General features: G+C 67.3%; 52 protein-coding genes, 1 tRNA gene and 1 pseudogene (2 of these 54 only partly in view). 31 read left to right on the top strand and 23 right to left on the bottom strand.

Annotated elements, in window-relative coordinates:
• From mftR to ACFQDH_RS00760, 5 genes are all read left to right on the top strand, one after another.
• Window positions 1-572, top strand: partial view of a mycofactocin system transcriptional regulator gene (gene mftR, locus ACFQDH_RS00780; RefSeq protein ID WP_382397550.1) — the 3' portion only. Its footprint begins 22 nt before the window's first position; the window shows 572 of its 594 coding nt (coding positions 23-594); the start codon falls outside the window, past its left edge; it ends in the stop codon at window positions 570-572.
• A gap of 98 nt (window positions 573-670) precedes the next feature.
• The gene (acs, locus tag ACFQDH_RS00775) at window positions 671-2,626 is read left to right on the top strand and encodes an acetate--CoA ligase (protein WP_382397548.1); all 1,956 of its coding nucleotides are present in this window, start codon (window positions 671-673) and stop codon (window positions 2,624-2,626) included.
• 4 nt (window positions 2,627-2,630) lie between these two features.
• Entirely contained in the window at window positions 2,631-3,890 is a 1,260-nt protein-coding gene (locus ACFQDH_RS00770) for a sigma-54-dependent transcriptional regulator family protein (protein ID WP_382397546.1), read from the top strand.
• 94 nt (window positions 3,891-3,984) lie between these two features.
• A complete protein-coding gene (gene adh, locus ACFQDH_RS00765) occupies window positions 3,985-5,508 on the top strand; it encodes an aldehyde dehydrogenase (RefSeq protein ID WP_382397544.1) in 1,524 nt (507 codons plus the stop codon).
• A 76-nt stretch (window positions 5,509-5,584) separates the two neighbouring features.
• On the top strand, window positions 5,585-5,899 hold the full coding sequence (locus ACFQDH_RS00760) for a DUF779 domain-containing protein (protein ID WP_382404780.1): 315 nt from the start codon (window positions 5,585-5,587) through the stop codon (window positions 5,897-5,899).
• Window positions 5,900-5,925: 26 nt separating this feature from the next.
• Here the strand turns inward: ACFQDH_RS00760 and ACFQDH_RS00755 are convergent, their stop codons facing one another.
• A complete protein-coding gene (locus ACFQDH_RS00755; RefSeq protein ID WP_382404937.1) occupies window positions 5,926-6,393 on the bottom strand; it encodes a hypothetical protein in 468 nt (155 codons plus the stop codon).
• On the opposite strand from ACFQDH_RS00755, the pseudogene ACFQDH_RS00750 reads away from it, so the two are divergent.
• Window positions 6,308-7,050 (top strand): annotated as a pseudogene (locus ACFQDH_RS00750) (YbaK/EbsC family protein). The gene ACFQDH_RS00755 and the pseudogene ACFQDH_RS00750 sit on opposite strands and share 86 nt — an antisense overlap.
• Here ACFQDH_RS00750 and ACFQDH_RS00745 read toward each other — a convergent pair.
• A complete protein-coding gene (locus tag ACFQDH_RS00745; RefSeq protein WP_382397542.1) occupies window positions 7,047-7,541 on the bottom strand; it encodes a DUF2505 domain-containing protein in 495 nt (164 codons plus the stop codon). The pseudogene ACFQDH_RS00750 and the gene ACFQDH_RS00745 sit on opposite strands and share 4 nt — an antisense overlap.
• 46 nt (window positions 7,542-7,587) lie before the next feature.
• Window positions 7,588-8,508 carry a siderophore-interacting protein gene (locus tag ACFQDH_RS00740; RefSeq protein ID WP_382397540.1) on the bottom strand — a complete coding sequence of 307 codons (921 nt, stop codon included), beginning with the start codon at window positions 8,506-8,508 and terminating at the stop codon, window positions 7,588-7,590.
• A gap of 192 nt (window positions 8,509-8,700) precedes the next feature.
• Between ACFQDH_RS00740 and ACFQDH_RS00735 the strand changes: the two genes are divergently transcribed.
• A complete protein-coding gene (locus tag ACFQDH_RS00735; protein WP_382397538.1) occupies window positions 8,701-9,330 on the top strand; it encodes a DUF2461 domain-containing protein in 630 nt (209 codons plus the stop codon).
• A gap of 6 nt (window positions 9,331-9,336) precedes the next feature.
• On the opposite strand, the gene ACFQDH_RS00730 is transcribed toward ACFQDH_RS00735, so the two are convergent.
• Window positions 9,337-10,638, bottom strand: coding sequence for an AI-2E family transporter (locus tag ACFQDH_RS00730; RefSeq protein ID WP_382397536.1), 1,302 nt, complete (start codon window positions 10,636-10,638; stop codon window positions 9,337-9,339).
• A gap of 162 nt (window positions 10,639-10,800) precedes the next feature.
• On the opposite strand from ACFQDH_RS00730, the gene ACFQDH_RS00725 reads away from it, so the two are divergent.
• Window positions 10,801-14,688, top strand: coding sequence for an AAA domain-containing protein (locus ACFQDH_RS00725; RefSeq protein ID WP_382397535.1), 3,888 nt, complete (start codon window positions 10,801-10,803; stop codon window positions 14,686-14,688).
• Window positions 14,681-14,944 carry a hypothetical protein gene (locus tag ACFQDH_RS00720; protein WP_382397534.1) on the top strand — a complete coding sequence of 88 codons (264 nt, stop codon included), beginning with the start codon at window positions 14,681-14,683 and terminating at the stop codon, window positions 14,942-14,944. The genes ACFQDH_RS00725 and ACFQDH_RS00720 overlap by 8 nt, the downstream gene beginning before the upstream one ends.
• A 75-nt stretch (window positions 14,945-15,019) precedes the next feature.
• Here the strand turns inward: ACFQDH_RS00720 and ACFQDH_RS00715 are convergent, their stop codons facing one another.
• From ACFQDH_RS00715 to ACFQDH_RS00690, 6 genes are all read right to left on the bottom strand, one after another.
• Window positions 15,020-15,382, bottom strand: a complete 363-nt coding sequence (locus ACFQDH_RS00715) for an MscL family protein (RefSeq protein ID WP_382397533.1) — start codon at window positions 15,380-15,382, stop codon at window positions 15,020-15,022.
• 133 nt (window positions 15,383-15,515) lie between these two features.
• Window positions 15,516-16,196, bottom strand: coding sequence for an SAF domain-containing protein (locus ACFQDH_RS00710; RefSeq protein WP_382397532.1), 681 nt, complete (start codon window positions 16,194-16,196; stop codon window positions 15,516-15,518).
• Complete coding sequence (locus ACFQDH_RS00705; RefSeq protein ID WP_382397531.1) at window positions 16,196-17,044, bottom strand: S-methyl-5'-thioadenosine phosphorylase; 849 nt, start codon at window positions 17,042-17,044, stop codon at window positions 16,196-16,198. The genes ACFQDH_RS00710 and ACFQDH_RS00705 overlap by 1 nt, the downstream gene beginning before the upstream one ends.
• Before the next feature lie 249 nt (window positions 17,045-17,293).
• A complete protein-coding gene (locus ACFQDH_RS00700) occupies window positions 17,294-17,647 on the bottom strand; it encodes an FmdB family zinc ribbon protein (protein WP_382397530.1) in 354 nt (117 codons plus the stop codon).
• Between the two features lie 14 nt (window positions 17,648-17,661).
• Window positions 17,662-19,197, bottom strand: coding sequence for a potassium/proton antiporter (locus ACFQDH_RS00695; protein ID WP_382397528.1), 1,536 nt, complete (start codon window positions 19,195-19,197; stop codon window positions 17,662-17,664).
• A 77-nt stretch (window positions 19,198-19,274) separates the two neighbouring features.
• Window positions 19,275-19,844: a 5-formyltetrahydrofolate cyclo-ligase gene (locus ACFQDH_RS00690; protein WP_382397526.1), complete on the bottom strand. Its 570-nt coding sequence runs from the start codon at window positions 19,842-19,844 to the stop codon at window positions 19,275-19,277.
• 61 nt (window positions 19,845-19,905) lie between these two features.
• Between ACFQDH_RS00690 and galU the strand changes: the two genes are divergently transcribed.
• The 7 genes from galU to ACFQDH_RS00655 all read left to right on the top strand — a co-directional run bounded on the left by galU (window position 19,906) and on the right by ACFQDH_RS00655 (window position 25,071).
• Window positions 19,906-20,877 (top strand): UTP--glucose-1-phosphate uridylyltransferase GalU, encoded by a 972-nt coding sequence (galU, locus tag ACFQDH_RS00685; protein WP_382397524.1) that lies wholly within the window; start codon window positions 19,906-19,908, stop codon window positions 20,875-20,877.
• 27 nt (window positions 20,878-20,904) lie between these two features.
• Entirely contained in the window at window positions 20,905-22,119 is a 1,215-nt protein-coding gene (locus ACFQDH_RS00680) for a molybdopterin molybdotransferase MoeA (protein WP_382397522.1), read from the top strand.
• Window positions 22,119-22,601, top strand: a complete 483-nt coding sequence (gene moaC / locus ACFQDH_RS00675; RefSeq protein ID WP_382397520.1) for a cyclic pyranopterin monophosphate synthase MoaC — start codon at window positions 22,119-22,121, stop codon at window positions 22,599-22,601. The genes ACFQDH_RS00680 and moaC overlap by 1 nt, the downstream gene beginning before the upstream one ends.
• Entirely contained in the window at window positions 22,598-23,068 is a 471-nt protein-coding gene (locus ACFQDH_RS00670; protein ID WP_382397518.1) for a MogA/MoaB family molybdenum cofactor biosynthesis protein, read from the top strand. Before moaC ends, ACFQDH_RS00670 begins: the two co-directional genes overlap by 4 nt.
• Window positions 23,052-23,696: a GNAT family N-acetyltransferase gene (locus ACFQDH_RS00665; protein ID WP_382397516.1), complete on the top strand. Its 645-nt coding sequence runs from the start codon at window positions 23,052-23,054 to the stop codon at window positions 23,694-23,696. The genes ACFQDH_RS00670 and ACFQDH_RS00665 overlap by 17 nt, the downstream gene beginning before the upstream one ends.
• Before the next feature lie 146 nt (window positions 23,697-23,842).
• Window positions 23,843-24,904 carry a hypothetical protein gene (locus ACFQDH_RS00660; RefSeq protein WP_382397514.1) on the top strand — a complete coding sequence of 354 codons (1,062 nt, stop codon included), beginning with the start codon at window positions 23,843-23,845 and terminating at the stop codon, window positions 24,902-24,904.
• A 91-nt stretch (window positions 24,905-24,995) separates the two neighbouring features.
• Window positions 24,996-25,071: transfer RNA gene (locus tag ACFQDH_RS00655), tRNA-Ala, on the top strand.
• Between the two features lie 199 nt (window positions 25,072-25,270).
• On the opposite strand, the gene ACFQDH_RS00650 is transcribed toward ACFQDH_RS00655, so the two are convergent.
• The gene (locus ACFQDH_RS00650; RefSeq protein WP_382397512.1) at window positions 25,271-25,759 is read right to left on the bottom strand and encodes a MarR family winged helix-turn-helix transcriptional regulator; all 489 of its coding nucleotides are present in this window, start codon (window positions 25,757-25,759) and stop codon (window positions 25,271-25,273) included.
• A gap of 88 nt (window positions 25,760-25,847) precedes the next feature.
• Between ACFQDH_RS00650 and ACFQDH_RS00645 the strand changes: the two genes are divergently transcribed.
• Window positions 25,848-27,314: an MFS transporter gene (locus tag ACFQDH_RS00645; RefSeq protein ID WP_382397510.1), complete on the top strand. Its 1,467-nt coding sequence runs from the start codon at window positions 25,848-25,850 to the stop codon at window positions 27,312-27,314.
• On the opposite strand, the gene ACFQDH_RS00640 is transcribed toward ACFQDH_RS00645, so the two are convergent.
• From ACFQDH_RS00640 to ACFQDH_RS00625, 4 genes are all read right to left on the bottom strand, one after another.
• Window positions 27,298-28,659 (bottom strand): MFS transporter, encoded by a 1,362-nt coding sequence (locus tag ACFQDH_RS00640; protein WP_382397508.1) that lies wholly within the window; start codon window positions 28,657-28,659, stop codon window positions 27,298-27,300. The two genes, ACFQDH_RS00645 and ACFQDH_RS00640, sit on opposite strands and share 17 nt — an antisense overlap.
• 53 nt (window positions 28,660-28,712) lie before the next feature.
• A complete protein-coding gene (locus ACFQDH_RS00635; RefSeq protein ID WP_382397506.1) occupies window positions 28,713-28,970 on the bottom strand; it encodes a hypothetical protein in 258 nt (85 codons plus the stop codon).
• 269 nt (window positions 28,971-29,239) lie between these two features.
• The gene (locus tag ACFQDH_RS00630; protein ID WP_382397504.1) at window positions 29,240-29,794 is read right to left on the bottom strand and encodes a TetR/AcrR family transcriptional regulator; all 555 of its coding nucleotides are present in this window, start codon (window positions 29,792-29,794) and stop codon (window positions 29,240-29,242) included.
• A gap of 3 nt (window positions 29,795-29,797) precedes the next feature.
• On the bottom strand, window positions 29,798-30,217 hold the full coding sequence (locus ACFQDH_RS00625) for an SRPBCC family protein (protein WP_382397502.1): 420 nt from the start codon (window positions 30,215-30,217) through the stop codon (window positions 29,798-29,800).
• Between the two features lie 50 nt (window positions 30,218-30,267).
• On the opposite strand from ACFQDH_RS00625, the gene ACFQDH_RS00620 reads away from it, so the two are divergent.
• On the top strand, window positions 30,268-31,230 hold the full coding sequence (locus ACFQDH_RS00620) for a proline iminopeptidase-family hydrolase (RefSeq protein ID WP_382397500.1): 963 nt from the start codon (window positions 30,268-30,270) through the stop codon (window positions 31,228-31,230).
• Window positions 31,231-31,286: 56 nt separating this feature from the next.
• On the opposite strand, the gene ACFQDH_RS00615 is transcribed toward ACFQDH_RS00620, so the two are convergent.
• The gene (locus ACFQDH_RS00615; RefSeq protein ID WP_382397498.1) at window positions 31,287-32,450 is read right to left on the bottom strand and encodes an alkaline phosphatase family protein; all 1,164 of its coding nucleotides are present in this window, start codon (window positions 32,448-32,450) and stop codon (window positions 31,287-31,289) included.
• Window positions 32,451-32,635: 185 nt separating this feature from the next.
• On the opposite strand from ACFQDH_RS00615, the gene ACFQDH_RS00610 reads away from it, so the two are divergent.
• The 4 genes from ACFQDH_RS00610 (at window position 32,636) to ACFQDH_RS00595 (ending at window position 37,344) form a co-directional block, all read left to right on the top strand.
• Entirely contained in the window at window positions 32,636-33,484 is an 849-nt protein-coding gene (locus ACFQDH_RS00610) for a helix-turn-helix domain-containing protein (protein ID WP_382397496.1), read from the top strand.
• The gene (locus tag ACFQDH_RS00605; RefSeq protein ID WP_382397494.1) at window positions 33,481-34,464 is read left to right on the top strand and encodes an ABC transporter ATP-binding protein; all 984 of its coding nucleotides are present in this window, start codon (window positions 33,481-33,483) and stop codon (window positions 34,462-34,464) included. Before ACFQDH_RS00610 ends, ACFQDH_RS00605 begins: the two co-directional genes overlap by 4 nt.
• Window positions 34,461-36,053, top strand: coding sequence for a hypothetical protein (locus ACFQDH_RS00600; RefSeq protein WP_382397492.1), 1,593 nt, complete (start codon window positions 34,461-34,463; stop codon window positions 36,051-36,053). The genes ACFQDH_RS00605 and ACFQDH_RS00600 overlap by 4 nt, the downstream gene beginning before the upstream one ends.
• Window positions 36,054-37,161: 1,108 nt before the next feature.
• Window positions 37,162-37,344 (top strand): hypothetical protein, encoded by a 183-nt coding sequence (locus ACFQDH_RS00595; protein WP_382397490.1) that lies wholly within the window; start codon window positions 37,162-37,164, stop codon window positions 37,342-37,344.
• A 293-nt stretch (window positions 37,345-37,637) separates the two neighbouring features.
• Here the strand turns inward: ACFQDH_RS00595 and ACFQDH_RS00590 are convergent, their stop codons facing one another.
• The 4 genes from ACFQDH_RS00590 to ACFQDH_RS00575 form a co-directional block, all read right to left on the bottom strand.
• Window positions 37,638-38,870 (bottom strand): S53 family peptidase, encoded by a 1,233-nt coding sequence (locus ACFQDH_RS00590; RefSeq protein ID WP_382397488.1) that lies wholly within the window; start codon window positions 38,868-38,870, stop codon window positions 37,638-37,640.
• Between the two features lie 186 nt (window positions 38,871-39,056).
• On the bottom strand, window positions 39,057-40,625 hold the full coding sequence (locus ACFQDH_RS00585) for an IlvD/Edd family dehydratase (protein ID WP_382404779.1): 1,569 nt from the start codon (window positions 40,623-40,625) through the stop codon (window positions 39,057-39,059).
• A gap of 260 nt (window positions 40,626-40,885) precedes the next feature.
• Window positions 40,886-41,251: a DUF488 domain-containing protein gene (locus ACFQDH_RS00580; protein ID WP_382397486.1), complete on the bottom strand. Its 366-nt coding sequence runs from the start codon at window positions 41,249-41,251 to the stop codon at window positions 40,886-40,888.
• Window positions 41,252-41,320: 69 nt separating this feature from the next.
• Window positions 41,321-43,039, bottom strand: coding sequence for a M4 family metallopeptidase (locus ACFQDH_RS00575; protein ID WP_382397484.1), 1,719 nt, complete (start codon window positions 43,037-43,039; stop codon window positions 41,321-41,323).
• Window positions 43,040-43,351: 312 nt separating this feature from the next.
• Here ACFQDH_RS00575 and ACFQDH_RS00570 point away from each other — a divergent pair, with 312 nt between their 5' ends.
• Window positions 43,352-43,834 carry a PH domain-containing protein gene (locus ACFQDH_RS00570; RefSeq protein ID WP_382397482.1) on the top strand — a complete coding sequence of 161 codons (483 nt, stop codon included), beginning with the start codon at window positions 43,352-43,354 and terminating at the stop codon, window positions 43,832-43,834.
• Complete coding sequence (locus ACFQDH_RS00565; protein ID WP_382397480.1) at window positions 43,831-45,462, top strand: PH domain-containing protein; 1,632 nt, start codon at window positions 43,831-43,833, stop codon at window positions 45,460-45,462. Before ACFQDH_RS00570 ends, ACFQDH_RS00565 begins: the two co-directional genes overlap by 4 nt.
• Here ACFQDH_RS00565 and ACFQDH_RS00560 read toward each other — a convergent pair.
• Window positions 45,459-47,123, bottom strand: a complete 1,665-nt coding sequence (locus tag ACFQDH_RS00560) for a dolichyl-phosphate-mannose--protein mannosyltransferase (RefSeq protein WP_382397478.1) — start codon at window positions 47,121-47,123, stop codon at window positions 45,459-45,461. The two genes, ACFQDH_RS00565 and ACFQDH_RS00560, sit on opposite strands and share 4 nt — an antisense overlap.
• 163 nt (window positions 47,124-47,286) lie before the next feature.
• Between ACFQDH_RS00560 and rsmI the strand changes: the two genes are divergently transcribed.
• Together rsmI and ACFQDH_RS00550 are read left to right on the top strand one after the other, a co-directional pair.
• Window positions 47,287-48,117, top strand: a complete 831-nt coding sequence (gene rsmI / locus ACFQDH_RS00555) for a 16S rRNA (cytidine(1402)-2'-O)-methyltransferase (RefSeq protein WP_382397476.1) — start codon at window positions 47,287-47,289, stop codon at window positions 48,115-48,117.
• Window positions 48,092-49,561 (top strand): DUF2079 domain-containing protein, encoded by a 1,470-nt coding sequence (locus ACFQDH_RS00550; RefSeq protein WP_382397474.1) that lies wholly within the window; start codon window positions 48,092-48,094, stop codon window positions 49,559-49,561. The genes rsmI and ACFQDH_RS00550 overlap by 26 nt, the downstream gene beginning before the upstream one ends.
• Window positions 49,562-49,565: 4 nt before the next feature.
• On the opposite strand, the gene ACFQDH_RS00545 is transcribed toward ACFQDH_RS00550, so the two are convergent.
• Window positions 49,566-49,931 (bottom strand): hypothetical protein, encoded by a 366-nt coding sequence (locus tag ACFQDH_RS00545; protein ID WP_382397472.1) that lies wholly within the window; start codon window positions 49,929-49,931, stop codon window positions 49,566-49,568.
• Complete coding sequence (locus ACFQDH_RS00540; RefSeq protein WP_382397470.1) at window positions 49,912-50,511, bottom strand: DUF4126 domain-containing protein; 600 nt, start codon at window positions 50,509-50,511, stop codon at window positions 49,912-49,914. The genes ACFQDH_RS00545 and ACFQDH_RS00540 overlap by 20 nt, the downstream gene beginning before the upstream one ends.
• A gap of 122 nt (window positions 50,512-50,633) precedes the next feature.
• On the opposite strand from ACFQDH_RS00540, the gene metG reads away from it, so the two are divergent.
• From metG to ACFQDH_RS00515, 5 genes are all read left to right on the top strand, one after another.
• Complete coding sequence (metG, locus tag ACFQDH_RS00535; RefSeq protein WP_382397468.1) at window positions 50,634-52,415, top strand: methionine--tRNA ligase; 1,782 nt, start codon at window positions 50,634-50,636, stop codon at window positions 52,413-52,415.
• Window positions 52,416-52,560: 145 nt separating this feature from the next.
• Window positions 52,561-53,424: a TatD family hydrolase gene (locus ACFQDH_RS00530; protein ID WP_382397466.1), complete on the top strand. Its 864-nt coding sequence runs from the start codon at window positions 52,561-52,563 to the stop codon at window positions 53,422-53,424.
• A 275-nt stretch (window positions 53,425-53,699) separates the two neighbouring features.
• Entirely contained in the window at window positions 53,700-54,479 is a 780-nt protein-coding gene (locus ACFQDH_RS00525; protein ID WP_382397464.1) for a resuscitation-promoting factor, read from the top strand.
• Window positions 54,480-54,660: 181 nt separating this feature from the next.
• Window positions 54,661-55,962 carry an MFS transporter gene (locus ACFQDH_RS00520; RefSeq protein WP_382397462.1) on the top strand — a complete coding sequence of 434 codons (1,302 nt, stop codon included), beginning with the start codon at window positions 54,661-54,663 and terminating at the stop codon, window positions 55,960-55,962.
• Window positions 55,959-56,581, top strand: partial view of a nitrate reductase subunit alpha gene (locus ACFQDH_RS00515; RefSeq protein WP_382397460.1) — the 5' portion only. The gene runs 3,058 nt beyond the window's last position; only the first 623 of its 3,681 coding nucleotides appear in the window; it begins with the start codon at window positions 55,959-55,961; its stop codon lies off the right edge, out of view. The genes ACFQDH_RS00520 and ACFQDH_RS00515 overlap by 4 nt, the downstream gene beginning before the upstream one ends.

The following is a 56,581-nucleotide window of genomic DNA, read 5'->3' as shown; positions in this document are numbered from 1 at the left end:
CTGGAGTCGGGCGACCCGTCGTGACGTCGCACGCCGAGATCGAGCGGGTCGCCTTCCGCCTCTTCGCCGAAAAGGGTTTCGTCGGAACGACTTTGGAGGACATTGCGCAGGCCGCCGGCATCGGTCGACGGACGCTGCTGCGCTACTACCGATCGAAGAACGACATCCCCTGGGGACAGTTCGACGACACGCTCGACGAGTTCCGCAACACGCTGCGCACGTTCGACGACCGCCCGCTGCACGAGGCGGTCCACCTCGCCGTCATCGAGTTCAACCGATTCCCGGCCGAGGCGATGGCCGAGCACCGCGTCCGGATGCGGCTCATCCTGACGACGCCGGAGCTGCAGGCGCACTCGGTGCTGCGGTACGCCGATTGGCGGCACGTCATCGCCGAATATGTCGCGGAGAGAACGGGTTCCGACCCATCCGCACTGCTGCCGCAGACGGCCAGCCAGGTGGCACTTTCGCTCTCGATGGCTGGGTATGGCGAATGGCTCTCGAACGACGACACGGACCTCTCGACCGTGCTCGAGCAGGCACTGCGGACTCTGCACGGCTACCTGGGGGTCTGACTCTCGAGTCAGGCCCCGCCGAAGGTCGCAACGTTGTCGCAACGTAGGGCCATCTACCGTGTGTGCCGCATCACATCGACCCACCCTGGAGAAGCTCAATGGCGCAGACCACGTTGTCCAACTTGCTGCACGAAACTCGGCGATTCGATCCGCCGGCCGACCTGGCCGCCGCGGCCAACCTCAAGGCCGATGCGTATGCCGCGGCTGACGCCGACCGGTTGGGCTTCTGGGCGAAGCAGGCAGAGCGGATCACCTGGGAAACGCCGTTCACCGACGTGCTGGACTGGTCCAACCCGCCGTTCGCCAAGTGGTACGTCGGCGGCAAGCTGAACGCGGCATACAACTGTCTCGACCGGCACGTCGAGGCCGGCAACGGCGACCGGGTCGCCTACTACTTCGAGGGTGAGCCCGGCGACACTCGCACGATCACGTATTCGCAGTTGAAGGACGAGGTCTGCCAGGCCGCGAACGCGCTGATCGAGCTCGGCGTAAAAACCGGTGACCGCATCGCGATCTACCTGCCGATGATCCCCGAGACGGTCGTGGCGATGCTCGCCTGCGCGCGTCTCGGCGCGCCGCACACGGTCGTCTTCGGCGGGTTCTCCGCGTCGGCGCTGCGCGACCGGATCACCGACTGCCAGGCGGAGATCGTCATCACTGCAGATGGTGGCAACCGCAAGGGCAAGCCCTCGGCGCTGAAGCCGGCGGTCGACGAGGCGGTCAAGGAATGCCCCGACGTCCGAAACGTGTTGGTGATCAAGCGAACCGGCCAGGACGTCGACTGGACCGACGGCCGCGACCTGTGGTGGGACGACGTCGTCGGCAAGCAGTCGACCGAGCACACGGCGGAGGCGTTCGACGCGGAGCACCCGCTCTACGTGATGTACACCTCGGGCACGACCGGTAAGCCGAAGGGCATCCTGCACACCACCGGCGGTTACCTGGTCGGCACGTCATACACCCACTGGTCGGTCTTCGACATCAAGCCGGAGACCGACGTCTACTGGACCGCGGCCGACATCGGTTGGGTGACCGGACACTCCTACATCGTCTACGGGCCGCTCGCCAACGGCACGACGTCGATCATGTACGAAGGCACGCCGGACACCCCGCACCCGGGCCGTTGGTGGGAGATCGTCGAGAAGTACAAGGCGACGATCCTCTACTGCGCCCCGACGGCGATCCGCACCTTCATGAAGGTCGGTGCCGAGATTCCGGCGAAGAGTGACCTGACATCGCTGCGGCTGATCGGATCGGTCGGCGAGCCGATCAACCCGGAGGCGTACGTCTGGTACCGCGACACGATCGGCGGCGGCAAGACCCCGGTGGTCGACACCTGGTGGCAGACGGAGACCGGGATGATCATGATCAGCCCGCTTCCCGGCGTGACCAGTGGTAAGCCCGGCTCGGCGATGAACGCGCTACCTGGGGTGGTCGCCGATGTCGTCGATGATGCGGGGGAGTCGGTCCCCGACGGCTCTGGTGGCTACCTCGTGCTGAAGGAGCCATGGCCGGCGATGCTGCGGACCATCTGGGGTGATGACGAGCGCTATGTCGACACCTACTGGTCCCGTTTCAAGGGCGTCTACTTCGCCGGTGACGGCGCCAAGAAGGATGAGGACGGTGACCTCTGGGTGCTCGGCCGCGTCGACGACGTCATGAACGTCTCCGGTCACCGCCTCTCGACGACCGAGATCGAGTCCGCGCTGGTCTCACATCCGAAGGTTGCCGAGGCCGCCGTCGTCGGTGCTTCTGACGTGACGACCGGGCAGGCAGTGGTGGCGTTCGTCATCCTGCGTACGAGCGCCGACGGTGGCGGCGGCGATGTCGTGGACGAACTGCGCAAGCACGTCTCGGCGCGGATCGGTGCCATCGCCCGGCCGCGCAGCATCCTGGTCGTGTCCGAGCTGCCCAAGACGCGTTCAGGCAAGATCATGCGGCGACTGCTGCGCGACGTCGCCGAAGACCGTGAGGTCGGTGACGTCTCGACCCTTGCCGACGACTCGGTGATGGGTGCGATCACTGAGGGAATGCAGCCTGCCCGGCTACCGTAGGGCGATGGGGCTTTCGCGATCTCGCTCACCGCAGGACGACCGACGTGGTGCGGAGCGGGCGCGCGAGGCCTTTCTGGAGCAGCGCACCGCCGAACGGGTCCGGCCCGAGGTCTACCAGTCCTGGCTGCGGTCCCTCTCAGACGGGCTCGACCCCGAGGCGGAGTTACGGCAGGAGCCACTGGCCGATGACGCCCTTCGGGCCCTGCGGGAGCAACATCCGCTCGCCGCGTCGATGCCGCTGATCCGTTCGCTGCTCACGCAGAGCGCCGCCGAGGCAGGGCTGCTGGTCGCGGTCAGCGATGCTGCCGGGCGGCTGCTGTGGGTCGAAGGTGACAGCGCGTTGCGCCGCCGTGCCGAAGGCATGCTCTTCCTCCCCGGAGCGGACTGGACCGAGCAGGCGGTCGGCACGAATGCGCCGGGCACCGCACTCGCGGTCGATCGTGCGGTCCGTATCCACCGTGCCGAGCATCTCGCACGTCAGGTCACGCCGTGGAGTTGTTCGGCGGCACCGATCCACGACCCGGACACCGGCGCGATGCTCGGCGCGCTCGATCTCACCGGTGCCGACGACGCGTCGACGCCACAGAGTTTCGCTCTCGTCGGCGCCACCGTCGCCGCGGTCGAAGCGCAGCTGCGCATCGCCCGTCTCACCTCAGGTATGGCGCGTCACGACCCCGCGGGCGTCGCCGCGGGACACCGGCTGACGGTGCTGGGCGGTGGCGGTGCCACGCTGTCCAGTGGGGACAGCGTCCGCAAGTTCGGGCTGCGCCACAGCGAACTGCTCCTGCTGCTGTCCGAGTCAGCGGACGGTATGACGGCCGACCAGCTTGCGGTCGCTCTCAGCGACGAGGACCGGCCGTCGGTGACGTTGCGGGCCGAGATCTCCCGGTTGCGCGCGCTGTTGCCTTCGCGGCTGCTGTTGTCGCGGCCCTATCGGTTCGCGGGCGACGTTCGCAGCGACATCGCGGTCGTTCGCGACCATCTGGACCGCGGACGGGTGGGTCGGGCCGTCGGCGCCTACACCGGCCCGGTGCTGCCCGATTCGGAAGCGCCGGCCGTCATACAGATCCGAGAGCAGCTGCACGCGCGGATGCGCAATTCGATTCTGAAGCATGGCGATTCAGACCTTTTGCTGCGGTTCGCCGACACGACGTTCGGGCGTGACGACCTGCAGCTCTGGGAGGCTGCTGAAGCGTTGATGGGCCCACGCTCCCCGCGCAGCGACACCGTCGCCGCGCGTGTCAACCGGTTGCGCGGGTCCTGAGCTGCGCGCAACGTTCGTGCAACGTTGCGAAACGTAATCTGCGTCACATGCCGGGCGACGATGCTCGGAAAGGAATCCCAGGAGGACACGCAGAATGACGATTTACGCGCGGCCGGGCGACGAAGGCAGCCTCGCCTCCTACAAGTCCCGCTACGACAACTTCATCGGCGGCGAATGGGTGCCGCCCGTGACCGGCAAGTACTTCGAGAACGTATCGCCGGTGAACGGCAAGGTTTTCACCGAGGTCGCCCGGTCGACCGCGGCCGACATCGACAAGGCGCTTGATGCCGCTTGGGCGGCCGCGCCGGCTTGGGGCAAGACCTCGGTCACCGAACGGTCCAACATCCTGTTGCGGATCGCCGACCGCATCGAGCAGAACCTCGAGATGCTGGCGGTCGGAGAGACGTGGGACAACGGCAAGCCGGTCCGCGAGACGCTTGCCGCTGATCTGCCCCTCGCAGTGGACCACTTCCGCTACTTCGCCGGCGCTATCCGGGCGCAGGAGGGTCACCTCAGCCAGATCGACGACGACACCGTCGCCTATCACTTCCACGAGCCGCTGGGCGTCGTGGGTCAGATCATCCCGTGGAACTTCCCGCTGTTGATGGCGACCTGGAAGCTGGCGCCCGCACTGGCCGCCGGTAACTGCGTCGTGCTCAAGCCCGCGGAGCAGACGCCGGCATCGATCCTGCTTCTCATGGAGCTGATCGGCGATCTGCTGCCGCCGGGAGTCCTTAACGTTGTCAACGGTTTCGGCGACGAGGCGGGCAAGCCGCTCGCGTCCTCGAACCGGATCCGCAAGATCGCCTTCACCGGGGAGACCACGACCGGCCGGCTGATCATGCAGTACGCCAGCGAGAACCTCATTCCGGTCACTCTCGAGCTCGGCGGCAAGAGCCCGAACGTCTTCTTCGACGATGTGGCCGCCAAGGACGACGCGTTCTACGACAAGGCACTCGAGGGCTTCGCGATGTTCGCGCTCAACCAGGGCGAAGTCTGCACCTGTCCCAGCCGTGCACTGATCCAGAAGCCGATCTTCGACTCGTTCCTGGCCGCCGGCACCGAGCGGGTGAAGGCGATCAAGCAGGGAAACCCACTGGACACCGAGACCATGATCGGCGCCCAAGCGAGCAACGACCAGCTCGAGAAGATCCTGTCCTATATCGACATCGGCACCAAGGAGGGTGCGCGCGTCATCACCGGTGGCGAGCGGGTCGACCTCGGCGGCGACCTGTCCGGCGGATACTACGTGGCACCAACCATTTTCGCCGGCAACAACAAGATGCGGATCTTCCAGGAGGAGATCTTCGGGCCCGTCCTGTCGGTGACCGAGTTCGACGGATTCGACGACGCGATCAACATCGCCAACGACACTCTCTACGGGCTCGGAGCCGGCGTCTGGTCGCGCGACACCAACACGGCATACCGCGCGGGTCGGGAGATCCAGGCCGGTCGAGTGTGGACGAACACCTACCACCAGTACCCCGCACACGCTGCGTTCGGAGGCTACAAGTCGTCCGGCATCGGTCGCGAGAACCACGCCATGATGCTCGACCACTACCAGCAGACCAAGAACCTGCTGGTCTCGTATGCCGAAGGCAAGCAGGGCTTCTTCTAAAAATGACTGAGCAGAGGAATGCCCCCGGCGCCGAGGAGGTCGCCGGGGTGTGGCCGTCACCGACGAGGCGGCACAGATGCTGCGCCGCCTCGTCGATGACCACGGGAAGCTGATGTTCCACCAGTCCGGAGGCTGCTGCGACGGGTCGTCGCCGATGTGTTACCCGGACGGCGAATACCGACTGGGACAGCGCGACGTGCACCTCGGGGACCTACCGATCGGCGAAGGCTACGACCCCGTGCCGGTCTACATCTCCGGCGAGCAATACGCCGTATGGCGGCATACCGAGCTCACCATCGATCTGGTGCCGGGGCGTGGGGCCGGCTTCTCACTCGAGGGGCCGACCGGTTACCGCTTCCTCACCCGATCCGACGTGTGCCGGCAGCCGTGACTGGTCCGTGCCGGTGACCTGAGCGGCTACGGTACGTGCGGTGTCAATCGGAACGCACGCGCACCGGCCTTCCACGCGGCTTCCAGATCCGCCGGGTCCGGCGTGCCCTGCTTGTCGATGCCGACCTTGTTGAAGTTCGCGAACGCCTTGTTGTCGCGACACATGGCGCCATACGCCTCGATGACGCCGTCGTGGTCGGTGTATGCGACGACGGCGGCCTGCTGGGGTTTGCCCATCAGCACGATGTCGATGGTGTCGCCGGTGCTCAAGTTGCGCCCCCAGGCGAATGGCGTGCCGACCAGGAGGTCGGCCCCCTGTCGCGTGTAGGCGACGGGCAACTCGAAATGCTTCCCGGAGCGTCGACCGACGATCTCCAGCAGGACCAGCCGCTGACCGGGGAGTTTGCTGATGATCGGCACGCGGAGAAGTGTGCGCATCACGCGGTTGACCGCACCCTGGAAGCGCAGTTTCTGCGCACGGGGTTGCTGGGACATCGGAACCTCCCTGTCGGGCTGGGCCGGCTGGTTGCCGGACGCGAACCTGCCCGATCAAATGAAACTAGTTCGTTTCATTTATACGCCGTCGGGACGCCGTTGGACAGGCCTGGACGGGATCGATCGAGGGTTCGGCATACGCTGGACAGGCGAATCACGTTCCCCGGAAAGGAAACCCGTGTCCGCTCAGCCTTCTGCACGCACTGCCGCCATCGCACGCGCGCTCGCCGAAGCCGGGTGCAACGGCGAGGTCCGGGTGTTGCCCGAGTCCAGTCACACCGCCGCGCAAGCGGCCGCGGCACTGGGCTGTGAGCCCGGCGCGATCGCGAGCAGCCTGGTATTCCTGGCCGGCGACGAGCCGTTGTTGGTCATGACCAGTGGCGCCCACCGCGTCGACACCGAGCTGCTGTCCCACGAACTCGGTATGCCGGTCGAGATGGCCCGCGCCAAGTTCGTCAAGGAAGTCACCGGGCAGCCGATCGGGGAGTGTCACCGATCGGTCACCCGGCACCGTTGCGCACGATCATCGACCAGACCCTGCAGGCGTATGACGAACTCTGGGCGGCCGCGGGCAGCCCCGACAGCGTCTTCCCGATCAGTTTCGACGACCTCGTGCGCATCACGGACGGCACACCGATGCGGGTCGCGGAGGACTAGTTCGCGTCGGCGTGCCGCTTGCCCACCCGCTCCTCGGCGCCGATGGCCTTGATGATCTCCGGGGCCGACATCTTCTCGATCTTGCCGCCGACGATCGGGATCTTGGCCTTCAGGTCCGCGGTGACGTCGACCTTCGTCCCATCGCCATCGGGGGACAACGAAGCGGTGCCCTTCATGCTGATCGGCTGGCCTTTGAACGCGATGTCCAGGGTGCCTTCGCGGCTGCCGTCGGCCTGGCGCTCGCCCCAGGTGATCACTTGGGTGACGTCCACCTTGTCGCCGACGATCTTCTTGACCAGGTCGGGCACGTCGCCGGACGGCATGATCCGTTGAACGGTGACCGTGTGCCCGGCGCTCTTCTCCGCGACCTCGCTGTGGTAGCTCAGGGCACCGGCTTCCACGCAGATCTCGTCCTGGTAGGCAGGGTCGATCGAGTTCGCGTAGACCTCATCGGGGGTCGAGTTCAGGGTCCACTGCTGAGAGATCTTCATGCGCCGAACTTACTGGCTGGTAACCGGTTTGTGAACCGCGTCACGTTCACGAACCGGCGACGCCGTCGCGCCAATAGCCCATGAAACAGACGGCGCCGCGCGGAACGTCGAAGTCGTTGACCAGCAGCCTGCGCAGGTCGCGGACCCGGCTCGACTCGCCGGCGATCCAGGCGGACAGCGCCGGTGTGTCGCTCATGGTCGCCTTCGGGTCGGTCACCTCCCAGTAGGCCTCTACCGCGCCGTCGTCGATCACCGTCGTTCGCGCGTCGTCGGTGGCGAGCGGGCCGTATGACGTCAGCCAGTCGCGCACCGCGGCGACCTGGTCGTCGCCGCGGTCGGTCACGCACCACACGATGTCGACCCCGGCCGGCGCTTCGATGCCACGAGCATCCTCCGCGTGCGGCACGTCGATGCAGATCAGCCCCTCGGCGTCGGCGGGTAGCCGTGTCGCGATGCCGTTGATCGCCGGCAGTGCGCTCAGGTCGCCGACGACGAGTTGCGTTGCTGCCCCTGCGTATTCGCGGCGGAACTCCAGGCCGCCGGCGTCACCGTCAAAGTCGGCGTTCGGTCCGAAGACGATGACTTCGTCGCCGGGTGCGGCTTCGATCGCGAAGCGCGACCCGGGTCCCGTCACGCCGTGGTCCACGAAGTCGACGTCGATCTCCTCGGCACCGGGGCGAACGGCGACGACGGTGTAAGTGCGGATGAAGGCGCGGTCCTCGAGGGGTTGGTCGCGCCATACCGACCACCAGTCCGGGCCGGTCGGGAATTCGCGGAGGGGGAGTCCGCCCGGCTTGGGAACCACCAGTTTGATGCGCTGGTCGTAGCCGCGGTCCGCGAACCCGGCGAACGACGGGTCGGTGAAAGTCAGTCGGACCAGACTCGGCGAGCGGCGCTCGCGGCGGGTCAGGCGGGCCGGGAACATCCGGTAGGGCGACACCTCGACGGCCACGCTCACGGTCGTCATCCTCTCGTTCGGCGGCTTGGTAAGCCTAACCTAATTTAGGACTCGGGGCCTCGATACACCTCCCCCGCTCCGGCACCCCACGAAGTTTCTCCCCCGCTGCGCTCCTCCGAATACTTCGCGGGGACCCCGCCCGCTCCTCCGGCACTCGGCCACCTTTGCCGAGAGTCGGCACGGCCCTCCTAGGATCGGGGCGTGGCATTCACCGGCATCCCCGAGGCGGCATTCGACTTCTACGACGATCTCGAGGCCGACAACTCCAAGACCTTCTGGAACGCACACAAGCAGGCGTATGACGAGTCGGTCCGTGCGCCGATGGCGGCGATCGCGAGGGAGCTCGAGGACGACTTCGGTCCCGCGAAACTCTTCCGGCCCAACCGGGACCTGCGCTTCTCGGCGGACAAGTCGCCATACAAAACGCATCAGGGGCTGTTCATCACGGCCGGAACCGCGACCGGCTGGTATTTGGAGGTTTCGGCCGCAGGTGTGCGTGCGGCGGCCGGTTGCTATCACGCGGACGCGGCGGCATTGAAACTGATCAGGTCCGGCATCGACTCTCCTGCGGGTGCCGAACTGCAGCGACTGATCGACGACCTCGTCAACCGCGGCTGGGAGCTGGGTGGCGACGAGCTGAAGACCGTGCCGCGTGGTTACGCCAAAGACCACCCGCGCATCGACCTGCTGCGCAAGCGGTCGCTGGTGGTCTCGCAGGACTACCAGTTCGCGGCGTTCGTGCGGACTTCGCAACTGCTGGACCGGGTGCGGTCCGACTGGGAGTCGGCACGCCCGCTGGTGGATTGGATCACCGGGCGCCTGCCGAACTGACCGACGTCAGTCCTTGTGGTGCAACCGGGCCAGCACGTGGCCGTGGCGTTCGCCGGCCTCCGCGGCATACTCACCCTCGGCCGTGACGGAGGTCAGATCGCCTGCTCGGGCGTCACCGGTGCGCAGGTCGATCTGCTCCGACAGATATCGCCACAGGACGGCGACCGACGCAGCCACCGGTACGGCGAAGAACGCACCCGGTATGCCGAACTCGTTGCCGCCGAAGGCGACGGACAACAGCACGATCGCCGGATGCAGCGACATCGAACGGCTCTGCAGCAGCGGTTGCAGCACATGCCCTTCGATCTGCTGTACAGCGATGATGATGAGCAGCACGATGACGGCCTTGCTGACACCGCCCGCGACGAGCGCCACGAGCACGGCGACGGTTCCGGCGGCGAAGGCGCCGATGATCGGGATGAAGCCGCCGAAGAAGGTCAGCACCACCAACGGCACTGCCAGGGGAATCTGCAGCACGACCAGCCCAATGCCGATGCAGAACGAGTCGACGGCGCTGACGATCGCCTGGGTACGGATGAATCCGGACAGGGTGTTCCAGACCCGGGTCAGTGCCTCGGTCAGGTGCGCGCCCGCGCCACGGCCGACCGACACTCGCACCCACGGTAGGAAACGCGGCCCGTCCTTGAGGAAGAAGAAGGTGAGGATCAGCGCGACCACGCCGTCGATCAACACCTGGCCGGCCAGCGTGATGCCGCTCAGGACCTGGGTGGCGATCTGGTCCCCGCTGGACTTCAGCCGGTCGGTGATGCTCGTCGTCGCCTGGTCGATCTGAGCGGGCTGGATGTGCAGCGGCCCGTTCTGCAACTGGTCCCGCAGCTGGTTGACGCCGGCCACCGACTGATTGACCAGATCGCCCCACTGCGAGGTGACGGTGGGCGCCGCCGCGGTGATGATGCCGCCGACCACAACGGCGGCCAGTAGCAGACCGCCGAGGGCAGCCAGGGCGGGCGGCACCTTGTGCGCGCGCATCCACCGCACGGGCGGCCACAGCACGGTGGTCACCAGCAATGCGATCGCGACCGGTAGCAGGACCGACCAGAACATGCCGAGGACCTTCAGCACCAGCCACGTGGCCGCGACGACGATGATGAACCGCAGCGACCAGCTTGCCGTCCACTTCAGCGCGTGGCTGATCACGCCGGCCCGGTCGATGCCGGTGTTCGGGTTCTGATCCACCGCGCGCTCGGCGGTCAGCGGTGATGGTGCGTCGGACTCGAGGTGGGCATCCGACGACTCCTCTTGTCTGTCGACGGCCGGAATCGGGTTGCTGGGTCGGCGCTTGCTCATAGTGGCAGTCCTCCCAGGTTTGATTTCCGCGTGCTCGATCGCCGAGTCGCCGTGCCGCGGGTAACGGTATTGCACCACCACCCGGTACGCGGGGAGCCGCGCGATGGCGGTGTCCGGGCGTGCCTGGCGGGTTGCTGCCCGCGTGCCGGTTAGCCTGGCGCAGTGAGTTCGCCCACCCCGCAAGACGATTCGACCAACCCGTGGTTGGCGACCGGCCGTGATGCCCTGGTGCGTGACGCCGTCGGGGAGTGGCAGCGGCACCTGGTCGACCTCGGCGGGCGCAACACGCTCCTGTGGTTTCGGGACCTGCCCAGCGGAACACTCGACCTGACCCGTGCCCACCCGGCCGGTATGGCGCAACTCTTCTCGGCCGGCTCGGCCCCGCTGGAGCTGCTGCTGCGCGAACCCGCAGCACTGGCCGAGGGCGACCGCCGCGCACGCATCATCCGCTCACGAACCCAGGCGCTCGCGCAGGAACGCGGCATCTCTTCGTGCTACCTCGCGATCGGTATGGCGACCTGGGACCACCCCGGTGCCCCGCGCAGTCCCGCTGCACCGGTGCTGTTGCGTCGGCTCGACATCGCCGGCACGCCCAAGGACCCGCAGTCCCTGACGTTGCGGCTGCACCCGCAGATCGAGTTCAACTCGGTGCTGGCCAAGTACGTCGAGGTGGCACACGGGATCGAACTCGACACGGCGGCGATCGACGACTACCTGCGCGATGACGCGCGCGTCGACCCCGGCGCCGTGCTGACCCGCATCCAGCAGGCCTGCGCCGACGTGCCCGGTTTCGAGGTCGCCCGCCGGTATGTCGTGGGAACCTTCAGCTACACCAAGCTGCCGATGGTCCGCGATCTCGGCGATCAGCTCGAGACGCTCTCCTCGCACCCCGTGATCGCAGCGCTCGCCGGCGATGCCGACGCGCGCGAGGACGTCAGTGCCGAGGCACCGGCAGTCATCGATCGGGACCCGGCGAGCGAGCACCTGGTCCTCGACGCCGACGCGTCCCAGCAGGATGTCGTCGAGGCGGCCCGGGCCGGCGCGCACCTGGTCGTGGAAGGTCCGCCCGGGACCGGCAAGAGCCAGACAATCGCCAACCTCATCGCCGCGATCGCGGCCGACGGCCGGCGCGTGCTCTTCGTGGCCGAGAAACGCGCGGCGATCGACGCGGTCGTCAAACGGCTGGACCGCGTCGGGCTGCGGGACATGGTTCTCGACATACACGACCGGCAGGGCGGCGGTCGCGAGCTCACCGCGCAGTTGGTTGCCAAGATGGACCAGATCGTCGGGTCCGACCTGGAGCCACGCACGACCCGTCCCGACCTGACGACACTGCGCGACGATCTCGCGGCGCATCGACTGGCGATGCACGAGCCACGCAAGCCTTGGGGCGTGACAGTCGACGAGGCGCAGGACCGGGTCGCCGCTTTTGATGCGATGAGGCCGGCCCCGCGCTCCCACGCCGGCATCGACCCGGCCGATCTGGATGCCATCCCGGCCGGCCGCCGTGACGAGTTGCGCGACGAACTGGTCCGGGTGGCCGAGCTCGGCGCCTGGCGCACGAACGACGAGCCGGACCCCTGGTATGGCGCCCGAGTGGTGGGCGTGCAACAGGCCGGCCGCACCCAGGAACTGGTCGAGCGGCTGTCCGGCGGTGGCCTACAGGAGCACCGCGACATGCTAGCTGAGCTGGGCGAGAAGGTCGGCCTTCCCGTCGCGGGCACGATGCTCGGTTCGGAGCAGCAGCTCGACCTGATGAGCGACGTGCATGGCACCCTGGAGTCATTCCGGCCCGAGGTCTTCTCCGCGCCGCTGGACCAGCTGGTCCACGCGACCGGCTCGGGGGACTATCGCAAGGCGAACCCCGCCGATCTCGGCGTGCTCGACCGGCGCCGGTTGCGCAAGCAGGCCAGGACCTTGCTGCGGCCCGGCCAGCCTCCGGCCGACCTGCACGGAGTCATGGTGCTGGCCTCGGGCCAGCGGGACCGGTGGCGGGCGCTCGCGGGCAAGGGTTCGCTCCCCTCGGCGCCGGTCGACGTCGCGAAGTTCGTCACCGCACACGAGCGGTTGCGCGAGGACCTGGAGTGGCTGGCGAAGCGACTGGAGGGCACCCGCGAGGGCAACGAACTGCTCGAGGTCGACTACGACGCGCTGCAGGACCGCCTCGACCGGCTGGCTGCCGCCAAGGATCGGCTCGCCCTCGTGCCGTCGGTCATCGGTCCGTTGGACCAGCTGCGGGCCAACGGGCTCGGTGACCTGATCGATGACCTGGCTGCACGCAAGGTGCCGCCGTCACGGGTTGGGGCCGAGTTCGAATTCGTTTGGTGGCGAGCGGTTCTCGGCCGTATCTCGGATCTCGACCCGGCATACGGGACGGCCGACGGTGTTGCGCTGCGCGAGCGTGTCTCGGCATACGCCGCGGCCGATGCGGAGCATGTGCGCTCCGGTGCGGTCGCTGTCCGGGGTGCGTGGGCCGACCAGGTGCGCCGGACGATGCGCGACCTGCCCGAGCAGGAGACGCTGCTGCGCGAGCAGGCACGGGTCGATCGTCCGCTGGCATTGCGTGAGCTGCTGCCCCAAGCGCCGGAGCTGCTGACCGCGATCGCGCCCTGCTGGGTGATGAGTCCTCTGCTGGTGGCCTCGATGCTGCCGCCCGGCGTGTGGTTCGACGTGGTGGTCTTCGACGAGGCATCCCAGATCCCGCCCGCCGAAGCGATCTCGGCCATCTCCCGTGGTGGGCAGGTCGTCGTGTCCGGCGACCGGCGGCAGTTGCCGCCGACGAGCTTCTTCCGTGGTGTCGACGAGTCCGACGAGGACCCCACCCCGGTGGCGGCAGAGTCGATCCTCGACGCGCTGACGCCACTGCTGCCGCACCGCGAACTCACCTGGCACTACCGGGCATTGGATGAGCGGCTGATCGCTTTCGCCAACGCCCAGCTGTATGGCGGCAGGCTCATCACCTTCCCCGGCGTCGGCGACGACACGGTGGTCCGGCTCGACGTGGTGACCGGACAGCCGTCGTCCGGTGACGCGACCAGCGCCGAGGTCGAGCGGGTGGTGCGGGTCGTGCTCGACCAGGCTCGGCAACGTCCCCACGAATCCGTCGGCGTGATCACACTCGGCCAGCGGCACGCCGACCGCGTCGAGGCCGCGTTGCGGGACGCGATCGCCGGAGACACCGACCTGGCCTGGCTGTTGGACGAGTCGGTGCCCGAAGCGTTCTTCGTCAAGAATCTCGAGCGGGTGCAGGGCGATGAGCGCGATGCGATCGTGCTCTCCGTCGGCCACGGCCGCACCTCGGACGGCAGCGCGCCGCACCGCTTCGGGCCGATCAGCGCCGAGGGTGGCGAACGCCGGCTCAACGTCGCGATCACCCGGGCACGTCGCCGGATGGTGATGGTGTCGTCGTTCTCCGGCGACGAGTTGCACCCCGGCCGGCTGCGGTCGCGCGGCGGTCTGTTGCTGCGTGACTTCCTGCTGTATGCCGGGTCCGGTGGCGCTGCCCGCCGCGTGCGTTCCGACACCGAGGAGTCGGGCGCCATACAAGAACCAGCGCCGTCGGCCGGAGTGGTGCGTGGTCCGGACGGCCGCCGCCGCCGCGCGGCATCCTCCGGCAGTGTGCTGGACCGGCCGATGCTGCCGCTGACCCCGGAGGTCGAGATCCCTGTGTTGGTGCGCGATCTCGCGCGCCGGCTGCGCGCCGAGGGCCTGGTCGTGCACCCCGGTTGGGGCACCTCGCGGCACCGACTCGACCTGGCTGTCGAGGATCCGCGCCGGCCCGGTTCGTTGCTGGTCGCGATCGACACCGACGGTGCGGTCTACGGCTCGATCGTCTCCACCCGCGACCGCGAGCGGCTGCGCCCCGAGCAGTTGCGCCGGCTCGGCTGGAGTTACGAACGGGTCTGGACCCGTGACCTCTTCCGCGACCCGGCACGCGAGGTCGCCCGATTGGTCGAGGCCGTGTATGCCGCATCGGCGGCCGCGAGGAACGATGCTCGGATGGAGACCGCGCACGATCGAGCCCAGAACCCGTGGCTGGCCGATGACTGACGAGCAGGATCAAAACGAGCCGCGCAAGCGCAAGCACCGGCGGGCCAGCCGTCCGGCGACCGGCGGCGATCCGTCGGCGGGCATCCCGGCGCGCGCCGGCCGTGATGACACCGATGCCGGCTGGGCTCCGGATGCTCCGGATGCACCCGATGTCTCGGAAAGCGACGCGAAGCCACCGGCCAAACGGAGCGCCCGCCGCGTGGAGAGCGCGCAGGACCGCTGGTGGCGTGAGCAGCGGCCGCCGCACTGGGAGTGATCGGCCGGAGACATGCGGAAGGAGCGGGACCGTCGTCGGTCCCGCCCCTTCCGGCGTGTCAGCGCAGGGGCGTGATCAGGAGCGGCCCTGACCCTGGCGCAGCTCGTTGAGGATCTCGGTCAGCACGTCGACCTCGGTCGCCTCTGCTGCCTCCTCCTTCATGTAACGCTCGTGGAATGCCTCGTAGGGCTTGACGACGCCGAAGTAGACAACGGCGGCGAGGATGATGAAGGCGAGGAGCGCGGTGATGAACAGTCCGACGTGGACGCCGCCCGGCTTGTAGCTGCTGAAGTCTGCCGAGCCACCGACCTTGCCGATCAGGTCCATGACGACCGTTGTGAACGCGGTGACGACGGTAGCGAAAGCCGTGCCGATGATGAAGGCGACAGCAATCTGGACCAGATTGCCTTGCATGAGGAACTTCTTGAAACCTGCCATGAAAATCTGTCCTTGAACTCGAGCTGAGTGGATCGGGTCGTCGGCACTGTATCGGAGATTTTCAGCCCTGGGGAACGCGAAACACCGGTCACTTAGGTCACAGTTGTGCTAGGAGAAGGTCGACCGGCTTCGCTCAGGCGCCCGCTCGCAACGCCAGCTGTATGCCGCCGCCCAGCCCTCCCGAACGTGCGGCGCTCGCGGATCCGACCGCGGCGGCCTGGGTCGTGGTGACGGCCACCAGCACCGACGCGGCATCGGTGGAGGACAGCGTCGGGTGATCCTCGGCCTCCCGCAAGGAACCGTCGGGCACGGACACGACGGTGACGGCTGCTGCCACCGTCCGGGCCTTCCCGGTGTCGATCAGGTCGACCCGGTCGCCCGGCTGCAGCACTCGGACCAGGACGCGGTCGCTGCTGCTGACACCGATGACCACGCGACCCTTCGGTAGCGACGGCCAGGACCGGGCGGCGCGCACCCGCGCGGACGTGACCGGCTCACCCGCGCGGATCGGTGAAGTGAGCACCTTCCCGGAGGCGGCGGCCGAGCTCAACAGTCCGGGCACCCGGTCGGCTGCCGACCAGCGGACCTGCTGCACGTCGGAAGGACCTAGCCGCTGCCCCGCAATGAGGTCGTGCGCCGCAACGGTGACCGCGTAGCTCGGCGGATCGGCGGGTCGGACCGCGCCGACCACGGCCAGGACTGCGCAGCCAGCCAGCAGGCCGGCGAGCACTCGACGGCCCCGCGATCGGCGCCACCGTGCTTCGCGGCTGGGGCCTTGCCAGGTGGTGGGCAGCAACCGCTGTGGACCTTTCATCACGGCAAGGTGATGGGCAGGTCCATGCCGTCCAGCACGCGCCGGCACGGGCAGGTCGCCGTGTCGTCCGGCTCAGGGGCCGGAAGTCGCGAAATCGTCTCGCGCAGTGCGACTTTCAGGTGCTCGATGTTGTCGGCGAAGACCCGCATGACCTCTTCGTGGGTCACCGACTCGCCGCCTTCGACGCCCGCGTCGTTGTCGGTGATCAAGCACGCGGTGCCGAAACACATGGCCAGCTCGCGGGCGATGGACGCCTCCGGCATCCCTGTCATGCCGACGACCGACCAGCCGGCCGCCTGGTGCCATTGTGATTCGGCGCGCGAGGAGAAGCGCGGGCCGCCGATCACGACCAGGGTGCCCCCGTCGACGGTCCGCTCGAAGTGACTGCTCGTCGACTCCAAAAGTGCCGAACGCAGCTGCGGACAGTAGGGATCGGCAAAGGACACGTGCACGACCGGACCGACCTGGTCGTAGACCGTGCCGGCGCGACCGGTCGTGCGATCGACGACCTGATCGGGCACCAGCAGGGTGCCCGGCGTGTGCTCGGCGCGTAGGGAGCCGACGGCGCACGGCGCGATGACCTGCCGCACGCCGACCGACCGAAGTGCCCAGAGGTTGGCGCGGTAGTTGACCAGATGCGGCGGGAAGCGGTGGCCCTGGCCGTGGCGGGCGAGGAACGCCACCCGGCGCCCGTCGACGTCACCGATGACGAGGTCGTCGCTGGGCGCACCGAACGGTGTGTCGACGTGAATTCGCTCGGGGGAGTCGAAGAAGGAGTAGAAGCCGGAGCCGCCGATGACGCCGATGTCCGCGCGCGGACCGTCATACGGATGGTCGTCTGAAGTCATGCTGCGAGGTTAGTCAGCAGCAGTGACTGTGGTGCGAGCCGCTCCGCGACCGGTGGACGACCGAGCCGTCCGCACCGGGATGTGGACGAACTGAGTTCAGTGATCTCTACGCGACGTCGACCTCGGGAAAAACTCGGGGTCGCCGCGAAGTATCGGGGGCTGCGGGCCCCGACGAAGTATCGGAGGAGCGCAGCGGGGGAGAACTTCGTTGGGTGCAGGGGAGCGGAGGAGAACTTCGTGGGGTGACTTCTACGCAGCGGATCCGTCGGACGCCGACTTCGCGGGCGCGCCGGCGGTGCTGCTGGTCGAACTCGAGGAGTCGCTCGACTTCGTGGTCGTCGAGGTGTCCTTCGTGGTCGAGGACTCCTTGGTGGCGCTGTCCTTCGAAGCCGGCGTCGACGCGGTGGACTTCTTGCCGGAGTCACGCGAGTCGGTCTTGTAGAAGCCGGAGCCCTTGAACACAACACCGACAGCACCGAACTGCTTGCGGAGAACTCCGCCGCACTCGGGACAGGTGGTCAGCGCATCATCGGAGAAGGACTGCTGCGCATCGAACGCGTGCGCGCAGTCCCTGCATACATAGGCATAGGTCGGCACGCGCATAGTGTACGGCGCGTTTACTCCTGCTCCGAACGCAGCGGCGTCGCCCAGCCCGCCATACGACCATCGCGAGAAACCGAGCGCACCCGGCGGATCGCCTGATCGCGGGACTTCGCGGTCGTCACCAGCAGTAGTTGGTCGCCGTGCCGGACGACGGTGCGCGGGCTGGGCACGAAGCCCTGCTCGCCACGAACGATCAACGTGACGTTGGCACCCTTCGGGAGCCGCAGCTCCTGGATCTCGACGCCGTTGAGGCGCGAGGTCTCACCCACGTGCAGCTGCAGCACGTCGGCGTGCAGCTCCTCCAGTGGTGTTGCTTCGACGTCCAGATCGAGCACCTGCGCGGATTCGGTGACACCGAGCTTACGGGCGATCCACGGCATCGGCAGGGCCTGCACCAGGGTAAAGATCAGCACGAGGACGAAGACCAGATCGAAGATCCACTCGGTGTTCGGCGTGCCCACCGTGAGCGGCACCGTCGCGAGCACGACCGGGACGGCACCGCGCAAGCCCGCCCAGGAGAGGAAGAGCTGCTCCTGCCACCGGAACCGGAACCAGGTCAGGCTGGCGAAAACGGAGAGCGGACGTGCGATCAGCAACAGCAGGAGGCCGACGAGTATGGCGGGCAGGATCTGTCCGCCCAGCCGACTCGGCGATGCCAGCAGCCCGAGCAGCACGAACAGCCCGATCTGCGCGAGCCAGCCGACCGCCTGCGCGAAGCCGTGGACTGCGCGGTGGTGCGGCAGGTTGCTGTTGCCGAGCACGAGTGCGGCCAGGTAGACCGCGATGAATCCGCTGGTGTGCGCCAGGCTCGCGGTGGCGTAGGCGAGCACGGCGACCGACAGGATGCCGATCGAGAACAGGCCCGAGGAGCCGGGTGCGGTCGCCCGGCTCAGTTTCGCGAAGATCCAGCCGATGGCGAGCCCGATGATCGCACCACCGATCAGTTCTCCGGCCGCCTCGAGAGCGACGATCCACCAGGCGTGGGCCGTTCGTCCGGGTGTCGCCGCGTCGGCCAGGGCGACGACCAGCAGCACGACCGGGGCGTCGTTGAAACCGGACTCGGCCTCCAGCACGCCGGTGATCCGGCGTGGCAGGCCGACCCGCTTGAGCACCGAGAAGACCGCCGCGGCGTCGGTGGAGGTGACGATGGCGCCGAGCATCAGCGCGATGGTCCAGGACTTACCGAGCAGCAGCACGACGAAAACCGCCATCACCACGACCGAGACGAGCACGCCGAGCGTCGACAGCAGCGCGGCGGGGGCGATCGAGGACTTGATGCTCGACCACCGGGTGGAGATGCCACCTTCGGCCAGGATCAGCGCCAATGCGGAGTAGCCGAGAACCTGTGTCAGCTCAGGGTTCTCGAAATGTATGCCGAGCCCGGCCTCGCCCATCACCAGCCCGATGCCGAGGTAGAGGACGAGCGTCGGCATACCCGAACGGTTGGCGAAACGCACCGCCGCGACCGACACGAGGAGCACCAGGGCCGCGATGAACAGGACGAACGCGAGGTCGTGTGTGGTGAAACTGTTCGCGGCGGAGGTGGCCACAGGGGTCTCCTTCGCAGAGAGGTTGGTTCGGGCGACGTCAGGTCAGCGTTCCGGCCGAAGGACGGACCGTCAGTATTTCAAACCTTGGAGCCGACCGCCGCCACGCCACCCGAAGGGGTCAACACGGCGTCGACCGCGCAGTCGTGCGGTTCGGAGGGGACGGTGTCCACCACTTCGTCGTCGAAAAGCGCTGCGATCACTGGTGTCCCGGGGCGCTTGCGAGCGAGTGCGCGGTCGTAGCTGCCGCCGCCCTGACCGAGTCGGAGACCGCTCCCACGGTCGACGGCGAGGGCCGGGACGAGGATCAGGTTGACATCGGAGATCGCGTCGACACCGAGATCCGCGCCGGATGCCAGATCCCGCCACGCCAGGTCGTTGTCCGCCAGCAGTTCCGGCACGATCAGGCGAATGCCGAGCGAAACCAACGCCGCCCGGATTCCGTGTGTCGGGGGCTCGGTCGGCAGCGCCTCGTAGATCGCCGCCAGCTGCGGCACCGGCCGATCGTTGAGCCACTGGGCCAGTCCGAGGCCGAGGTCTTCGCCATACACCCGCCATTGCTCGTCGCGGACCGACGCACGTCGGGACCGTCGCCCCGCACGGATCGTGCGGCGCGCTTCGTGCTTGTTCGTCGGAAGTTCATACGACATACCGTTGATTCTGACGGCAATTACGGCGGACGGATGGAAACCGTGTCGTAGCCTGTGCCGAATGACAGCAGAGGGGTTTTGTCGAGTCCGCAAAGCGGTGATTCCGGCGGCTGGTCTGGGGACCCGGTTTCTACCGTCCACCAAGGCGATTCCCAAGGAAATGCTGCCGGTCGTGGACAAGCCTGCGATCCAGTACGTCGTGGAAGAGGCCGAACGCGCCGGGATCCACGACATTCTGATGGTGACCGGGCGCAACAAGGCCGCCCTGGAGGACCACTTCGATCGGCACTGGGAGCTCGAGCAGGCGCTGGAGCGCAAGGGCGACAAGCTGCGACTGCAGCGTGTGCAGAAGTCCGCGAACCTTGGCAACGTGCACTTCATCCGGCAGGGCGAGCCGCGCGGGCTCGGCCACGCCGTGCTCTGCGCGAAGACGCACGTGGGGGACAGCCCCTTTGCCGTGCTGCTCGGCGATGATCTGATCGACGAGCGGGATCCGTTGCTGGACACCATGATTCAGGCGCAGGAGCTGTATGGCGGATCCGTCGTCGCGCTGATGGAGGTCCCGGAGGACCAGATCCACCTCTACGGCTGTGCGGCCGTGTCGCAGATCGACGGCGCAGCTGATGGTCTCGTGCGCGTCGACTCCCTCGTCGAGAAGCCCGCCATCGGCGAGGCGCCCAGCAATCTGGCGATCATCGGCCGCTACGTGCTCTCACCGGAGATCTTCGACGTGCTCGAGCACACCGGTCCCGGGCGCGGCGGCGAGATTCAGCTGACTGACGCTCTGCTGGAGCTGGCCAAGGAGCCGGATCGCCCTGGCGGCGGTGTCACCGGTGTGGTGTTCGGTGGGCGCCGTTACGACACCGGCGACCGGCTCGACTACCTCAAGGCGATGGTCCGGCTCGGTGCGCGACACCGCGACTTCGGCGCCGACTTCCGTTCCTGGCTGACGTCCTGGGTGGACTCCGAAGAGGGCCGCGAACGGAACGGCAGCAACGGCGAGCCGCACGACGGAGAGCATCTCGGTCCCTGAGCTCTCCTGCCGTCATAGTCTGTGAAGGTGCTCACCTTCGACGAATATCAGCAGCGCGTGATCGCTGCAGTGCGCCCGTTGCCGCCGCGTTCCGTGGCGGCCACCGATGCCACGGGCCTGCTCGGCCTGGTGACAGCGGAGCCGCTGCGCAGCCGCGTCCCGCTGCCGGGTTTCACCAACTCGGCGATGGACGGGTATGCCGTGCTGGCCGCCGACATCCGCGGTGCTGCTGCGGATTCGCCGGTTTCGCTACCGGTTACGGGCGACATCCCGGCCGGTGACACCCGGTCGCTGCGACTGGAACCCGGCACCTGCTGGCGGATCATGACGGGTGCGCCACTGCCGGACGGCGCCGATGCCGTGGTGCAGGTCGAGCTGACCGACGGCGGGACGGACACCGTCGCCATCCGCGAGGCGGTCGACGCCGGGTGCGCCATACGGCATCGGGGTGAGGACCTCGAGCCGGGCGACGAAGTGTTGCCGGCGGGCACGCTGCTGCTCCCTCGGCACGTGCCGGCGCTGCTTTCCGCTGGGGTGCAAGAGATTTCGGTGATTCCACGCCCGCGCGTCGCAATCGTCAGCACCGGCGACGAGTTGGTCGAGCCGGGCCAGCAGCCCGGTCACGGGCAGGTTGTGGACTCCAACGGTCCGATGCTCGCCGCGCTCGCGACGGAGTGCGGTTTCGAGGTCGTGGCGGTACGCCGAGTGGGCGATACGGGGGACGAGGTGCGTGAGGTGTTGACCGAATTGGCCGCGGCTGCCGACGTCATTGTCACCAGCGGCGGCGTGAGTGCCGGTGCCTTCGAGCCGTTGAAGCTGGCCTTCGAGGGGAGCGGCAGCTTCGACTTCGTCAAGGTGGCGATGCAACCCGGGAAGCCGCAGGGTTTCGGAAACCTCGACGGCACAGCGGTTTTCGCGCTGCCGGGCAATCCGGTCAGCTCACTGGTGTCGTTCCTGGTCTTCGTCGCGCCGGCGACGCGTGTGCTCGCGGGACGTGACCCGCAGTTGGCGACCGTCGGGGCGCGGGTGGCAGAGCACTGGGTCTCCCCGCCGGGACGGCAACAGTTCGCCCGGGTCATCTTCGACGAGAACGGCAGTGTGGTTCGGCCCATCGGTGGCCAGGGCTCGCATGTGCTCGGCGGGCTCGCCGGGTCGCAAGCGCTCGCCATCGTGCCCGCCGACACCACCGAGGTGGCCGTCGGTGAGGCGCTGCAGGTGATCCCGTTGGAAGGACTTGCCTGATGGAAGGATCTGAACTCACGCATCTTCGCTCCGACGGCACGGCGCACATGGTCGACGTCAGCGCCAAGGCCGTCACTGCCCGCGTCGCGGAGGCTCGTGGCCGAGTCCTGTTGTCCGCAAAGGCGATCGAGGCGTTGCGCTCGGGGAAGGTGCCCAAGGGCGACGCACTCGCCGTGGCACGGATCGCCGGCATCCAGGCCGCCAAGCGCACGCCCGACCTGGTGCCTCTCGCGCACCCGGTCGCGGTCCACGCCGTGTCGGTGGACCTGACCGTCCAGGACGACGGTGTCGATATCAGTGCCGAGGTCCGCACCGCTGACCGCACCGGCATCGAGATGGAAGCGCTGACCTGCGTGACCGTCGCCGCGCTGGCCCTGATCGACATGGTCAAGGCGGTCGACAAGCACGGCCGGATCACCGACGTGCGCGTCACCGCGAAGTCCGGTGGCCGGTCCGGTGACTGGCGGGAGGACGAACAATGAGCGTCGCATGGGTGATCACCTGCTCCAACCGGGCTGCGGCAGGGACGTATGACGACCGCTCCGGGCTGATCCTCGAAAAGGCGTTGCAGGACTGGGGTTTCGAGGTCACCCGGCAGGTCGTGCCCGACGGTCCGCCGGTGGGGGCTGCGTTGCGTGAAGCGCTCCGTGCCGGGGCTCGCGTCATACTCACGACGGGTGGGACGGGTCTGAACCCCACCGACCGCACCCCGCAGGAGACTGCGCCGCTGCTGGACTTCGAGGTGCCCGGCATCGCCGAGGCGTTGCGGGCGCAGGGCGTCGCTGCCGGCATACCGACGGCGACGCTGTCGCGAGGGCTCGCCGGGGTCGCGGGACACACCCTGATCGTCAACCTGCCCGGCTCGACCGGCGGCGTCCGGGACGCACTCGTTGTGCTGGAACCCGTGCTGCCCCACGCCGTTTCGCAACTCGATGGGGGCGATCATTAGGTCCCGGTGGTGGCCGACCGCTGTCGCCGGCGACTGGCGCGGCTCCCGGGTACTGCTCCGGCCACTGAGGGTGCGTGCCGACAAGCGTGAGTTCCTGGCGCTGCGCTCCGCGAACTCCGCGTGGACCCGGCCGTGGGACTCCACGGCACCAGGCGCCGGCGCGGTGTCGATGAACTTCGGGCAGCTGATCCGCTTCCAGGACCGCGAGGCCCACGAGGGTCGACTGTTGCCCTTCGCGGTCGAGGTCGACGGCGCTCTCGTCGGCCAGATGCACCTCTTCGGGATATCCCGGGGTGCGCTGCTGTCCGCAGCAGCCGGCTACTGGATCGGTGAGCAGTATGCCGGAAGGTCGATCACGCCATACGCGTTGGCGATGCTGATCGACCATGCCTTCTCGGACGCCGGGTTGCACCGCGTGGAGGTCAACATCCGACCGGACAACGACGCGAGCCTGCGGGTGGTGGAGAAGCTCGGGCTACGTGAAGAAGGGATGCGCAAGCGCTACCTGCACATCAACGGCTCCTGGCACGACCACCTGACCTTTGCGGTCACCAGCGAGGAACTGCCGACCGAGACGATGGTTCAGCGCTTCCGTCGGCTGATGGGGGAGCCGGGCGCCAGCATGTGACTGCTGTGACAACTGTGAAAATGGCTGTGGCGCAACTGAACTCGCGCCGTGCGCCGTCGTAGTACACCTTCCAACTTGCTGTGCAAGCGGCGACACACCGCGGACCTCCACGGATTGCAACGGTTTTGGCCCTAACGTCTTGTCTCGTGCAGCAGCCGAGCAGCCTGATCTTCCTGGCCATCGTCGTCATTTGGGCCGCCTATCTCTTGCAGCACTGGATCCGGCGCCGCGAAGCGTTGGCCACCGCGCGTTCTGTCGACCAGTTCAGCGACGCGATGCGTGTGCTCGAACGACGTGAGCACCGGGTCGAAGGCGTCGCCGAACAAGCATCCGAGGCACCACACGCCAGCCGAACATCGGCACCGCAGGTCAGCGAGAGCGGACCGCGGCCGTCACTGCGAGCAGGGACCGTCATGACCGGAGAAACGCCACAGCCGCCCACGCACCAGTCCGCCGACAACGCCGACGACGCATCCGTCTCGGCGACCCAGCGGCTTGCCGCAGCGGGCAGTTCATCGGCCCAGGCGATGCAACGCTTCGGCGACTTCGCCGCGCACGCCGGCTCCCCGAAGGCACGCGCGATCGCACTCATCGGCAGCCTCTCGGTGCTGGTGATCACCGTCGTGTGCGCACCGTTCGGCGCCGTGCCCTGGTGGTCACCGATCCTGATGCTTGCCATCTCCGGTGGCGTCTTCTGGTGGTGCCGGGCGTCGGCGATGGTCGCCGGTGCCGCCCAGCGTCGCTCCGGCGCAACCGGCGACCAACGTCCGTCGGTGGCCGCGCCCAAGAAGGTTGGCGCGCAACTGCCCAAGCCCACGGCTGCTGCACCGGCGGCGCCTGCCGAGGTGCCTCTTGCGAAGGCGACCATGCCCGACCCGGTCATCCGGCACGCGCCGGTTGCGGCCGCCGACCAGGTCTTCGATGTGATCGCGTCGGACGGCGCCAGTCGCCGGCCGGTCGAGCTGCCGCACGCGCCGGTCGCTCATGCGTCCGTCGACCACGACGCATCCGACGAATGGCAGCCGGTTGCCGTGCCGCGCCCGACATACACCATGAAGGAGCGGGCGCCGGAGCGTCAGCAACAGGCGCCAGCCGCGACCTTCAACACGCGGTCGTATGACGATGTCCCCAACGAGGACCTGCCCTTCGACGGGCTCGCCCTCGACCAGGATCTGGACGACCTGCCGTCGGTCTTCCGCGCCGGCTGAGCCGGTCGCCCCGGGACGACCGCAACGCCCTGAAGGGGTCGGCCCGATTTAGCCGATCGCGATCTGCGGTGTTAATGTTGCTCTCGCTCCTGGGGCATTGGCGCAGTTGGTAGCGCGTCTCGTTCGCAATGAGAAGGTCAGGGGTTCGAATCCCCTATGCTCCACCAGACGACGAAGGACCAGGCACGCTTTTCGCCTGGTCCTTCGTCATTTTATTGAACACAGTGGATTCGGGAGGAGCCGCAGCGGAGCGAGGACTACGGCTCCCCTATGCTCCACCAAACGACGAAGGACCAGGCACGCTTTCGCCTGGTCCTTTTGTCGTCCCGAGTGCACTGGACAGGCGGGAGATCGCCGGCCTCGGATTCAGACGCCTGGGCGCGAAGCGGGTGTGCCGGGGCGGGTGCTGACCAGCCCGGCCTCGATCGAACGCAGGAGTTCGAGCGCGGTATTCAGCCGGCTGGCCTTGGTGCCGTCTTGTTCGAGCAGCTGGGCCCACTCCTGGCGGACCAGGTGATAGTTGTCGCGGCCGCGCGCGGTGGTGACGACGGTGACGCCGCGGCCGTCTGCTGGGCGGGCCTGTCGTTCGATCAACCCCTTCTGCGCGAGGCCGCGCAGGACGGTGGACAGATTGGTGCGCTGTAGGCCGGTGGCAGCGGCGATCCGGCTGGGCGAGGCGTCGTTGTTCTGATTGAGATAGCGCATCACCATGCCCTCGGACTGGGTCAGCGGCACGGCCTGCTCGTCCTGATAGTCGCGGAACTGGATCTCCCGCGCGATCACCAGGATGTGGTCGGCCAGCTCAGCCCACCGCTCGTCGATGGGTGGGGGTCTGTCCCGTCGTGACTCGGCCATCCAGCCAGGGTAGCTCAATGCATATAGCTATTGACAGATAATTATCTAATTGTAATAGTCATGAAGGCATAATCAGATTGGAGCCGACATGACATCCACCACCCACTCGAATCGCGCGTCCGGCGAACCATCCCGGCCCCGGTCGCGCTCGCCGCGCGCGACCGCCGCTGCCGGCGGTCTGCACCCGTTCGGTGTGCTGATCCTGCTCGGCGGCGCGTTTCTGCCGATCATGGACTTCTTCATCACCAACGTCGCTCTACCGAGCATCAACGCGTCGCTGCACGCCTCGCCGGCCTCACTGGAACTCGTGATCGCTGGGTATGGCGTGTCCTACGCCTCGCTGCTCGTGCTCGGCGGTCGCCTCGGTGACCGCTACGGACGGCAGCGGCTCTTCCTTGCTGGACTGGTCGGTTTCATCGTCGCCTCCCTCGCCTGCGGCATCGCGCCGACGATCGGTGTGCTGATCGGAGCACGGATCGTTCAAGGGGCCACCGCAGCACTGCTCATCCCGCAGGTGCTGGCCACTTTCCACCACGTACTCGAACACGAACGCAAGGCCCGGGCACTCGCCCTGTATGGCGCCACCTCCGGTATAGCCGCGGTCGTCGGCCAATTGGTCGGCGGACTCCTGGTCAGCGCCAACATCGCCGGCACGTCCTGGCGGCCGATCTTCCTGGTGAACGTGCCGATCGGGCTCGTCGTCCTCCTCGTCGCGGCGCGCATCGTCCCGGCCACCAGGTCGCCGCACCCGCTCGGTGTCGACCTGCCCGGCACAGTCCTGTTCGCGGCCACGCTCACCGTGCTGCTGGTGCCGCTGGCCGAGGGTCACTCACTCGGCTGGCCGACGTGGTGCTGGCTGCTGCTCGTTCTCGCTTTCGTGCTCGGCGCGGCCACCTTCGCCGTCGAGAAGCGCAAGGAGGACCACGGTGAGGTGCCGCTGTTGCCGCCGTCGTTGCTGCGGCTGCCGTCGATGTCTCGCGGCCTGGTGATGGTGCTGCTGTTCAGCATCGGTTTCGGCGCGTTCATGTTCATCTTCGCCCTCACCGTGCAGGACGGGCTGCACGAGGACGCCCTGCACGGCGGGCTGGCGATCCTGCCGATGGCGTTGCTGTTCCTCGCCGGCTCGCTGGTCGCGCCGAAGGTCATCGGCCGCCTGGGTCGTGGTGCCCTGACCGTCGGGGCGCTCGTCCAGCTGGCCGGACTGGGCTGGCTGGTGGCGATCGTCGTCACCGACTGGCCGCATGTCAGCCTCTGGTCGATGGCGGTTCCGCTCGCGCTCGTCGGTGCCGGACAGTCGATGCTGTTCGCCGGGTTGTTCCGCAGCGTGCTCGCCGACGTCCCCACGCACCTCGCCGGCATCGGCAGTGGTGTGCTGATCACGCTGCAGCAGAGCGGTCTCGCCCTCGGCGTCGCGACTCTCGGCACGCTGTATCTCAGCATTGCGCCGCACAGCGCTGCGCACGCGTTCGCCGGAGTCGAGTACGTCCAGATGGCCCTCGTCGCGCTTCTCGCCGTCGGCGCCGTCGCGCTGCCTCGTCTCACCGGGGACCGGTGAGGCGAGTCGAAGTGGCGAGCCATGCCCGCATGCGTGCAGTGCGCAGCCGCACCCCGCTGCGCACCTCGATCCCTGCCACGCGCACCAGTTGACGGCTGACGAGCGCCGCCGCGACCCCGATCACAACCGCACCGGTGACCAGGCCGAGCGGCGCGCCACCGGTCTGGTCGAGCAGGCCGACGACCGGACCGCCGATCGCCGCCATACCGAGCGTGACCAGCATGTATACGCCGAGCACCCGACCGCGCATCACGTCGCTGGACGCGAGCTGGATCGAGGTGTTCGTGGCGATCAGGAACGGCATACCCACCGCGCCGATCACCACGAACGCAGCGCCGACCGTCACCATGTTCGGCATGAATGCGGCCAGCAGTTGCCCGGCGGCGAGGCCTGCAGCCAGTGCCGTGATGTGCCGCAGTCGCGACCCCGGCCACGCGGCGGAGAGCAGCGCGCCGACCAGCGAGCCGACGGCCAAGGCAACGGTGAGGAATCCGTAGCCGCCCGCGTCAAGGTGGAAGTCCTTGGCGAATGCCGTGAGCGTGACGGCGAAGTTCGTGGTGAAGAACGCGCACACGCCGGCCAGCACGATCGGCCACAACAGGATCGGGCGGCCGGCGATCTCGGCGAGCGCCACACGCTGCTGACCCTTGGCTCGGTGCAGTCGTGGCACCGTCCGCAACTCGCGGGGCCGGATGGCCAGGAACGCGACGAACACGATCACGTACCAGCCGCCAGTCGCGATGAATGCCCACCCGGTGCCTACCGCGGTGATCAGCCCGCTGGACACGGCCGGGCCGGCCAGTGCACCCAGCTGGAAGATCGCCGAGTTGAGACTCACGGCATTGCGCAGCATCTTGGGGCCGACGATCTCGTGGATGAAGGCCGACCTCGTCGGGTTGTCGAAGCAGGCCGCAGTGCCGGTCAGGAAGGCGAGCGCCAGCACGTGCCACAACCGGACGGTGTCCGTCACGCACAGCACGCCGAGCACGGCGGCGGACAGTCCGAGCGTCGAGACCGTGCACATCAGGACGTGCCGTTTGTCGAAACGGTCGGCCACCAGGCCGGCAGACATTCCGAAGAGCAAGGTCGGCACGAACTGCATCGCCGTGGCAATGCCGACGATGAACGCATTGTGGGTGAGAGTCAGCACCAGCCAGTCCTGGGCGACGCGTTGCGTCCACAGCCCCGACGTCGAGGTCGCCTGTCCGAAGACGAACCAGCGGAAGTTGCGGTTGTGGAGCGAGGCGAACAACCCGTCACGGCGTCGCGGATCCGGTGTTCCGGAGTTGGGGAGTTCAAGTGGGCGCTGGGCGCGGCTGGGCGACTGCGATGCTGCGGTTGTCACGGTGTTTCTGAGTGTATGGCGCCGCCGTCATACCCGGTCAGAAGGGGTTGTGCTCAGAGGTAGCTGCCGATGACCGGCGCCGCGCGCCAGCGGCCGGAGGCGACCGCGGCGACGAAATCGGCTGTCCCGCAGTCCGGCCCGGCTGACAGCACCGTGCGGCGCACGACCTCGCGCAGGTCTGCGCCGCTGACGTCGTCCGGCAGTGCACGGACGATGGCCGCCGTGTCGATGCCGTCCGCGCTGGGTAGGGCCGTTGCGCTGCTGCGCCGCGCGTCGGGTAACCGATCTCGGCTGACGGCCTTCCGCTGCACCCAAGGTCACCTTCCGTCAGCGGATCTCCGGCACGTGTCGGCCGCGCGTCCCGCTCGACAACATCGGTGAGGCCCTCGCGCTTCTCGACGGTGAGGCGCACCGGTGATAGTCGACGCCGATCTCCTTCTCCACGCAAGGAATTCGGCCGACGAATGCCACGAGCAGGCACGGGAATGGCTCGAGCCCGGCCACGCGCGAGAGGGCTGACCGATCTGCCTCGCCCTGCACGAAGTGCGGTATGGCGCACGATCTGCCGGCCAGCGAGAGCTCAGGTGCCGAGGTGTGTGCGCATCATGGCGATGAACTCCTCGATGGCCGCGTCGGACGCCGCCCGGTCGCCGTCGACGAGCATGTCGAACATCAGCCCCTGGCCGACGGCGAGGGTCAGCCGGGCAAGGCGCCGGGCGGTCTTCGGGTCGGTCAGTTGCGTGTATGCCGCCTCGAACGCCTCCTGGGTGCGGGTGACGAAGGCCTGCCCGAGGTCGTGGGCATACGGCTTGCCGTACATCGCGTGGGACGAGAGCTCGAAGTAGAGCGCACCGAAGGTCTGCGCGTGCTGCGCGGTGATCCGCCAGTTCTCCCGGCCCGCCTCGAACGGATCGGGTTCGTTCGCGAAGAGCTCCGTCAGCATCTTCGCGTCGGTCTCGATGACCGACTCGATGACTGCGACGAGCAGGTCCTCGCGGGAGCCGAAGTGGTAGTGCAGCATGCGTTGGCTGGTGCCGATGGCGGCGGCCAGGGTGCGCAGGCTGGTGTCCCGCACCCCGTGCTCGGCGAAGTAGCCGATTGCCTTCTGCAGCAACTCTTCTCGAGGGTTCGCCACGTCTCAGTCCTGCTCGGCGAGACGTGCGATCGTCTCGCCCTCGGACTGCATCATCCGACGCGCCTTGGCCGATATCAGCGGCCGAACCGCCCAGGCGAGCGGCCCGGACCACTCGATGCCGAGCCTGACCTGGTTGCCGGCGCCATCCGGCTCGATGTCATGTATGCCGGTCGTGGCGACGCCCGAGACCCGGCCCACCCAGGTGAAGCCATGGCCCGGCTCCCAGCGGGTGATCTCGTAGGTCGCCTTGGCCAGACCGGGCTGGCGCACCTCGAAGCGGCTACCGACGTCGGTCGGGTTCGGTCCGTCGATGTGGCGCACCGACTCGAAGGTGGGCAGGTTGTCGCCCCAGTGCTCGACGTCGCCCAGGTATTTCCAAAGCCGGTCCGGACTCGCGGAACAGGACTCGCTGATCTGCATCATGTATCAAATGATACATGGCGGGGATGGGTGCTCGGTGCGACCATGCAGCCATGACGAATTCGGCTCATGGCGCTGCATATCTGGACTACCGAGGGCGCGACGACTTCCGAAGCGGGGGCGCCCGAATGATCCCGATCTCCACGCCGTCCGGGCCGTTCAGTGTCTGGGCCAAACGGGTCGGCAACAACCCCGACCTGAAGGTCTTGCTGCTACACGGCGGGCCGGGCAGCTCGCACGAGTACTTCGAGTGCTGCGACAGCTTCCTGCCCGCAGCGGGCATCGAGTATTACTACTACGACCAGCTCGGATCGATGCGCAGCGATCATCCGGATGACGAATCACTCTGGGATCTGGACCGATTCGTCGACGAAGTGGAGCAAGTTCGAGTCGCACTCGGCCTCGACGCGAGCAACTTCGTGCTGCTCGGGCACTCGTGGGGCGGCATCCTGGCGATGGAGTACGCGCTGCGGCACCAGCAGCAGCTCAAGGGCCTGGTCATCTCCAACATGATGTCGAGCGTCCCGGCATACAACGCATACGCGGAGCGCGTCCTCATGCCACAGATGGATCAGGCGAAGCTGGCCCTGGTCAAGCAGTTGGAGGCCGACGGCGAGGTCGACGATCCGCGCTACGAGGAGCTGCTGATCGAGCAGCACTACGTGCACCACGTGCTGCGGATGCCGGCGGACGAGTGGCCGGACCCCGCTCGGCGCGGGATGGACCACATCAACCCGGTGATCTACCGCAAGATGCAAGGCCCGAGTGAGCTCGGAATCGCCAGCGACGCCACCTTGGCGCAGTGGGACCGGACCGAAGATCTGTCGTCAATCACCGCGCCAACGCTGGTGATCGGCGCGCAGCACGACACGATGGACCCCGACTTCATGGCCATGATGGCGCAGCGGTTGCCGTTCGGACAGCATCTGCACTGCCCGAACGGCAGCCACATGGCGATGTATGACGACCAGGAGACCTACTTCGCCGGGTTGATCGACTTCCTCGCCGGCCTCTGAGTCCGGCGACCTGCCTCCGATTGCCGGCAGCAGGTCGCCGAACCCCGGTGCCGCGGTCAGTGCTTACTGATCAGTGACCACATCGGCTTGACCTGTTGGCTGTCCGAGGTGAAGCCGAGCTTGGGCAACCCGAGGCCTTCCTCGATCGTCAGCAGCATCGAATAGTGGTTGTATGCCGTGTCGTCCATCACCTGACGCGGGCCGTTCTCGGTGACCACGACCATCGGGATCAGCCCGCCGCCATACACGCCGCCGGGCCACGTGGGGCTGACCGCCGGGTCACCGGCAGGCAGCACGGGCGAGTCACAGCAGCCGGCGGCCGACAGGTAGTCGCCGGTCGACGGGTTCGTCGCGTCGTAGTCGTTCTCGTCGGCGGTGATGAAGATGACGCTGCCGGGAGTCCACGCCTTGCTGTGCATGATCGTGTTGACGGTGGTTTTCAGGAACGCGTCGGCATTCTGCTTCAGCGCCACGTCGGCGGGGTCGTCATTGGTGTCGTTGTAGCCGCAATGGTCGGTCTCCGGATGTCCCGCGATCGGGCTATAGACGCCGCCGTGCATGTCGTTGCACATGTTCGGGCTGATCCACACGTAACGCGGTGCGTGCGGCGAATTCAGGTCGGATGTAAGGGAATTGATCGGCTTCACGTGTGACATCCGCGCGGCGTTGTCGCGTACGTCGTTGTAGAGCGCGAACGGGTTGTGCTTGCTGGCGTAGAGGGCCCCGCCCGTCGCGGGCCATTGGTCGGGCAGGTAGCCGGCGGACGGCATACCGTCCATGTAGGCGTCCCAGTTGACGTGCGCGGCCTCCAGCGAGTCGACGATGTTGGTGTGGTCGTAGTGGTTGGCCGGCGTCGTGTTCCAGCCGTTGTCGTTGTTGATATCCCAGTTGGAGCCGCTGGTGGAGGCGATGTAGTTGGGCTCGCTGGTGTGCGTGACGCCGTAGTACTGCGTTGCCTGGTTGTACTTCGTGGCGAGGCTGTTCAGGTAAGGCAGGTTGGGGTCACCGATGACGTGATCCTGGGCGCGGTTCTCCTCCATGATGATGAAGACGTGACTCAGCCGAGGCTTCGCGGCATGGCTCTTGCTTTGGCCGTGCGCAGAAGCGTGTCCCGGGCTGCCCATGGCAGGAGCAGTCGCAGCGAGCGCGAGCGCCGCCACGGCGATGAAACCGGTGCCGAAGATCGTCCGGCGGGTGCGCCGGGTACGTGCTGCCAACATGGTGGCCTCCATTTCGAGCGTGCGGGGCGCACGCTGCAGATCACCGTTCTCCCGAAATACACAGGTTGTCAATGGGTCTACCCAGCAAACTCACAGGTGTGACTCAGCACCACGGGAGACCGACGCCGCTGCTCTCGCCGGCGATGACTTGACTGTGACGTTACGTCACAGTCGATGATCGAGACATGCGAGTCAAAGAGCTGGCTGATCTGACCGACACCACCGTGCGGACCATCCGTTACTACCACCAGATCGGGCTGTTACCCGTCCCCGGAGAACGAGGGGGTTCTCGTGTGCGCGATTACGGTATGGCGCACCTCGCTCGGCTGCTGCGGATCCGTTGGCTGGTCGACTCCGGCGTGCCCCTGGTGGCGGTGCGTTCGATGCTCGAGGAGCAGGCCGACGACCCGGACGAGCTGGCCGCCATACGCACCGACCTGGCGATCGCGCTGGGTCGGGTCGATGAGCGACTCGAGCAGCTGAACAGCCAGCGAGACCAACTGGTTCGGCTGTTGCGCAACACCGCCGAAGGAGGGCCGGTGTCGCCGATGCCGCGTGCCGTGCACCGGATGTATGAGCGGCTGATCGCACGTGCTGAGGACGACAGCATCGCCGAGATGATCGCTGCCGAGCGGCAAGTCGTCGAATTCGCCTGTTACAGCGGCGAATTGCCACCGATGGTCATCGAGCTCGCCGAGCGTCTCACCGACAAGCAACTGGAGCTGATCCTGCCGCTCTTCGCCGAGTTCCGGGATCTGGATCGCGAGATGAGTTCGCTGTCTACCAGCGAGCTCGGTGCTCGGGTCGATGAAATGGCCTCGCACGCAGCCGAATTCATGGCGTCCTTGGGGCTCTCCGTCGATGAGGCGATGGCCCTGCTCGAGCAGGCATCACTCAGCTCCAGCGACTACGTGGGATACGCCACGACCGAGCTGTTCCCCAAGGCGTTACAAGAGCGCTTCCAGCAGGCGATGGAAGTGGAGTTGCGGCAGCAAGACCTGCTGCCGCCAGAACCGAAAGGAGCTCGACTGTGAGCGGGTTGTTGACGAATCCGTCGACCCAGGGAGTCGGGAAGGTTGTCACCGACGACGTGGTCCTGGTGCAGGGACTGACCAAGACCTTCGGCAACTTCCGAGCGATCGAGGATCTCGATCTGCGCGTCACGCGCGGCGCTGTCCACGGCTTCCTCGGTCCCAACGGCGCCGGCAAGACGACGACGATCCGGGTGCTGCTCGGCCTCTACCGACGTGACGGCGGATCGGTCAGCGTGCTGGGTAAGGACCCGGCGACACACAGCTCGGTCATCAACCGCGACGTCTCGTATGTCGCCGGGGAGGTCGCCCTCTGGCCCACCCTCACCGGCCGGCAGGCGCTCGACGTGCTGGCCGGACTGCGCCGCGCGGCGGGCGGGGAGTATGACGACGACCGCGAGCGAGAGCTGATCGACGCCTTCGCACTCGACCCGAGCAAGCGAATCCGCAGGTACTCCAAAGGAAACCGGCAGAAGGTCATCCTGGTGGCCGCGTTCGCGGCGCGCACGGATCTGCTGATCCTGGATGAGCCGACCTCCGGCCTGGACCCGCTGATGGAGCGGATCTTCGGTGAGTGCGTCGCACGCGCCGTGGCGGACGGGCGGACGGTGTTGCTGTCGAGTCACATCCTCGGCGAGGTCGAGCAGTTGTGTGACGCCGTCACGATCATCAAGGACGGCCGCCTGGTGGAGACCGGTCGACTGTCCGACATGCGGCACCTCGCGGCGTCCACGATCAGCGCAGTGGTGTCGGGGGACGCCGCTGATCGCGTCGCCGCCGACATACAGGCAGTGCTGGGTGGAGCCGAGGTGGAGCGAAAACAGGTGCAAGACAACGCGATTCGCCTGGAAACCAGTGTTCCCGAGGAGCACATCGATGCAGTTTTGCAGCGACTACTGGTCGCGCATCCGACGGATGTGCGCTGCACACCCGCAAGTCTGGAAGACCTGTTCCTGCGGCATTACAAGGTGGGGTCCCGATGAGGCGCCCCATCGGGCCGATGCGGGTCACCCTGCAGACACATCGGCGTCGCATCCTGGCCTGGGTGATCCCACTGATGGCGCTGCTCACGATCGTGGCGCCGTCATACTCCTCGACCTACCCGCGGCTCGACCAGCGAGAGCACCTGATCAGCAGCATGGGCAGCAACGCCGCGACACGGCTGCTCTACGGTCCGCTGCCCGAACCGGGCACCATCGGGCAGTTGGTGACCTGGGAGATGGGCACCTACCTGGTGATCGCGACTGCAGTGCTTGCGCTGCTGCTCGGCGTGAGCTTCGGGCGCGGCGCGGAAGACACCGGCACCGCCGAGCTGGTGCAAGCGTGCGGCTATCGGGCGTCGTCCAGGCTGGGTGCCGCTGCCGGGGCGGTCGCGACGGTGACCGTGGGACTCGGTGCCGCAGTCGCGGCGGTGCTGCTGGTTGAGACCGCGTTCGTCGATGAACTCAGCTGGCAGGGTGCGCTCGGCCTCGGGGCGGTGACTGCGTGCTGCGGTCTCTTCTTCGGCTTCGCCGGGCTGCTGGCGGGGGAGCTCGCCGACAGTGCCGGCCTCGCCCGGCTTCTCGGATTTGTAGCTCTGGCAGCCGCTTTCGGCATACGGGCGATTGCCAACGTGCAAGACATCAGCCCCCTGCGCTGGTTCAGTCCGCTGGGGTGGATCGACGCCGAGGCGCCATACACACATGATCGGTGGTGGGCGCTCCTGATATTCGTCGCAGTGTGTGCGTTGATCGGCCTGCTCGTGTGGTGGGCCGGCCGCAACCGCGAGTATGCCTCCGCCCCCTTGCATGCCCGGGCGTCCTCCGCTGACCGCCTGCGGATCCGCTCCGTGCTGGCACTCACCTGGCGACTGGAACGCGGGCGCTGGCTGGCGTGGACCGTGATCGTGACGGCGGTCGCCGCGCTGTTCGGTGGGATGAGCGGCAGCCTCATCGACCTGCTCACCAGCGACGAGTCCACCGCCAAGCTGATGCGGCAGCTGACCGGCGAACGGCAACTGGACGCGGTCTTCTTCTCCTTCGCCGGCGTGATGATCGGCCTGTTGGTCGGCTGCTACGCGGTGTTGACGATGCTCGGTGACGCGACCGCTGAAGCGGACGGCACCATGGAAAATCTGCTGACAGTGGGTGCGCGGGGCCGCAGCCCACTGCTTGCACGGATCGTCGTGGCCGCCGCCGGTTCATTGGCGATGCTGCTGGTCGCCGGAGGTGTCGGGTCGCTGGTGGCACTCACGCAGCTGCCCGGGGGAGCAGGTCGATGCTTCTCCTACATCGCCGGGCAGTGGCCGGCCGAACTCGCACTCATCGGAATCACCGGTCTGGTCATCGGCGTGCACCGTCGGTGGGGGCCGGTTGCGTGGTTGCCGGTCGCCGGCTCCGGAGTGCTGGTGTTGATGGGTTCCGTGCTCCATGCGCCCGACTGGCTCGAGCACGCCGGGGTCTTCGCGCACGTTCCTTCCTACGCCGATGGATCTGCCCCGAGCACAGGGGTTTTCGGGCTTCTCGCGTGTTTCGTCGCAGCAGCGACGGTCGGTGGTTGGCGCCGCGCTCAGCGCGACGTCGAACCGGACTGATCCCGGGCTGTCATCGGCGAAGTAGCCGACTGGACGCCGACGGGCGCACCGGATGTCGTGTCCGGGACCGCAGCTGCGCCGACTGATGCTGCGGCTGTCGCGTCTGGGACCACAACTGGCCGAGCTTGGGTGGATCAGGACGGTTCGGGACGCTGACGACGGTGACCGGGAGGGGCCCTCGGCCCGGTGGGTGGCGATGGGAAAGACGGGAGTGGGATCGGCGACGAAGGGCTCGGCGGTCACGACGGGCCGGGTCCTTCGCTCGACCTTGGGGGGTACGACGGCAGCTCGGGAGCGGTCCTGGCGGGCCGGGGGACGCTCATTTTGCGACCAGCCGTCGTCGACGATTATCGCGACGATGCCGGCCAGGAGGCCGATGAGGCGGACCGTGCCGGCGGCGGTTAGTTGCCCGGAGGTGTCGAGCGCCATGGTGACTGCGGACCACCCGACGACGAGCCCGGTGAGGATCGGCCGCCGATCACTGCGGGTGAGGTCGGCGATCGCCGCCGCCACTGCCAAACCGGTCGAGTAATAGAGGTAGGTCTGCGGATCGATCAGGAGCCGCATGGAAAGGACGGCGAACGGTATGCACACCCAACGGCCGCGGCGGATCATCCAGATTGCCAGCGCTGCACCGAGCACGATCTGCGCCGGCCGGACCCAGGTAGGCGTGGCCAGCGACAGCGACCCGAACTGCCTCAGGACCGAGTCCTCAGCGACAGTGATCACGAATCGACTCAGCTGCACGGTGCGAGCATCGGTCAGTACGAAAGGAATCCACGGCAGGACAGTCCCTACGATGAAGACCGCGGCAGCCTTCAGCCGCGCGGGTCGAGGAGCCGCCAACAACATCACCGCCATCGGCACGACCCACGGCTTCGCCCCGGTTGCCGCCGCAAGCAGCACCGCGGCGAGGATCCAGCGGTCTCGCATGCACAGTGCTACCCCCGCCGCCATGAGGAACAGCGCGAGCGCGTCATCCAGGTGTCCGTAATGGACGGCCAGCACCAGCCACAGCGGTGCGATCAGGGCGGCATAGACCATCGCCGCCCGCGCGGACATCCGAGCACTGTGATGAGTTGACCGCAGCCGACCGAGTATGACGCCCGTGCCCACCCCCAGCGCGATCATGAACCCGCAAGCGATCGCGGCGCCCACGGTTGCCGGCGCCAGCCCGAGCAGCGCACAGACCGCCATGGTCACCGGGCCGAACTGCAGCTCGGGGTGTTCGCCATACACATGCAGGCCACCGGGGGCGCTGAGGAGTGTCTGCCCGGCGGTGGCGAAGTAATGCCAGGAGAACAATCCGTGCCGGCTGGAAGCCAGTGCGCACAACGCGATCCAGGCAGCGAGGCCGATCATCGCCATTCGGGTCGGCGGCGGATCGACGGCTTGGGCCAAGTGCGCCGGGGCTACGTCCGCAGGGACGCTCCGCGCAGGGCGTTCCAAAGTCGTATGGGTGGTCATCGACGTAAAAGCGTGCCACACGTTGCTGGGGCAACGGGGCGAAATCACTGACAAAGATCCCCGCCGGGTGGTGTGCCCGACGGGGATCCTCCCCGAGTCACTGGTATGCCGTGCCGATCAGAAGGCGGCGGTGCCGTTCGGCGTGCCGAGCCCGGTCGGACCGTCCCAACCGGTGCCGGCGTTGGACCAGTACTGGTTGCTGCCGTTGCTACCGGTCGTCACGTCGAACAGCGCCGACGCGTTGGCGTAGGGCTTGGCGTTGGCGTAGCCACTGGTGTTGCCGGACAGCGCGTAGACCGACGCGACAAGCGGTGACGACAGGGATGTCCCGCCATACTGCGCCCATGAGGAGGAGTTGCTCGACGTCGGCGCGTAGACCGCGAGGCCGGTGTTCGGGTCGGCGACCGCGGACACGTCCGCCATCGCGCGGCCACTGCAGTGGGTGACCGACGAGCTCTGGCCGGACGGAGCAACGTTCGACGTGCTGCAACCGGATCCCGAGCCGCTCCAGGCGGATTCGCTCCAGCCGCGGGAGTTGGAGGCAGTGTTCAGTGAGGTGCCGCCGACTGCGGTCACGTAGTGCGAGGAGGCCGGGAAGCTGGCGCCCTGGTAGCCGTTGTCGCCGGTCGACGCGGTGACCGCGATGCCCGGGTGGTTGTAGTAGCTGCCGTATGTCGAGTCGGGTGCGTCACCGCCGCCGTACGAGTTCGAGATCGCGACGACCCCGGAGACCTTGGCGGCCTGGTTGACGGCTGCACCCAGGTCAGCGAACGAAGCCGACTTCGCTTGCACGAGAACGATTTTGCAGTCCGGACAGGCGGCCGAGACCGCGTCGAGGTCCAACGCCTGCTCCTGCGTCCAGCCGACGTTGGTGCGGGGCAGGCTGGTGGTGCTGCCCGTCTGGCTCATGACCGTCAGGCAGCCGTTGGCCTTGGTGCACGACGACAGACCGAACTGGGTGCGGTAGACGCCGAGATCGCGCTCCGCATTCGGGTAGCCGTAGGCGTCGACGATCGCGACGGTCCGGCCGCCGGACTTCAGCCCGGAGAGCTTGTAAGCACTCTGGATGTCGGTCGGTGTCTTGCCCGAGATCGCGGAGGGCTTCACCGGCTTGCCATGAGCGGCGGCGGCCGGCTGCAGCCGACCGGTGTTGCTCACGTTCTGGCCCGTCGCGTTGACCAGGTGGACCGCGTCGCAGGCGGCCGAACCGGCGCTCGCGGTCGCACAGGAGTGCACCGAGTGCACGTTGGGGCCGTGTGCGGTCGCTGCGTGGGCGGTCGGTATGACGCTGCCGAGCGCGCCGGCGGATGCGGCCACGCTGATGGCGGCGAGCAGGGGGATCTTGCGCATGTGAACTCCTCAGGAGACCGTGCCGAGAGGATCTTCTCTCGGCGACGGCTGAGTGTCGTGCCGCGCTGGGGCGGTGCGCAACACCTTTGGCCGGATTGAGGGCGTTTCTTGACGAACTGCTGACCTTCCCGGCGCCTGCCGAACGCGAAAACCTCCGTGCGGCACGGAATTTCGGCCCGTTGCTGCTCAGTGGCTGTGCCGGGGCAAGCCGCGGGTCTGAGCGATGCGCTGGAAAGCGACGGCGTCCTCGATCACCATGCCGGTGTCCATCTGCCCGACGCCGGCCCGGTGGAGCTGTTGCCACGGGGTCTGTGACGGCGGCATCGGATAGCCGCCCGCATCTTCCAATTCCTGACGCCTGCGGGCGATCTCGGCGTCGTCGACCAACAGGTCGACCCGGCCCTGACGCAGATCGATGCGCACCGGGTCGCCTGATCGGAGGATCGCCAGGTTGCCGCCCGCAGCGGCCTCGGGAGACGCGTTGAGGATCGACGGTGAGCCGGAGGTGCCGGACTGCCGACCGTCGCCGACGCACGGCAGCGAGTCGATCCCCGCGTGCAGCAACGCGGCCGGCGGCTGCATGTTGACCACCTCCGCCGCGCCGGGGTAGCCGATCGGTCCGGCACCGCGCATGAACAGGATGCTGGACTCGTCGATGTCGGGCTCGGCCTCGATCCGCCGGTGGTAGTCCTCCGGTCCGTCGAAAACGACTGCGCGACCTTCGAATGCGTCCGGGTCTTCCGGGTCGGAGAGGTAGCGGTCGCGGAACGCTTCGTCGATCACCGAGGTCTTCATGATCGCGGCGTCGAAGAGGTTGCCGGTCAGCACCACGAAGCCGGCGTGCTCCTTGAGCGGCTCGTCGATGGGCCGGATGACGGCCGTGTCGGCGATCGTCGCGTCGCGGCAGTTGTCGCCGATGGTCCGGCCGCTCACGGTGAGCGCGTCCTGCCGGATCGTCCCGGCTCGCATCAACTGGTTGACGACCGCGGGGACCCCTCCGGCGTGATAGAAGTCCTCGCCGAGATACTCGCCGGCCGGCTGCAGGTTGACCAGCAACGGCAGGTCCCGGCCGTGTTCCTCCCAATCGGTGAGGGACAACTCGACACCCATGTGGCGAGCCACGGCCTGCAGATGGATCGGCGCGTTGGTCGATCCGCCGATCGCGGAGTTGACGGCGATCGCGTTGAGGAAGGCGTCGCGGGTGAGTATGTCGGAAGGCAACACGTCGTCCCGCACCAATTCCACGATGCGCGAACCGGTTTCGTACGCGAACTGGGCGCGTTGCCGGTATGCCGCGGGGATCGCGGCTCCGCCCGGTAGCTCCATGCCGAGCGCCTCAGTCAGCGAATTCATCGTCGATGCGGTGCCCATCGTGTTGCAGAAACCCACCGAGTTCGTCGAGGACGCAACGAGTTCCAGGAATTTCGCGTGGTCGATCTCGCCGGTGGCGAGCAGCTCGCGAGCCTTCCAGATGATGGTGCCGGAGCCGGTGCGCTTGCCGTCATCCCAACCGTTGAGCATCGGCCCGACGGACAGGGCAATGGCCGGGATGTTGACGGTGGCGGCGGCCATCAACTGCGAGGGAGTCGTCTTGTCGCAGCCGATCGTCAGCACGACACCGTCGATCGGATAGCCGTAGAGCAACTCCACCAGGCCGAGGTAGGCGAGGTTGCGGTCGAGCGCCGCGCCGGGCCGCTTGCCGGTCTCCTGGATCGGGTGGGTCGGGAACTCCAGCGGCACACCACCGGCGGCGATGATCCCGTCCCGGACGCGTTTCGCCAGCTCGAGATGGTGCCGGTTGCAGGGGAGAGGTCGGACCCGCTCTGCGCGATGCCGATGATCGGCCTACCCGACTGCAGCTCCTCGATCGTGATGCCGTAGTTGAGGTAGCGCTCGAGATAGATCGCGGTCATCCCGGGGTCGCTCGGGTCGTCGAACCAGGCGCGCGACCGCAGGCGCTGCTCTTCGCTGCTCATACAGTCCGAACCTACTCGCCGCCGCGTGAAAGTGGCGTGTTATGAACCGGATTCGCCGCTGATGAGCTCGGCGAGCACGGTCGCCTCGCTGATGTCGTCGCGTTTGGCGGCGGTCAGCAGGGTGAGGGTGCCGGCCGCCGCGTCCGTGCGCAGGCCGTCCAGCGCTTCGGCCCGCTCGGGGTCGTCCAGCTCCGCGCGGTAGCGACCGGCGAACTCCTCGAACTTGTCCGGGTCGTGCGCGTACCACTTGCGCAGCTCGGTCGACGGCGACACCTGCTTGCACCAGTCGTCGAGCTTCGCCTTCTCCTTGCTCAGCCCGCGCGGCCAGAGCCGGTCGACCAGCACGCGCTTGCCGTCGGACGACTCCGGTGCGTCATACACCCTGCGGACCTGGACCTTGCTCATACCAATCGAGGGTATGACGAACCCCTCCGGTCCTGGGAGGGGGCCGACCGGAGGGGTTCGCCATACGGATCAACTCACACTGACTGCGCTCCAGGCCGCTGCCACGGTCTGGGACTCGGTGCTGCCCGCGCCATACAGCGCGTCGGCGGACTTGATCATGCCGGCGCGCAGATCGGCATACGACATGTTGGAGGTGCCGTAGTCCTTGATCGCGTTGTACCAAATGGCGGCGGCCTTGTCCTTGCCGATGCCGGTGATGGTGGAGCTGTCACAGGTCGGGCTGTTGCCCCACTGGGACTGACCGCTGCCGTTGGCCAGCAGGAAGAAAGCGTGGTTGCCGACGCCGGACGTGTAATGCGGGTCCTCGTTCTGGGTCGAGGAGGACCAGCAGTCCAGCGAAGCACCGTCCTTGCTCGGCTGGTCCATGTAGCGCAGCGGGGTGCCGTCGCCATTGATGTTGATCGTCTCGCCGATGGTGAAGTCAGGCGTGTCGACCGGGCTGTTGGCCTCGAACTCGACCATCGTGCCGAAGACGTCGCTGTTGGACTCGTTGATTCCGCCGACGTCGCCGCTGTAGCCGAGGTTGGCCAGCGCCTCGGAGACACCGTGCGACATCTCGTGGCCGGCCACGTCGATCGCGACCAGTGGGGCGTTGTCGCCCGCGCCGTCGCCATACGTCATCTGCGAGCCGTCCCAGAACGCGTTGACGTAGCCGCTCCCGTAGTGGACGCGCGACGGCACGCCCTGGCCGTCATCGAAGATGCCAGTCCGGTTGAAGGCCTGCTTGTAGTAGTCCCAGGTCATCGCGGCGCCGTAGTAGACGTCGACCGCGGCGGTGGCCCGGTCGTCGTTCTGCCCGTCGCCCCACGCGTTGTCGGCGTCGGTGAAGAGGGCGCAGTTGCCGGACTGCGAGTTGTTCATGTCGCAGGCCGAGTTGCCGCCGTGGTTCGGGTCCGTCAGTTGGTAGCCGCTGCTGCCCTGCGTGGTCGTGATGTTCACGTCACCGAGCGTGAGCGATTTGCCGGTGCCGTCGGCGGCCACGCCCTTGTTGTGTCCCTTGCCGTGCCCGCCGACCGATGCCCAGCTGATGGTGGGCACCTTCGCCGGCGTGCGGGTGGTCAACGTCGCGTTGTGGTGCACGCCGCGACGGGCCATCGCCTGCTTGGACGTGGTGGCCGACATCAGCGACTTGATCATCTCGGAGGACCGAATCGTCTTGCCGGTCTGGGCATTGACGAGCACGGCCTTGTGACTCGGGGTGATGCCGTCGGCCTGCACACCCTTGACGACGGTCATCCAGGCAAGGACCGGCTTGGCGCCGGTGGCGTCGACGACGAGCTTGGCTGAGGTGGCGCCCGCGACGTCGTAGACGTGTGCGCCGCTGATCGCCTGACCGCGGGACGTGCTGGCGGAGACCTTCGGGGTGGCCGACACGGAGATCGCGCCCCGCTGGTCCCCGGACTGGCCGACGACCTTCCCGCCCTTGGCGTGTAGAACGAAGTCGCCGCCGACGACCGGCAGGCCCTGGTAGGTCCGCTGGTAGCGGAAGTGCGACGTGCCGTCGGCGCTGGTGGTCGTGCCGACCAGCTGGTACTTGTCACTCGACGACGAGGCGATCGAGGACGGGTGCGAACTCAGGAAGGAGCTCACCACCTGGTTGTTGCTCACGCCGGTAGCGCGGTGACTGGCTGACGGTGCCGTCGCCGCGTGTGCGGAGGTGGTGCCGATGACACAACTCGTCGACACAGCGGCGATGCCGAAGAGCATTGCTGTCTTGTTGACTCGCATATACATCCATTCCCATTTCAAAGGTCACGTGGTGTGCGACCGGTGCGAGCCCGGGGTTGGACTCGCGCTGAGAACTATGGGCAGACCAACGGCGCCAGTGGTGCTCCGCTGCCGAAGATTTTGGAAACATTGAACGTTCGCTTACGACCTCCTTGGGAGTGACTTACTCCTTGCGTGGGGACTCCTTGCGAACACCAGAGATTCCCGGGCAGGAGCGAGGTCGTATGCCGATCACGAGCGTGCCGCCGCTGCAGGGCGAGAACTCGTATGCCGATCACGGGCGCGGCATCGCTGCCGTGAGAAGGTCTGGACATGGACCTGCGCCCGCCCGCCGAACTTGTGTCCTCCCGCGCACGCACGATGTGGGCCGTGCAGGGCGGCATCGTCAGCGCCGTGCTCCTTATCGCAGGTGCTGTGACCTGGTTCCTGACTTCGCCGTCCACAGGCTGGATACTGCTCGGGATTGCAGTGATTGCAGTGGTTTTCGTCGTCGGAGTTTTGATCACGCCAGTGTTGCGCTACCGCATTCACCGCTGGGAGATGACCGACGACGCGGTCTTCACCCAGCGCGGCCTGCTCACGATCGAGCAACGCATCGCGCCGATCTCGCGGGTGCAGACTGTCGACACCGAGCGTGGTGTGCTCGAGCGACTCTTTCGGCTGAGCTCGGTCACGGTGACCACCGCCTCGGCCAAGGGCGAGCTGCGGATCGAGGGGCTCGACGCCGAGCTCGCCGACCGGATCGTGCACGACCTCACCGTCGTCACCGCCGCCAGCGAAGGCGACGCCACATGAGCGACGACGGGAACGCCGAGGACAAGCGTGCACAAGTCTCCCCAGCGGAGAGTTCTGCACGTGAATCGGGTGAGGGCCGTACCGAAGTCTCCCCAGGGGAGGGTTCTGCACCCGAGAAGCCGACGGACTCGAGCGACTGGCGCCGCCTCAGCCCGCGGATGCTGCTGATCCACCCGATCAAGGAGGTCGGCCGTTTTCTGCCGGCGCTCATCGCCATCGTCGTCGCAGGGTCGGCCGGTGGCCAGAACTGGTGGGGTCTGCTGGCGGCGGCGGGCGCCATCGCCTTCGGGGTGCTGCGCTGGTTCAGCACCCGTTACCGGTTCACCGCGGATCAGGTGCAGTTGCGCCACGGAGTGCTCAACAAAACGACGGTGTCAGCCCCGATCGGCCGGGTGCGGTCGGTCGATGTGACCGCTTCGGTGATGCACCGAGCGCTCGGGCTGGCCGAGGTTCAGATCGGCACCGGCGCCGGCGAGAAGGCTTTGAAACTGGACGGATTGGCCAGTTCGGAGGCGGCAGCGCTGCGCGGCGATCTGCTGCACCGGGTGGCCGGCGCGGCACCGGAGGCTGCACTTGATGCCACTGCTCCGCCCGGCGACGCCGGTGAGGAGTCGCGCGGTGCGGCGGCATACACGACGGAAACGGTTGTCTACCAGCTGAATCCGGCCTGGATCCGGTATGCGCCGTTCGGCCCCGCCGGGTTGATTGCGGCACTTGCGATCGTCGGCGTGGGCTCGCAGTTTCTCAACGAGTCGGGCATCGGCAGGGGCGAAGGCAGCCTGATCCACGGCACGGTGAACCGGCTCGCCGCACTCGGTGTGATCGTTGCCGTGCTGGCGGTCCTCATCGGGGCGCTCGTCGTCATCGTGGCGCTCGCGCTGCTCGGCTATCTGTTGGCGTTCCACGGGTTTCGACTCACTCGCGACGGTCGGGGCGGCACTTACCACGTGTCCCGCGGCCTGCTGACGACCCGGGCGACCTCCCTGGAGATCCGCCGGTTGCGCGGTGTCGAGGTTCATCGCCCGGTGCCGTTGCGCTGGGCCGGCGGCGCGCACCTGTCGGCGATCACCACGGGTGTGAAGGAGGACGGCCGCGGGATGAGTTCGACGCTGACGCCGCCGTCCCCGGCGAGTGTCGTCGCCGCAACCGCCGAATCGGTCCTCGGCCAGGACGCGCTCGCCATACCCATTCAGGCGCATGGGCCGGCTGCGACGCGGCGTCGCTACACGCGCGCGCTGGGCAGCGCGGTCGTGCTGGCCGCACTGCTCGTCATCGCAGCGGTGGTCTGGGACCTGCCGGTGCTCGGGGTGTGCGCGGTGCTGCCGATCATCGGCGGCGTGCTTCTCGGCCGCAGCCGCGCGCACTGGCTCGGGCACGCCGTTGCGGATCGCTTCCTGGTGACCAGGTCCGGCTCGATCAGCTTGTCCACCAACGTGATCGAGCGTCGCGGAGCGGTCGGCGTCACGGTGCGCCGATCGTTCTTCCAGCGTCGCGCAGGAGTCGCAACGGTGAGCCTGGCGACGGCCGCCGGCAACAAGGACTACCCGGTCATGGACCTGCCACAGGACCAGGTCGGCAAGCTGGCCGCGCAGATCGTGCCCGGCCACGTGGAGCAGTTCCTGCGCTAGACCCAGCTGGGCAGCCACATACGCCACTGCCAGTGGCTGTAGGGGATGACCTGACCGGTCCAGATCGGCCAGAAGAAGATGAACAGCCCGACGGTCAAGATGGTGAATCCGCCCACCGCGGCCTTTCCGATCATCACGCGTTGCTCACTGGCCCCCGGCCGCGCGAGCACGAGTCCGAGCACGAACACACAGGCCAGCACCATGTATGGCGCGAAAGCGACCGAGTAGAAGGTGAAGATCGTCCGGTGCTGGTAGAGGAACCAGGGCAGCCACCCCGCGGCGACGCCGACCAGGATGCCGCCGGCCCGCCAGTCGCGGCGCAGCAACCAATAGAAGACCAACACTGCGAGCGCGATGGTGCCCAGCCACCAGATGCTGACCGTGCCGAGCGACGTGATCGCCTTGCTGCACTGTGCGACGTTGCATCCGGGGTCGCCGTTCTTCGGTCCTTCGTAGAAGAACGACGTCGGTCGGGTCTGCAGCGTCCACGACCACGGGTTCGACATGTAAGGATGCGGCTGCGTGATATCGGCGGCCGACGTGTACATCTGCGAGTTGTATTCCCAGAGCGAGCGCAGCCAGTCGGGCATCCACGCGAAGAGCGAGCTGTCGGGGGAGAAGCCGGAGTTCTGGTTCGCGGGATTGGCGGCGGCCCATTGCCGGTCGTAGGCGTCGCTGCTGGCGATCCAGCCGAACCAGCTGGCCAGGTAGACCCCGACGGACACCAGCAGCACGCTCACACAGGCGGGCAGTGCGTCCTTCAGGAAGGTCGCCGACCCGTAGCGGCGTACCCCGACCGCGCGGCGCGCGCCGAGGTCCCAGAAGCAAGTCATCAGACCGAACGCCGCCAGGAAATAGAGGCCTGACCACTTGGTGGCGCAGTCGATGCCGAGGCACAGCCCGGCCACCCAGCGCCACGGGCGCCAGCCCAGCCAGGGGCCGGCCAGCGATGCTTTGTCCCAGGTGCCGGCGACCTGCATCGCCGCGACCTTGTCGGCCAGGATCCGCCGGGTCCGAGTCCGGTCGGCGAGCAGCGCGGCGAAGGCTGCAAGCGCCCAGAACATGACCATGATGTCGAGGATGGACGTCCGCGACATGACGAACTCGGTGCCTTCGAAGCACAGCAGGATCGAGGCGAGCGTGGCCAGCACCGGCGAGCGGAAGAGGTGCCAGGCGGCGCGGCCGACGAGGTAGATGCCCAGCGTGCCGAAGAGCGCGACGGCGAATCGCCAGCCGAAGGACGAGTCGATGCCGAACATCTTCTCGCCGATGCCGATGAACCACTTGCCGAGCGGCGGGTGCACGACGAAGTCGGCCTGGGTGCCGAAGACGTGCGGGTTGCCCATGGTGAACAACCCGTCGGGGTTGTTGGTGATGCCGGTCGACTTGTCCTGCTTGTGCTCGAACCCGTAGAGGAACATGGACCAGCCCTCTTTGACGTAATACGTCTCGTCAAAGACCAACTGGTGGGGGCGACCGACATTCCAGAACCGCAGAATGCCGCCGATGACGGTGACAATCGCCGGACCGAGGAAGGCCCACAGCTTCGCCTCCGCGGTGCGCGGGGCGCCGAGCAATCGGCGGCGCAACACGGCGCGGCGGTCGGCGACAGGGTCGCCTGCAGTGTTGTCGGCGGTTTCCCGTGCCAACGTGACCGTCACTGATGTCCCCTTTCCCGGCTGCCGGGTCACACTCACGGCCGAAGGACGGCATTCAGCACCAATGATGTGACCTGCTGGTGAGGAACGAACCCGCGGGTCACATTAACCGAGGAAGCTACGTGGGAGCGCATCGACGCGGATATGGCGTGCGAGACTTCCCATCATGTCTGACGGTGTGCTGGTGCTGGCTGCGACGCCGATCGGGGACCCGCGGGACGCAGCCCCACGACTCGCAACCGAACTGGCCGGGGCCGACATCGTGGCCGCGGAGGACACCCGCAGGTTGCGGCGACTGCTGGACGAGCTCGCGGTGACTCCGCAGGGCCGCGTCCTCAGCTATCACGAGCACAACGAACGCGCCCGCACTCCGGAACTGCTCGAGCGGCTACGCGAGGGTGCCCGCATCGTGTTGGTCACGGACGCCGGTATGCCGTCAGTCTCCGACCCGGGCTACCGGCTGGCCAACGCCTGTGTCGAGGCAGGCGTTCGGGTGACCTGCGTGCCGGGCCCGTCCGCGGTGCTGATGGCGCTCGCGGTGTCCGGGTTGCCGACCGACCGGTTCTGCTTCGAAGGCTTCCTGCCCCGCAAGGCGGGCGAGCGCGCGCGTCGGCTGGCCGGCCTGGCCACCGAGCAGCGCACGATGGTCTTCTTCGAGGCGCCGCATCGGCTCGCCGAAATGCTGGCCGCGATGGCCCAGGCGTTCGGGGACGACCGGGTCGCTGCCGTATGCCGGGAGCTGACCAAGACCTATGAAGAGGTCCGCCGGGACGGGCTGGCCGCTCTCGCGCAGTGGGCCGTCGAGGGTGTCCGGGGCGAGATAACCGTGGTGGTCAGTGGTGCACCCGCCGTCAGCGTTTCGGTCGACGACGTGCTGCCCGCCATACAGGAGCGGGTGGCGGGTGGTGAGCGGTTGAAGGCCGTGTGCGCCGAGATCGCCGAGCAGACCGGACTGTCCAAAAAGGCGTTGTATGACGCAGCCCTTGCAGCACGCTGAGAAGCGCCCGGCGTGGCTGCTGGGCGGCGGGTCCGCGATCGTCGCGAGCATCTTCTTCGCGGTGCTGGCGCTGGGCCGGTGGAACGCCGGCAACAGCGCCGATTACGACCTCGGGATCTTCGCGCAGGGTGCCGACGCCTGGTCGCGTGGCCATTGGCCGGTGTCGCACATCCGCGGCCTGTCCTTGCTCGGCGACCACTTCAGCCCGCTGCTGGCGACGTGGGGTGTCGTATGGCGGATCTGGCCGACGCCGCCGGCGCTGCTGATCACCCAGTCGGTGCTGCTCGGTGCCGCCCTCGGCGTGATCGTCGGCTACGCACGGCGTCGCGCCGGCTGGAAGGTCGCGGTGCTGATCGCGGTCGTCGGGATCTTCTCGCGAGCGGTGCTGACCACCGCGATGTTCGACGTGCACGAGGTCGCATACGCCGCAATCGCGTTGGCAGTGCTGTGTATTGCGCTGCTGCAGCATCGTTTCGGCTGGGCGGTCGCGGCGGCGGTGTGGCTGGTGCTGACCAAGGAGGACCTCGGGCTGACGGTCTTCGCCGCCGGTTTCTGCTGGTGGTGGATGTACCGCAGCGAAGGCTGCCGCCGACCGCTCATCCTCGCTGGCATCGGGGTTGCCGGCGTCATCGTCGCAATGCTGGTGATCGGCGCGTTCGCACCGGGCAGCGGCACCGGCTACCTGGCCTACTTCGGCATCGGCAAGAGCAACAAGCTGCCCGTCCCGGAGGACCACAGCCTCAGCCCGCAGCGCCTCCTGCCGGTGCTGATGTATGTCGTGCTGGCCCTCGTGATCGGCGTGCGCTCGAAGCTGACCGTGCTCGCCATACCGACGCTGTTGTGGCGTGCGGTGTCGTCCAACATCCATTACTGGGCGCTGGACTTTCACTACGACGTCATCCTCTGGCCGATCGGCCTACTGGCCTTCGTCGACGTCATTTCCGCCCGGTCGAGCGCCGCCCTGAGTAGCCGCGAGGGACGAGCGGCGTATCGAAGGGTGCCGCGAGGGACGAGCGGTGTATCGAGACCCTCGCTCCGCACCTGGGAAAAGGGAGCGGTCGGGATCGCGGTCATCGCCGGGTTCGCACTGGCCGTCTCGGAAATGGCCGACCGCGCAGTCGCACCCGGCTCGATGTTCCGGACCGCAGCCGTGGTCAAGAACATCCGCTCGCTCGCAGCCGACCACCTGCCGAAGGACGCGCGGGTCGCGACCCAGGCCGACGTGGGGGCATACCTGGTGCCGGCATACGACGCCTATTCGCTGCGCCCCGACCAACACCCGTCGGTCGACTATGTGATGTTCACCAGCAAACCGAAATGGACCTATCAGGTGCCGGTGTGCGCCCGGGAGAAGCTCGTCCGCGACGGTGCCCAGGTATGGCGCCGCGGCACCGTCACCCTGGTGAAGCTTGATCACCGTCAGCGCGTGACGCCGACCTGTTGATGTGTCAATTCTGCCCGCAGAGTGGATCCTGCGGCAGCCGGATCGACGCATCGGTGACGTTGCCTGGTTTGTAGCAGACCCACGCCACCTTGCCCTGGGTCGAGAATGCCTGAGCGTCAACGGATTTCGTGACTGTGCGGGACTGGCCATCGACGGAATAGCGGACGGTCAGCTCGGCCAAGCCGTCCTTCGCGGGAGCCTCGGACACGACTGTCGCGGGCGCCATACCGGGACGGGTGGGTCCGCTCGACTGTCGGCCCTGCCACCACTGCACGGCGAAGAAGACCACGACGATCAGCAGCAGGATGCCGATGAGCTTGTCGCGGGGCGAGCCGAGCGAGGGACGCCGGTCAGGTGGCGTGCTCGGCATCCCGCCTCCTTCGTGCGAACCTGCGCATCCTCCGCGCGTACTTCCACAAGATCCACCCCAGCACGATCAACGCGACGATCACCAGGATCGGTACGAACACAGCGATGAGCGACAACCCGAGCGACGAGACGTCCTCCGCAGTCGACACGATGGGCGCGCCGAAGCCGGCCGTACCGAGGTTGATCGCCGGTCGCGCACTCGACTTCCCGACATGCACGACGCCCGCGATCACAATGCCACCGACGAGACCGATCCACGAGTGATCTCGCATGAACGACGAGTGGTCCAACGAGCTCGCGGATTGCGTTGCGGCCGCGATGATTCCACCCGATGCAGGCCGGATGACCGTGCCCGCGAGGTCGTTGATGCTGTCGACGACCGGGATCTTGTCCAGCACCAGCTCACTGATCAGCAGCACCACGCCGATGCCGATCGCCCACCACGACTCGATCCATTGCCAGCCGCCGGGCAGGGTGATCACATCGGTGAATCGCGCCAGCAGCCCGACCATGAGGAACGGGATGTAGGCATTCAATCCGGCGGCAGCCGACAAACCGGCACCAGTGAGCACGGCGAACATCCCACACCTCCATGACGGGTTGGACCTGCGCAGGATCGTGTCAGTGCCAGGGCAGGTGCGCAAACAGCCGCAGCAGGAACTCCGTCGAGGCCGACATCTCTCCCGACCTAGGATGGCTGACCATGAAGGTTCTGTCTGCTGTTGCGTGGCCCTACACGAATGGGCCACGTCATATTGGCCACGTCGCCGGATTTGGCGTCCCTGCAGATGTTTTCAGCCGCTACATGCGTATGGCGGGCCACGACGTGCTGATGGTCAGCGGCACCGACGAGCACGGCACTCCGATCCTCGTCCTCGCGGACAAGGAGGGCGTCGGCGTGCAGGAGATCGTCGACAAGTACAACGCCGTCATCGCCCAGGACCTCACCGATCTCGGGCTGTCCTACGACCTGTTCACCCGCACCACGACCCGCAATCACTACCAGGTCGTGCAGAACCTCTTCACCCAGATCCGCGCCAACGGCTACATGATCGAGCAGACGACCACGACGGCGATCAGCCCGTCGACCGGTCGCACCCTGCCCGACCGCTACCTCGAGGGCACTTGCCCGATCTGCGGTTTCCCCGAGGCGCGCGGTGACCAGTGCGACAACTGCGGCAACCAGCTCGACCCGGCCGACCTGATCAACCCGCGGTCGAAGGTAAACGGCGAAGTGCCCGAATTCATCGAGACGCAGCACTTCTTCCTCGACCTGCCTGCCCTGGCCGACGCGTTGCAGCGCTGGTTGGACGAAGTCGACTCGGCCGGCACTTGGCGTCCAGGCGTGATCAACTTCGCCAAGGGGCTGGCCAAGGACATGCACCCTCGCGCGATGACCCGCGACATCGATTGGGGCATCCCGATCCCGGTCGACGGCTGGGACAGCAAGCGCTTCTACGTGTGGTTCGACGCGGTCATCGGTTACTTGTCGGCCGCGATCGAGTGGGCCCGGCGGCGGGGTGAGCCCGAGCGCTGGCGTGACTGGTGGAACGACCCGGCCGCGCAGTCCTACTACTTCCAGGGCAAGGACAACATCACCTTCCACGCCCAGATCTGGCCGGCCGAGTTGCTCGGCTACATGGGCAAGGGCGACAAGGGCGGTGAGCCGGGGGAGTATGGCGAGCTCAATCTGCCCACCGAGGTCGTCGCGTCCGGCTTCCTCAACTACGCGGGCGGCCAGTTCTCCACCTCGCGCGGCAACGTGATCTACGTCCAGGACATGATCGCCCGGTATGGCGCGGACGCGCTGCGCTACTTCATCTGTGCGGCCGGCCCGGAGACCCAGGACAGCGACTTCACCTGGGATGACTTCGTGGTCCGCAACAACAACGAGCTCGTCGCCGGCTGGGGCAACCTGGTCAACCGGACCGCGTCGATGATCGCCAAGAGCTTCGGCGAGGTGCCCGCTCCGGCGACGCTCGAGCCGGTCGACGAGTCGCTGCTGGCCGCCATACGAGAGGGATTCGAGACGGTCGGAGGGCTGCTGGAGGCACAGCGGCAGAAGGCCGCGATCGCCGAGGTGATGCGCCTGGTCCGGGTGGCGAACAAATACGTCACCGACACCGAGCCCTTCCGGCTCAAGGGCGACGACCAGCGCGAGCGCCTCGGCACGGTGCTGCACACGCTTGCCCAGTCGATCGTCGACCTGAACACCATGATGTCGCCGTTCCTGCCGCACAGCTCCAACAAGGTCGCCCAAACCTTCGGTGGCACAGGCCAATTCATGCCGATGCCACGGCTGGAGCAGGTGCGAGACCTGGACGACGACAGCCGCGCCTACCCGATCATCACTGGCGAATACACCGATACCCCGCCCTGGCAGTCGCGCCCGGTCCAGGTCGGTGCCCCGGTCGCCAAGCCGACGCCGATCTTCGCCAAGCTGGACGAGATCGACCCGACCGACCCGTTCGGTCGCGACGCGTGACAAGCGTGCATAAGTCTCCCCAGGGGAAGGTTGTGCACGGTTTTCCGTGCGACGGCGTGCATAGGTCTCCCCAGGGGAAGGTTGTGCACGGTTTTCGGTGCGACGGCGTGCATAGGTCTCCCCGGGGGAAGGTTGTGCACGCTGCATGAGCAAGAAGCCTCGGACTGACACGCCGCCCGGACCACCGCCCGCCCCGGCACCGCTGCCGATCGCGGTGGTGGACAACCACACCCACCTGGACATCTCGCGCGACGAGAACGACCCGCCACAGGTCGAGTCGGTGCTGGCCGCAGCGAGGGCCGTCGGGGTCGACCGGGTCGTGCAGATCGGTTGTGACCTGCCCGGAGCACGTTTCACCGTCGAGCAGGTCGACCGGCACCCGCAAATGCTGGGCGGGGTCGCTGTGCATCCCAACGAGGCTGCCAAGCTCGCCGATACGGGTGCGCTCAGTGCCGCGTGGACCGAGATCGAGCAGCTGGCGACTCACCCGCGGATCCGTGTCATCGGCGAGACCGGCCTCGACTACTTCCGCACCGGCCCGGAAGGCATTGCTGCCCAACAGGATTCGTTCCGATGGCACATCGATCTGGCCAAACGCACCGGCAAGGCACTGCAGATCCACGACCGCGACTCGCATGATGACGTGATGCGCATCCTCGAGGAAGAGGGAGCGCCGAAAAGCACTGTCATGCATTGCTTCTCGGGCGACATCAACCTCGCGCGGCAGTGCGTGGAGCGGGGTTATTACCTGTCCTTCTCCGGCACGGTGACTTTCAAGAACGCCCGCGAGCTGCGCAACGCGCTCGCGATCGTGCCGCTGGAGCGGCTACTCGTCGAGACCGACGCGCCCTTCCTGACGCCTGCGCCGCATCGTGGCGCGACCAATTCGTCATACCTGATCCCGCTCACGGTGCGGGCGATGGCCGACGTGCTCGCAGTCGACGTACCCACCCTGTGTCAGGCCCTCTCCGACAACAGCGAGCAGGTCTACGGCACCTGGGCGGTATGACGCATCCGTAACTGTTCTGTGTCTGATCAACTGCAATAACGCGATCCGCGCCACATGCAAGTGTGACGGGCCTATCGTTACCAAAATTTGACCTTAGGGTCACTCATGCGTCACGGTATTCGAGTTCAACCTGAGAGTCGGCACCCCGAATTCGGCTGCGCGAGACGCGGCCGGGCGAGCCAGGCAGAAGCCGTTCGCCCGCACTGACCAGCAATTTCACCTGCTGATGATGTGCGCCTCGCCGCTCGACGGGACAGCCCGACATCGGAGAATCGTTGACTTACCGCCTGACCAAAACCGCTGCCATCGCGGCCACCACTGTCGTCGCCGGCCTAGGACTCAGCGCCTGCAACGCCGGCGCCGGAACTGGTGCGCACAGCGCCTCGCTCGGCACCGCGACCAGCGCCTCATCGAGTGCAACGCCGTCGCACAGCGCGAAGCCGACCCACAGCAAGAATGCCACGCACAGCGCCCGCGCGACCGTCAAGAAGGTCTCGCGTGACGAGGCCCGGCCGACCGTCACCACCCGCATGGTGACCACCGCCGAGACCGTCGGTTTCAGCACGGTGCGTACGTACGACTCGACCCTCGCCGCCGGTAAGACTCGCGTCGAGCGCAACGGCGTCGCGGGCAAGGCCACCGCCACCTGGCGCCAGCAGCGGACCGGCAAGGTCGTTGCTCGCACGACCCTCGTCAAGCGCGTCGTCACGAAGAAGCCGGTCAGCCGGGTGCTCGTCGTCGGCACCAAGAAGGCCGCGCCGGCGCCCGCGCCGAGCCTCAGCACCAAGCAGCGCAGCAGCGGCGGCCTGGACCTGTCGCGCGCCGCCATGTGGGACCGCATCGCGCAGTGCGAGTCTGGCGGCAACTGGTCGATCAACACCGGCAACGGCTACTACGGCGGCCTGCAGTTCGACATCGGCACCTGGCTGAGTGCCGGTGGCGGCAGCTATGCGCCGCGCGCCGACCTGGCCAGCCGCGCCGAGCAGATCACCATCGCCAACCACGTCTACGCCTCGCGCGGCCTTGGCCCGTGGGGTTGCGCCGGCGCTGCCTGAGCAGCCACCGACACCCGCTTCACCGGCCGGGTCGCAGTCCTTCCAGGGGCTGCGACCCGGCTTCGTCGTTGATGGTCAACCTGTGGTGGAAATGACTTGCCCGAATTTACTACGTGACGTAGTAGCTTGTGCTTGACTGTGTCCTGACAGACGATTTCGGTTGACGCTGAACGAGGCTGACATGACGCGCGCACCACAGGCAGCGCGGCCCGCCGCCGTTTCGAGGGGCGGCCCTTGGTTGCAGTTGGCGATGGTGACCATCGGTTTCGCGGTCAACTTCTGGGCATGGGCGCTGATCAGCCCACTGGGTCCTCTCTTCAGCCCCGACAAGGCCAAGCTCGGAGCGGGCGCCTACGACAAGCAGGTGAGTTTCCTGCCGTTCTCGGACGGGCATCCACTGACCGCCAGTCAGGCCAGCCTGATGGTTGCCGTGCCGGTGATCGTCGGTTCGATCGGCCGCATTCCGGCCGGCGCGCTGACCGATAAATTCGGTGGCCGGGTGATGTTCCCGATCGTCTCGGCGGTCACGATCATCCCGGTGCTGGTCATCGGCCTCTGGGCACAGAGCTCGTTCGTTTCGCTGCTGATCGCCGGGGTGTTCCTCGGTGTCGGCGGCACGTCGTTCGCGGTCGGTGTGCCGTTCGTGAACGGGTGGTTCCCGCCGGAGAAGCGCGGTATGGCGATCGGCATCTTCGGGGCCGGGATGGGCGGCACCGCGATCAGCGCGTTGACGACGGTGAACCTCTTCAAGGCGCACGGGAAGTCAACGCCTTTCGTCATCGTCGCGATCGCCTTGGCGGCTTATGCGGTGGTCGCCTGGTTCGTGATGCGCGATGCACCGGGGCGGGTCGCGCCCACCACTCCGCTCGTGCAGCGGCTCGTGTCGACCGCGAAGCTGCCGATCACCTGGCAGGCGGGGGTGCTCTACACGATCGGGTTCGGCGGGTACGTCGCGTTCTCGGTCTTCCTGCCGCTCTACCTGAAGAATGCATACACGCTCACCGCGGCTGATGCCGCGAACAAGATGGCCGGGTTCGTGATCATCGCGGTCATCATGCGGCCGCTCGGCGGCACCCTCGCCGACAAGATCGGCTCGATTCCTGTGCTGGCGACCTGTTTCGGGGTGGTCGCGGTATGTGCCGCTGTCGCTTCGGGGGAGCCGCCGTTGCGCGGTTTCGGCACGCCTGTCTTCCTGATCATGGCCGCTGCCCTGGGTGCGTCGTCCGGTGCGACCTTCGCGCTCATCGCGCAGGCGACCGACCCTGCCCGGGTGGGCGGGGTCACCGGACTTGTCGGAGCAGCAGGCGGGCTCGGCGGTTTCGTGCCACCGTTGGTCATGGCCTACATCTATAGCCAGACCCGGTCCTACGGGATCGGGATGTGGCTGCTCGCGATCTGCTCCGCGCTCACGCTGGTCCTCACACTGACCGTCATACGCCGCACGGCTGCTGCCGCATCGATTCCGCAGGAGGCTACTCAATGACCGCAGGTCTGGACAGTCCACTCGCCGACGCACTGGTCGGCACCCGCCGGTTCTTCACCCGGGCGATCGTGTCGTCCGATCACCGGTCGATGTATGCCGAGGGCGGCCGCGAGGGTGACTCGTTCTATCGGGATCGCTGGAGTCACGACAAGGTCGTGCGGTCGACGCATGGGGTCAACTGCACCGGCTCGTGCTCCTGGAAGGTCTACGTCAAGGACGGGATCATCACCTGGGAGGCACAGCAGACCGACTATCCCAGCGTGGGCGCCGACAGCCCGGAGTACGAGCCGCGCGGCTGCCCGCGTGGGGCGGCATTCAGCTGGTACACCTACTCACCGACCCGGGTCCGCTACCCCTACGTCCGGGCGACCTTGCTGACGATGTTCCAGGAGGCCCGGGCGGAGTATGGCGACCCGGTCATCGCGTGGGCCTCGATCGTCCAGGATCCGGAGAAGGCCGCACGCTACAAGGCCGCCCGCGGCAAGGGTGGTCTGGTGCGCGCCTCGTGGGCGGACGCGGTCGAGATGATCGCCGCCGCACACGTCTACACGATCAAGCGCTTCGGTCCTGACCGGATCGCCGGCTTCTCGCCGATCCCGGCGATGTCGCAGGTCAGCTA

The sequence above is a fragment of the Flexivirga alba genome (assembly GCF_042661025.1).
Classification (GTDB): domain Bacteria; phylum Actinomycetota; class Actinomycetes; order Actinomycetales; family Dermatophilaceae; genus Flexivirga; species Flexivirga alba.
This window is presented reverse-complemented; position numbering and strand designations above follow the sequence as displayed.

Bases quoted from the DNA above. Each gene is read 5' to 3' on its own strand.
- acs (WP_382397548.1), top strand. From the start codon at position 671: ATGGCGCAGACCACGTTGTCCAACTTGCTGCACGAAACTCGGCGATTC.
- ACFQDH_RS00770 (WP_382397546.1), top strand. From the start codon at position 2,631: ATGGGGCTTTCGCGATCTCGCTCACCGCAGGACGACCGACGTGGTGCG.
- adh (WP_382397544.1), top strand. From the start codon at position 3,985: ATGACGATTTACGCGCGGCCGGGCGACGAAGGCAGCCTCGCCTCCTAC.
- ACFQDH_RS00760 (WP_382404780.1), top strand. From the start codon at position 5,585: ATGCTGCGCCGCCTCGTCGATGACCACGGGAAGCTGATGTTCCACCAG.
- ACFQDH_RS00755 (WP_382404937.1), bottom strand. From the start codon at position 6,393: ATGTCCCAGCAACCCCGTGCGCAGAAACTGCGCTTCCAGGGTGCGGTC.
- ACFQDH_RS00745 (WP_382397542.1), bottom strand. From the start codon at position 7,541: ATGAAGATCTCTCAGCAGTGGACCCTGAACTCGACCCCCGATGAGGTC.
- ACFQDH_RS00740 (WP_382397540.1), bottom strand. From the start codon at position 8,508: ATGACGACCGTGAGCGTGGCCGTCGAGGTGTCGCCCTACCGGATGTTC.
- ACFQDH_RS00730 (WP_382397536.1), bottom strand. From the start codon at position 10,638: ATGAGCAAGCGCCGACCCAGCAACCCGATTCCGGCCGTCGACAGACAA.
- ACFQDH_RS00720 (WP_382397534.1), top strand. From the start codon at position 14,681: ATGACTGACGAGCAGGATCAAAACGAGCCGCGCAAGCGCAAGCACCGG.
- ACFQDH_RS00715 (WP_382397533.1), bottom strand. From the start codon at position 15,382: ATGGCAGGTTTCAAGAAGTTCCTCATGCAAGGCAATCTGGTCCAGATT.
- ACFQDH_RS00710 (WP_382397532.1), bottom strand. From the start codon at position 16,196: ATGAAAGGTCCACAGCGGTTGCTGCCCACCACCTGGCAAGGCCCCAGC.
- ACFQDH_RS00705 (WP_382397531.1), bottom strand. From the start codon at position 17,044: ATGACTTCAGACGACCATCCGTATGACGGTCCGCGCGCGGACATCGGC.
- ACFQDH_RS00700 (WP_382397530.1), bottom strand. From the start codon at position 17,647: ATGCGCGTGCCGACCTATGCCTATGTATGCAGGGACTGCGCGCACGCG.
- ACFQDH_RS00690 (WP_382397526.1), bottom strand. From the start codon at position 19,844: ATGTCGTATGAACTTCCGACGAACAAGCACGAAGCGCGCCGCACGATC.
- galU (WP_382397524.1), top strand. From the start codon at position 19,906: ATGACAGCAGAGGGGTTTTGTCGAGTCCGCAAAGCGGTGATTCCGGCG.
- moaC (WP_382397520.1), top strand. From the start codon at position 22,119: ATGGAAGGATCTGAACTCACGCATCTTCGCTCCGACGGCACGGCGCAC.
- ACFQDH_RS00670 (WP_382397518.1), top strand. From the start codon at position 22,598: ATGAGCGTCGCATGGGTGATCACCTGCTCCAACCGGGCTGCGGCAGGG.
- ACFQDH_RS00665 (WP_382397516.1), top strand. From the start codon at position 23,052: ATGGGGGCGATCATTAGGTCCCGGTGGTGGCCGACCGCTGTCGCCGGC.
- ACFQDH_RS00650 (WP_382397512.1), bottom strand. From the start codon at position 25,759: ATGGCCGAGTCACGACGGGACAGACCCCCACCCATCGACGAGCGGTGG.
- ACFQDH_RS00645 (WP_382397510.1), top strand. From the start codon at position 25,848: ATGACATCCACCACCCACTCGAATCGCGCGTCCGGCGAACCATCCCGG.
- ACFQDH_RS00625 (WP_382397502.1), bottom strand. From the start codon at position 30,217: ATGATGCAGATCAGCGAGTCCTGTTCCGCGAGTCCGGACCGGCTTTGG.
- ACFQDH_RS00620 (WP_382397500.1), top strand. From the start codon at position 30,268: ATGACGAATTCGGCTCATGGCGCTGCATATCTGGACTACCGAGGGCGC.
- ACFQDH_RS00615 (WP_382397498.1), bottom strand. From the start codon at position 32,450: ATGTTGGCAGCACGTACCCGGCGCACCCGCCGGACGATCTTCGGCACC.
- ACFQDH_RS00610 (WP_382397496.1), top strand. From the start codon at position 32,636: ATGCGAGTCAAAGAGCTGGCTGATCTGACCGACACCACCGTGCGGACC.
- ACFQDH_RS00600 (WP_382397492.1), top strand. From the start codon at position 34,461: ATGAGGCGCCCCATCGGGCCGATGCGGGTCACCCTGCAGACACATCGG.
- ACFQDH_RS00590 (WP_382397488.1), bottom strand. From the start codon at position 38,870: ATGCGCAAGATCCCCCTGCTCGCCGCCATCAGCGTGGCCGCATCCGCC.
- ACFQDH_RS00580 (WP_382397486.1), bottom strand. From the start codon at position 41,251: ATGAGCAAGGTCCAGGTCCGCAGGGTGTATGACGCACCGGAGTCGTCC.
- ACFQDH_RS00575 (WP_382397484.1), bottom strand. From the start codon at position 43,039: ATGCGAGTCAACAAGACAGCAATGCTCTTCGGCATCGCCGCTGTGTCG.
- ACFQDH_RS00570 (WP_382397482.1), top strand. From the start codon at position 43,352: ATGGACCTGCGCCCGCCCGCCGAACTTGTGTCCTCCCGCGCACGCACG.
- ACFQDH_RS00565 (WP_382397480.1), top strand. From the start codon at position 43,831: ATGAGCGACGACGGGAACGCCGAGGACAAGCGTGCACAAGTCTCCCCA.
- rsmI (WP_382397476.1), top strand. From the start codon at position 47,287: ATGTCTGACGGTGTGCTGGTGCTGGCTGCGACGCCGATCGGGGACCCG.
- ACFQDH_RS00550 (WP_382397474.1), top strand. From the start codon at position 48,092: ATGACGCAGCCCTTGCAGCACGCTGAGAAGCGCCCGGCGTGGCTGCTG.
- ACFQDH_RS00545 (WP_382397472.1), bottom strand. From the start codon at position 49,931: ATGCCGAGCACGCCACCTGACCGGCGTCCCTCGCTCGGCTCGCCCCGC.
- ACFQDH_RS00540 (WP_382397470.1), bottom strand. From the start codon at position 50,511: ATGTTCGCCGTGCTCACTGGTGCCGGTTTGTCGGCTGCCGCCGGATTG.
- metG (WP_382397468.1), top strand. From the start codon at position 50,634: ATGAAGGTTCTGTCTGCTGTTGCGTGGCCCTACACGAATGGGCCACGT.
- ACFQDH_RS00530 (WP_382397466.1), top strand. From the start codon at position 52,561: ATGAGCAAGAAGCCTCGGACTGACACGCCGCCCGGACCACCGCCCGCC.
- ACFQDH_RS00520 (WP_382397462.1), top strand. From the start codon at position 54,661: ATGACGCGCGCACCACAGGCAGCGCGGCCCGCCGCCGTTTCGAGGGGC.